The following is a 57,671-nucleotide window of genomic DNA, read 5'->3' as shown; positions in this document are numbered from 1 at the left end:
GGTAAATTAAATTTTGACATATGCGGAGACGTCACATATTTAGTTGGCAACTTCAGTCAGGTTGATTTGTGTGAGGCAGAATTTTCTGCATATCAATACGAGACGGATGTAATAAAGGCTGAAGATTTTGACTTACGTTTGACTCTGCCGGCTGATGATAAAATCAAGATAGAGGCCGCCTGTTCGGATAATACTTCTGTGAAAGAAATTAGCGGGGATACAATCCGTTTCTCTTCAGGTGTCAACAACCAGGATGAAGAAAAGATTGTTATCAATGTTCAGTTTAACGGTAGGCTTGCATACACGCATAATGTAGAGCTAAATTATATCGAACCGCTCAGCTATACATACTCAATCATTCCGTATAATCAGCAGCGCTATCAGGGGGTCTTAAAAGTGACAAACCGGCGCAGCAGCAACGTATCCATGCAGCTGACCCTGGATAGTCCTGAAAGTCTTGCCGGCAAGACATACAATATTGACACCCTTGTACCGGGAAATGAGCGGACAATAAAAATTAACATCCCCATCGAGGACGCCGATATAAATCGGTTGGATATCTCCGGAACGATAACCATAGAAGGGGAAGAAGTCAATGACAGCATGGCTGTCACTCTTTCAAAGGAGTTCGGCTGTTTAAAATACGGAGACAAGAAACCGGTTATAGATGGCAAGCTGGATGACGGAGAATGGCATGAATTTTTGCCAATTAAAATTGACCAAAAATCAATGGCGCAGAAGAAAGAATGGAAGGGCGTTGATGATTTAAGCGGGACAATTTATACCATGTGTGATGATGAGTATTTTTATTTGGCGGCCGATGTGAAAGATGATATTTATTATGACGAGACCGAGCCGTCCACGGTCTGGGCGGTTGACAGCATACAATTTGCCATCGCAGTAAGTAATAAATTTGGCGCCGCAAGCACAGAAATCGGTTTGGGAATTGCAAACGGAGAGGCAACGCTGCAGAGCTTTATATCCCAGATGATAGGCGGTGAACAGGCTGCCGATACCTTTACGTTTTCCGACGACACCTTGTATGCGGTAAAACGCTATGAAGAGGAAAAGCGGACTGTTTATGAATTGCAGCTGCCATGGGATCAGATTTACGCAAAACCGATAAATATTAGTCACATGAAATCAATCTATTTTTCGGTGCTGATAAATGACCATGACAATAATTCGGCTGGAAGGGGATGGCTTGAGTATTGCGGCGGTATAGGCAGTTCAAAAAATCCTGAACTCTTTATGGAACTTCCGGTTTATAAAGTACAGTAATTTTATATAAAACCATAATGAAAGGATGACAAAAATGAAAAAAAGAAACTTATCTTTGCTGATTTTATGTGTTGCTGTAATACTTTTCTGCTTTGCCGATCTGTCTGTTTCGGCAGAAGAATCGATCACGCCGCAGGCGCTGCTTTCGCAGAAGGAAGAAGTGTTATGCGAAACTGTTCCCGGAAATATGACTTTACCGACCAATCAGAGTGTAAAAACTTTATCTGGAGCGACAACGCTTTCAAAAATTTTTTCTGTGAACTTAAATGATGACCAGGAATGTTTTCAAGTGCGATATGAACCGAATCAAAATAATCCGTACATGACACACAGATTTTTAGAAACAAATGACGCTGCGCCGACGCAGACAGTATCTATACAACTGTATCGGCCGTCTGAAACAGGTTCTAACGATTTTTGGATAGACTTGTTTTCGGATGGCACTGCTGCGGATGGAGCGACAAAAAGCAATCTCACAAGAGGATTTTTAAAACTGGATTCATATGGAAATCTTGTTATTTATAAAAATTTAATTTGGAACAGCGTTGGTGCTTCGTACGATACATCTGCTGGAGCGTATGACAGTGAAGCGGCTATTAGTGTGCCGTTCAGCAGTGACACTTGGCACACGATAAAAGTTCAGTATATCAAAGCGGATGGGACAACAAATTATTATCTGGATAATGACTTAATTGGCATAGTTGAGACAGATTATACTTCATATACAGATGATGGAGTTATATATACATGTGGGTATCCCAAATATTTTAGACTTGGCTGTAATGGAAATCATACATCTGAGATAAGCTTATACCTCGGTACCGTAAGCGTTGCCGGACAAAAAACAGTCAAAAAGGCCGTATACAGTATTACAGACGCCGTTGATACCGAGGGGAACAAAACACAGATATTGAATCAATACCGCGCGAGTGTAGTAGAAGATCCGACAGAAAGCGGACGGGGAAATGTGGTTCAGATGTGGTATTCGGCAGCTCCAGCAGAGTCTTCCGGAGCACAGACGACAGCGTTTGCCGATATAGAGATACCCGCATATCCTGATGAGCAAAACAATCTACGTTTTTTAGAATTTGATCTTTATAAGAAAGATAGTTTTGATTTGACGTTTGAGTTCATGAATGGTTCAACATATTTCTATTCCGTCTTGCAGCCTCCGGAATGGATAAGAAGTTACGGAGCCGGCGGAATCTCAACAAGATGGAGTGATATGGTACTATGGCTGACGGGTGGAACACGTACAGAAAATGTCGTAAATGGCTGGGGCGATAATTTTGGCAATGCACACTTTGCAGACAATACTTGGCACAACGTAAAGTTTGAATTTGATAATGTAAAAAAACGGATCCTGTTTTATGTAGACAACCGCTTTGTCTCCAGTTTTAATGACACAGATGATAATCTTTCTCAGGCACTTAAATTGAGATTGAGAGCGCCTAATCCGTTAATGGATACTAATAGCTATATGTACATAGACAATCTTAAAATTGGGTATTTGGCCGATGATATTCCTACAAGTGTGAAAATTGTCAATGCTGATACTGGAAGCGATGCACCGACCTTTAATGCAGAAAATGATCTTGCTGTAAAAGCAACTATTGCAAACAGCAGCGGCACGGCAATGGATTGTATGATCATCTGGGCCGCATATACTTCTGCGTCAGAAATGATAGATGTTCAACGCAAAGAAGTGTCGGTAGAAGATGGGACAACGTATCAATTAGACTATGATTCAGCTGAAGCAATGACATTTACGGTTCCGACCAATGCAGAGGTCATCAAGGCATTTATTTGGTTAGATGACGGACAACTGACACCGCTATGTGATTTAAGTGCAAGCAATCTGTCAAAATAATGGACATATAATTTTAAGGAGGACTTTATGAAAAAGCAAATGATAGCGATTTTCATGATAGCTGCAATCGTTCTCACAGTACCCGTATTTTCTGCGGGTATTGCACAGAATAGAGGAAACGGACTTGTTGCATATTATGGGTTTGATAATGACTATGAAGTCAGCGGCGCATATGCGAAGATTGTGGAGGATGAGCAAAAAGGCAGGGTTATGTACTTCGATGGGGATGGTACGAAAGAGTCCTATGCACAGCAGACATTTAGTATAAATACACCTATTGAAACGGATTGTATTACAATCGGGTTTGACGTTTGTGCAGGGCAGACAAATCAGTGGACTTTTACGCAGTTTATCAAGACCGTTGATAATCACGACATAGCTTTTGCTGCTTTTTATTTTACAGCGGACGGTAAGTTTGGATATATGAAAGAGCCGGCCTGGTCCACGCCGAAAAGCGAAGTGGACGGGACATTAACATCAAATTATGTGTATACTGATTATGAAGCAAACCAGTGGTTTCATATAGACATCATATTTGATATGTCAACCGGCAGGGCGGCTTGGTATAAAGACGGACAAAAATGGGGAGAAGGCAGTTCTTTTTCAAGAAGAGAAATAATGTTTGACACCATGCACATTACAATGCGCGGAGGAGAGGGATATAATGACAGCCCAACCGGCGATGAGTATTTAAAGTTTGATAATATCGCTTGCTTTAATACCTCCAAGAATGCTATTGAGGCAACCTGCGGATACACAGACTTGGAAAACAAAACGGTGCGCGCAGTATTTTCGGAGAGTATGACGAGTATAGATGCTGAAATATTAAACACCGAGACCGGAGATACTGTGGCGATGGATTCTATTGTACAGCATGACGCTGTTGCTGAGATTACTTACGTGGGCGATCTTGCGCCCAATACGCAATATGCAGTCAAAATAAAAAAAGACTCAACAGGTGCTGCGTCCGGAGAAATGGCAGAAGATATATTGCTGTATTTCCGTACAGCAGGTGATGCACAAACGCCCTCACAGGTTTTTTATTATGATTGTAATTCGTCTGATACGACGCCCGCGTTTGAAGAAACCGAATACCAATATCGTAAGGATGTCGGCGAAGAACATGGAACGGTTATATCATTTGCGGCAAAGACAACAGCAGGGACAGATATAAGCGAAGTCCCGCTGCCTTTTGAGGAATATGACTACACTGCCCTGAGTTTTGATTTTATGATTCCAAATGCAAACCGCACCGGATATATTTATTTCATGGGAGATGCTAATAACAATCCGATTTCATTTGTTTTTAACAAAAATGGATATCTGCTTGGTGGATCCGGATGGATTGGAGCGGGAGGTGGCGCAGACTATGATGCCATAAAAGATTTACCCACTTTTATGGGGGCATACGAAATCGGCGAATGGATAAGTTTTAAAATTGAGTATGATAAAGCAAAAGATATCTTCAGCTATTATCTCAATGGGGAAAAGATCAAAGAGGATGTAGCAATTGCAGGGTATAACGGCTTTCGGAGCATGACAGTTGTGCAAAATAATAAGCTTGCCGAAACACTAATTGGAAATGAAGCAATCTATATAGACAATATTCTATACGAAAAATATGTTTCTGTTCCATATGTGGAAACCGTCGAGTTTTCTGCGGTAAATGGAGCCGTCTACGGTCCTCTGGCAGAGATAAACGCAGTCGTTTATAAAATAGATGTTTGCTTCAGCGGTGAGATCAATCCCGAGACATTGACAGATGAAACGATTAAGCTATATTGCAACGGAGCAGAGGTTGTGTATGAAAAAGGGATTTATTCGGCCGATGAGATGAGATATACAATTTATCCAAAAGAGATTCTTATACCGGGTAATATGTTGTATGTAAGCGTCAATGGCGTTGAAAATTTTAATGGAGATACGCTGGCTGCGTATAATACCTATATCTATCAGGACGAAGCCGCGGGCGGCTTTGCGATACTCGAACTGCAGTACGTAGATGAAAATGGCAACCCAATTATAGAAAAATGTGAAGGTCCAGTTTATGGAAGTTGTGTGATAGCAAATAATACAACCGAAACAAAAACGATTTTGGTGGTTAGCGGTGAATATATTAAAAAAAAATTAATGGGTTTTCACTTCACAGAAAAAAGCTTAAATCCGGGAGAAATATTTACAGTAAATGCAGTGAATCAGCTTGTAACTGCTGAAAATACGCCGGGTTCAGATTTGGTCTTAACGGTACTTAATGGTGCAGAATTGCATTCTCCGCTGACGGACAAGGTTACCATTGAAGGGTCGGGAAGCGAATGAAAAAGAAAATTTTGTTAGTTTTGTTGTTTTGTGTATGCTTAATCGTTACGAAAGTATTTGCGGCTGAGCTTGATATTCAGATGCAGAATAACCAGATAACGGTAAGCGGACAGGCGGAAGAAAAGGTTTCAGGCAAAAATTTTACTGTAAGTGTATATGAAGGAGACGATACGGATAGATCGATGGCCAAGCTTGTATACTTGGATCAGTGTACAACGGGAACAAGAGGTTATTGGTCAGAATGTTTTAGCATGGGGAACCGTGCAGATGGCATGTATACTATAGTGGTTGGTGGTTTAAGTTCTGAAGCTGTGACTAAAAGTTTTTATTATACCAATAACGCATTAAAGACAAAACTTGCGGGAAATGCCGAACTTAGCGGAGATTCTTTAATAGAAGTATTAGGTGACGGAACCTATACAATGGAATTCCCAGACGCAAAGACGTCAACAATTATACATACAGGTTTTGACGTTGTCGTGAACAGTGATGCTGCTAATCTCACCGTTTGGCTTGGCGGCAAAGCCAATGTCAACCCTTGGAGCGGAAGTGACATATATGGTACAGTGCGATTTACGGATGTCGGGGAATTTGGCGTTATTACAGAATTAAACAGCTGGTTCATGGCGGATGGCATTGCGTCTTATATCAATGGTGAGAGTTACCATGTGGATATGTGGATTGATATGGACAGAAAAATCCTGTCTGTGTATCTTGACGGCGCACATTACAAAACCTTGCGGTTAAACACCGGCCTTACAGCGTTATATAATGTTGTTTTCCAATTTACCGGGGCCAGCAGCGGTCAGAAAACACTGTTGCAAAATGCCGTATTTGAAACTGCTGCGTACGGTGATGTATTTACAGAAGCAAGGCCTTCTTATGTTGATGAGCGTGTAAACGTCTTCCTTACAACAGATCGGCCAGGCAACATATTTTTTGACGAACAGCATGTAAAGTTCAATATGAGTGCAGTAAACAGGGAAAATGCAGCACGGAATTATGCTGCGGCACTCAATGTTCTGGATACAAACGGTAGTATTATTTATACTGAAAATTTTGATTTATCCCTTAGGGCATATGAAATGAAAACGGAATATCACACCATAGATATGAATGAAGCTGTTTTACAATTTGGGATGTTTACGGCGGAACTTATCTTGACTGACAAAGTGGACAGTTCACAAATGATCAAAACATCGTCCAGATTTTCAGTTGCAAACGGATCGGCAGGGTTAAATACCAAGATGGGAATACACACCATGTTCGGACATGGATACGGCGATGCGGCAACAAATATGTCGCTGATGAATAATGGCGGATTTGGCCTTATCAGAGATTACATATCTTATGACCAGTACAAGCAGGCAGACGGAACATATATGTTGCCGGAAAGGTATAATGTGTGGAAGGAGTATGCTTCCGAGTATGGTATAAAGCCAATTATTATTGTGTCCGGGACTTTTAACGATGGCACAGGTGTACCGAGCAATGCCGCCGAACGCAGTGAATTTTCAGACTATGTTCAAAATCTTGCCACCGAGCTTATGGGAACAGTTGATACTTTTGAGTTGTTTAATGAACTTAACTGGGACTTGAGATACGATCCAACGACTTACGCAGAACTCATTATTACGGCAAAAGATGCATTAAAAAAAGCTAATCCAAACGCCAAGCTGCTTGTTATGGCAACAGCCAGAGCCGGTAATCAGGCGCAGACATGGATAAAAAATGTGCTGATCTATATCAGGGATACCAAGCACTTAAATCTTGCGGATTATATAGACGGCGTATCTATTCATCCGTATAAACGAGTGAACCGTTCACCGGAAACCGGACAGACCGCTCAAGATGAAGATGGCACACTTAGGGAACAAGTCATCGGCGTCCGGAAGCTCCTTGATGATTTTGGACTTACCGAAGTGAAAATTACTGCAACAGAAATGGGCTGGAGTACTTCTGATGAGTATTCAGAAGGCTGGATTGAACCGCCTTATGTTACAGATGTCCAGCAGGCAGAGTATAGCGTTCGCGCCGGGGTGTTGCTGTACGAGGAGTTAGATGGAATGTGCTGGCATACCCTCAATAACAAAATTAATGAAAGTGCATTTGAAACGAATTTCGGATTAACAAAGGCGTGGGCGGGCGAGGAACTGCCATATGAAGCAAAGCCTGCCTATCTTGCGCTGACAAACTTTAATACACTGTTAAAAGGTGCGGAAAGAACCTCACTGGATATTAGTGATGATAACACCTTTTACACGGGAGTGTTCGAACGACCTGATAGTTCTGAAGTTACGGTAATGTGGACAACGGATGGTACAATTCAAAAACCCTATACAGCATCAGGAAATTGTATTAAAGTATATGATATATACGGGAATTGTGAGATGTTGTACAGCAGCGATAAAAGCTTTGACCTTTCGGTTACAACATCGCCAATATATATTACAGCTGTTACCAATATAGAAAACGTGAGTATTTTTGACGGGGATATCGCAAATACAAAATATGCAAAACTGGACTTGGGGTCACCACTTGGCGTAGATGCTTTACTCATTATTGCATCATATAAAGAGAAAAAACTCCTTGATGTAGCAATCTGTCATGTGGCACATGATTTTTCCGGATGTGTAGATACCGGGAAAATTGATATTTTAGATGCTGACACCGTCAAAGCATATTTATGGGATGAAGCATTAACCCCAAGGCTGAAAATAACAGCGTAAGAATGGAGGAAAGTATGAAAAAATTTATAGTACTGTTTGGATTGATACTGACGATATACTCAACGAATTGTTTTGCACAAATACAGACAGATGACAATGGAACCTTTGTGGTATCGGATAGTCAATACGCTGTTGGTGAAAAAATATCCATTGAGGTGTATAAGCCGGGCAAGAAGTTTTCGGATTTGCAGGCTTCCCCAGAGGCTTTTCAAGATAGTTTGCTGTATTGGGAGCAGACGGAAGCAAACGAAAATGGAAATTTTTATATTGAAATTATCTTGGACAATGAGGAAGCTGAATCTGGCATATATACAGCATATATATATCCTGAATCCTCTAAGGCGATAACGCCAGAAAAATTTTTGTATACGAATCCGGAAACAGCAAAGATATATGTTGAACAAATAAAAACAGCTTATCATGAGAATAGAATTGCTGATATAGAAGACATTATCAAAAATCATCCGTATGAGCTTTGGATTGACGATGTGGCAAAGGAATATTGTCCCTATATTGCAAGTGTTGTGACCTCATATATGCAGGATACCGATCCGAATCTCTCTGAAGCAAAAATGGTTTTTAGGATTGCGGGGGGGATGGCAAAATTAAAAAATAACCGTTTAAGCGGGAGTGTGTTGGATGAATCCATACAATTTTCTCTCGACACTAGCCCTATTCGAGAGTTCTTGGGCAAAGACTATGTAACGGAGGCAATTGGTAGGGCAATGACATCAAGGCTTACAGGAGTCTCTTTCGGTAATATTTCGGAATTTGAATCTAAGCTCACTGAGGCATTTGTGCTTTCGGTTGTGGCAGATCCAAATGGTTTAGCGAATACCAAAGAGGTTATGAAGGCTTTTGCGGAGGAAATTGGAACGGGTGCAACGGGCAGCGATGCACGGTACAATTATGTATCAAATAAAAGTTTTGAAAGCTATGCAGAATTAAAAGCAACTTTTGATGGCTACCGGGACAACAACGGTGGAGGAGGAACCTCATCCAGTTCTGGCATGTCTGGGACTGGTTCTTCAAACTCTGGCTGGGGCGGTACATACGTGACGGAAGATAAGGCTACTCACAATGAGAATATTTCTGCACAGCCGATCCCTCAAAATATCTTTGATGATATTGGAAATGTTCCATGGGCTATTGAGGCCATTGTTAACCTTGCTGAGCAAAAAATTATTAACGGCAGATCAGAAAACCGATTTGAGCCGAACGAAAATATCACAAGAGAAGAATTTATAAAAATTGCTGTAGGTGCGTTTATTCCGGATGAGGAAGCTGCGGAGATTAGTTTTAGCGATGTCTCACGGAATGACTGGTCTTATGAATACATTGCAAAAGCTTATGGCTTTGGAGTAATTGTTGGTTATGATGACGGACGTTTCGGTAAAAATGATTTTATTTCCAGGCAGGATATGGCTACTGTTCTTTTCAGGCTAGCGGAAAAATTAGGCTATACATTTGACAATGGTTCTGAGGGAATTGTTTTTGATGATGACGGGATTATATCAGACTATGCAAAAGACGCTGTTTATTCTCTAAAAGCCATTGGCGTGATCAACGGAATTGACGAATATAATTTTGCGCCAATTACAAACGCAACACGGGCTGAGGCGGCAAACATGATATATTCTTTAACACAACAACTTTAATAGGAGGGTACGAATATGAGAAAAGTAGTAAGTTTCATACTTGCAGTATTGCTCATAATAGGAGCCTTGCCTGTATTGGCCCAGACGGCAGAAGGCGTGCAGGATATAAGTAATGAGCTAAATTTGCTTTCGGCGTTGGAAATTGTGGAAAGTATAGATGTGAATGTTTTGGATAATCATATCTCCAGAGAAGAATTCGCATACTATATCGCCAAAATGAGCGGAATATCCGGCAGTGATACGGTTCGATATTTCATTGATGTCTCAGCAGATGATTATGCTTTTGCCTACATAAACGGACTCGTGGAAAACAAAATTATTTCCGAAAGTGATGATAAATATTTCAGGCCAAACGACCCCATAACGCAGGATGAAGCGGTAAAGATGGTGATTTCTGCGTTAGGATATACCACGGATGCCCGTGTCCGTGGAGGCTTTCCAACAGGGTACAGACAAATTGCATCAAGGCTTGAAGTATGGGATCAATTCGGTGATATGTTTTTAACATATCGCGATGGCTTTTGTATGATTTTTAACACTCTAAAGACACATGTTTGCAGTTTACAAAGCATAGGTACATCCGGCGATCAGGTAAGTGCTCAATATGTTGAAAGCGACGAGACGCTATTGGAAGTCGTTTTTGATATCGTATATGCTAAAGGCATGGTTCGTACGACATACGGCGGGTCGGTAGATTCTGCGGATCAGGTGGAGGCTAATCAAGTCCGTATTGATACAGAGATATATGAGCTGCCCGAAGGTATAGATGCTGAGGAATATCTGGGTAATTATGTCGAATATTTCTTTCAAGATACTCAAACACGATACAACACGCTTGTTTGTATGTATCCTGCAAAAACCGCTAAAGAAGATCTGGTTATCAATATTGATGATTTTGATCGCCTGGATGGGACAAAGCTGTACTATTGGTCTTCAGACCGGCTTAGAAATTTGGATTTTCAGAATAATCTAATTGTATATAATGGCAGTCTGTTGACAGATAATGTGAAAGAATTTTTTGAGAATCTTAATAAAGGCACAATTACAATCAAAGATGGTAACGGTGATGGCGCGTACGATTATGTTTTTGTTAAAAATTATCGCAATTTTTATATTAATGCAATTAACATTAATCAAATTTATAATGAATTAGAGCCATCCGATGTGATAGATTTAGATCAGATAGAGAACTTGTTAATATACAACAGCGGAGAAAGTGTTACGGCATCGGATTTGCTGAGAGATTCGCTCTTGTCGGTTGCTTCCAGTGCTGACAATACAATTGTAGAGATAATCATAAATTCTGAAATTGTAACAGGTGTCCTTGATTCCAAAAACGATAGTGAAGTTACAATTGACGGTACAACCTATAAGATAGAGCGGAGTTATCAGGATGCGTTTGAGAGCAAGACGATAGTCGGAGGAAACTATAGTTATATTATAGACCATTTGGGTAATATTGCATATGTTTTTCAGGCTGATGCAAGGCGGATGACTCTTGGATATATCATTGATATGGTTTCAAATAATGATCCTTTTGACGCAAAACCTATTTTTAAAATCCTATCATCCGACAATGAGATCTTTACAGCCACAGTTGCAAATAATTTAACCATTGACAGTATAAGATATAGAGATCCGTCCGTCCAAGCAGTTGAAAACGCCTTAATCAATAGTGGATCTCTTTCACAGCTAATTCAATATGAACTAGACAGCAACGGAAACCTAAAGGACATTGATACGCTTTACGTTGGGCCAGATGAAGACCCTGAATATTCTCTCTCCAGAGTGTTTGAAACTGTGGAGAGCCGGTGGTATCACAGTGGCCGATATGGATTTGTAGCGTTGTGCAGTGGGACAGAGACAACAACTTTTTGTATTCCAGAAGACGGAAATACAGATGAAACAAATTATTATACGCGTAAAGGCGCCGTTACTGAAAGTACTGATACTGCTGCAACTTTAGATGCGTATTACGCAAGCAGCGAAAGCGGATATGTTGATGCAATCATACTAGAGAGAGATGTCAATTTATCTGAGCCGGAAACAGCATTAATGCTCGAGGAAGTTGCTCAAACCATTAATGAAGAGGGAGAAGTATTATATAAACTTTCTGGGTATTCGAATGGTTCCTTTGTTGAACACACCCTTGATTCGGATGTAGATACAAAAGATTTACAAAATAGTCGCAAAGGAGATTTGCTGGTAATTTATCAAAATGATAATGGAAAAATAAATATGGTAAAAAAGGTGTTTGACGGCCAGAGTGACGGCAATGGAACGATTGGCTGGGAGTGTGAAACAGATACCAGAAAGTTGCTGGTGGAAGGGATGACGACGACGGCTGGTGTTGATGTAAAACACGCCGCAGTACTCAATCTTTCGTTTGGATATGTAATGAAAAATTATGATGGAATAATTGCCATAAGTAAGGATATGATCGCTCCCGTAGGTGAACGGATTATCGTAGAAGGAAAGATGTGTCCAATGTACGATAAAAAAACAGACACAATTGAATTAGTAGATTATAGTGCCATACTTGGCTATAACGACGTTGGCAGTGAGTGTACAAGATTGATTCATCAAACTTGGTATGATGGCGATCGAGGAGTTTATCTGTATAATTAGTCATATTTCAAATGAGGAGTCATATTTCGTATTTTACTCCTCATTTGGCACATAGAGGTGAATGATGTCAAAGGGTTCTGGTATTGATAAAAGGCAAAGAGAATATATAGATCCGGTCAAAATCATATATAAGACTGAAGATGTTGAAAACGCAGAAATACTGCTCGGCAATGCTCCGGTACAGCCGGTGTTTGCAAACATGTCGTATTGTCTGATGAAAAAGGGGTCTTCAGTTATACTGGATTTTGGCAGGGAGCTTAATGGCTCAGTTAGACTGATCACCCACTATATTGAGGGCCGGTCGAAAACAGCCGCACTACGTATCCGGTTCGGCGAATCGGTCAGTGAGTCTATGGCGGAGTTAGGAGAAAAAAATGCGGGAAATAACCATACCGCAAGAGATATTATGTTTATCGCGGCTGCAATGGGAGCGGCCGAATACGGAGAAACCGGTTTTCGATTTATAAAAATTGATGTAATAAATGACGTTACGGTACAATTCCAGAAAATACATGCAGTCTATATCCATGATACCGCACAGATGGTGGGCAGTTTTGCATGCGATGATCCGCTTTTAAACAGAGTATGGCAGACCGGCGCATATACGGTGCATCTGAATATGCAGAATTACATATTTGATGGAATAAAGAGAGACCGGCTGGTATGGATCGGTGATATGCATCCTGAAGTTTCAACGATCTGCAGCGTTTATGGAGAACATGAAAGCGTGTACCAAAGCCTGGACTTTGTGAGAGATGGAACACCCGCAGATCAATGGATGAATAATATTCCGACATACAGCATGTGGTGGCTGATCATACAATATGATTGGTATATGCAAAACGGAAACCTGGAATATCTGAATGAACAAAGGCAGTACATAACAGACTTAATTAACAATGCCGCCAAATGGATTGCAGCATATAAAATCACCAGAGACTTTGACCGGTTTGTTGATTGGAGCTCACATCTGACAGAATGTGCGGATGCGGGGGTTATGGCAATATTCATTTTAGGGTTTCAGGCGGCAAAGAATATTTTTAAACTGTATAGTGACGAAGCGATGGCGCTCAAATGTGAATATACAATTGCCAGCTTAACGAACAGAACTTATCCGTATGCAAAGAACAAGCAGATTGCGGCGTTGGCCTCTCTTTCTGGGATTGCTGACAGTGAGAAAGTATATGATGAAATTTTATCAAAAGATTTACTACATGGTTTATCAACATTTCTCGGATATTATACGCTGCTGGCAATGGGCAAAGCAGGGAAACATAAGGATGCCTTAAGTATAATCCGCGGGTATTGGGGAGGTATGCTGAAAATGGGAGCCACCAGCTTTTGGGAAGACTTTGATCTTGCATGGACGAAAAATGCTTTCCGAATAGATGAACTGCCGGTTGAAGGGAAAGATGATATCCACGGTGACTTTGGAAAGTTCTGCTACACCCAGTTTAGGCACAGCTTATGCCACGGCTGGGCGAGCGGCCCGACGCCGTTTTTGAGCCACTGCATTATGGGTGTTAAGATCCTTGAAAGCGGATGTAAAAAAGTAAAAATCACACCGCAAATGTGCGATTTGAAATGGTTGAAGGGGGCTTACCCAACTCCGTATGGCAGTATAGAGATAGAACATTGCTGTGATAAAAAAGGTAAGATATTCAGTAAAATAAAAGCGCCGGACGAAGTGGAAGTACTTTGGTAAAAAACGTTGGAGGATAACCTTAATTAGAGAAAGGGACGATAGTTTTGTATTTAGAAATTAATAAAGATGGCTTTAAACTGGATGGAAAAAAGTTTTATATTGCTTCAGGCGATATGCATTACTTCAGGTACTACAATCAAGACGCATGGAAAAGACGCTTACAGCTGATGAAAGATTTTGGCCTGACCTGTGTGCAGACCTATGTTCCATGGAATATGCATGAACCGGAAAAGGGTCATTTTTGTTTTGAAGGGCGCCTGGATATTGAAGCTTTTTTCAAAACGTGTGTTGCATTTGGACTCAAAATATTACTGCGGCCCTCGGTCTATATGTGCGGCGAATGGGATTTCGGCGGACTGCCGTATTGGCTTTTAAAGGAGTATGACAGCAAAGTCCGTACAACTGATGAGAAATTCATGCGGCATGTTCGAGACTACTATCAGGTTTTGTTTCCCAAAATAGTTCCGTATCTGTCAACTAATGGTGGCCCTATCATTGCAATGGCAATCGAAAATGAATATGGCTCCTATGGGACAGAGTATACGTATATAGAAAAAATACGGGATTTATATATTGAAAACGGCATAGATGTTCCGTTTTACTGCGCAGATGGGTTTGAAGAGTATAAAATGAAGACCGGTTCTCCAAAAGATATTATGACCGCCTTGGATGTTGGGGACCTTACGGATATTGCAAAAGAAAATATTGAACAGTATCAGCCGGATAAGCCAATTTTTATCTCAGAATTCTGGGGTGGAAAAGGACAGCAAGTCGGCGGACAGTTTATGCGTGAGCCTGCTGATGAGGTCGCTGAAAGATACAGGCATCTCTTAAACCGGAATGCCTATGCGAACTTTTATATGTTTTGTGGCGGCACAAACTTCGGATTTATGAACGGCGCAACGGAGGGCAGATACAGAAGCGATTCACCTAATTCGCCCAACAGGTATATTCCATATGCCACGAGCTATGATGTGGATGCACCGGTCAGCGAAAACGGAATACCAACAAGAAAATACTATGAACTGAAAAAGGTATTATGTGAAAAGCTGGGTAAGGAATATGAAGAAACAAAATATGAATACAGGACACAGCAAGTCGGCAACATCGCCTTAACGGAATATGCATCAGTATTTGAAAATCTGGAGGCGTTGTGCCGGACGCATAAACACTGCGGCAGTACACAGACGATGGAAAATATGGGGCAGGATTATGGATTTATTTTGTATTCTACGTATATTTCGCACACGGATGATTGTAAAAGAAATATCAGATTATATGGCCTTGCCGACCGCGCATCCATATATGGAAACGGCCGATATCTGGGAACATACATGCGTGATGTTGAAAGCGAGCTGATCACCTTCTATGTGCCGGAGGAAGGGATGAAACTCGATATTTTTGTTGAAAATATGGGCAGGATATGCTATGGCTATCGTATGGCTGAAGATCGAAAAGGAATAAGGGAATTTGTGAAAATCGGCGTCTACCTGCATGATGAAACAGAAGATATCCATAATTACAAACAACAGACGGGCTTTGACATATACACACTGCCGATGAATGATTTGTCCAAATTACAATATCTGCCCACATCAGAGTATATACGGGATGAAAAGCCAGCTTTTTTTAAAGGAACCTTTCAGGCAGAACCAGGGATCGATAGCTTTGTGGATATGGAAAAATGGACAAAGGGAAATGTCTGGATAAACGGATTCAATTTAGGACGGTATTGGAGTATAGGCCCGCAGCTTACACTATACGTGCCGGGGGAACTGCTACAAAAGGAAAATACAATTGAGATACTGGAACTCCATAAGCCGGCAGAACAGTTAAGCGTTGATATGATAGAAGAGGCAATACTTGACAGCCTGGACTGCAATGTTGATTATAACGGTAATAAAATAACGGGTGAGGTCAAGGAGTCTGCAAGGAATTGATTAAAATAGAGTTTATTATAAAGCTAGGTTAGATAGAACAGTGACTGTTGATTAGGAGGTATATCATAGTGTTTGAAAATGCTAGATGGATTGCCCGTGAGGATATAAAAGAGATAAAACCAGCTCCTCTGTTTCGCAAATCCTTCGATATAAAAAGAACTGTAAAATCAGCAAAAATGCACATATGCGGACTCGGTCTCGCTCTCAGTTATGTCAATGGGAAAAACGTATCCAATGAAGTTTTAACAACGCCGTTTACAAAATATGACAGCCGTGTTATTTATAATACATATGATGTAACAGACTTACTTAAAACAGGGAAAAATACGGTTGCCTGCATACTCGGAAACGGATGTTATTTTGTAACCTACTGGCGCTGGGATTACAATAAGCCAACATGGCTGCATCATCCGAAACTGATATTTCAGCTTGACATCGAATATACAGATGCAACAAGAGAGCAAATTCTATCTGACACCTCATGGAAAACCGCTGACAGTGCTATTATTTACAATGAAACTAAGCGTGGTGAAGTATTCGATGCACGCCTTTATAATAAGGATTGGAATTTACCGCTGTTTGATGACAGCAGTTGGGACTTTGCGTTTATATGCAGGAGTCCGGGCGGAATTTTAAAGGAGAGAAACATTCCGCCTATCAGGGTAATAAAACAGTTAAAAGCAAAATATATAGGTAACAATGTCTATGATATTGGAGAAAATATAAGTGGCTGGGCAAGAATAAGGGCAGTGGGCAAACGCGGAACCGAAATTTCTCTGAGATATAGCGAAGTTTTACATGACGACGGCACAATCGCCCCTGAACAACTCAACACGATTGTTGGTAGCGACACTCATTTTGACAAATATATAATGAGGGGCGAAGGAGAAGAAAGCTGGGCACCGAGCTTTGCTTATCATGGCTTTAGATATGTCGAAGCCATAGGTGCACCTGAACAGTTTGAACTTATTGGTGAAATGATTCATACAGATTTTGATGTTATCGGTGAATTTATATGCAGCGACGAAATGCTTAACAAAATTCATGCTGCATCACAAAGGGCTACCCTTTCTAATTTTGTAGGGTTACCCACAGATTGTCCCCAGCGTGAACAGAATGCCTGGACAGGTGATGCTCTTATTTCTGCAGAGCAAACACTTATGAATTATGATGTAGTTTCATCATATAAAAAATGGCTATATGATATTAAGGATACGCAAAGACCAAGCGGCCAGATTTGTTGTATTGCACCTACAAGCGGTTGGGGATATAACTGGGGATCAGGGCCTGCATGGGATAGTGCATATATATATTTGCCATACTATATTTATTATTACACAAGCGATATAAGTGCAATTGAAGAGTTCTGGGATAGTATGGTGCTGTATATGGACTTTATGGAGAGCATGTCCGAAAATAATCTTGTATGTTTTGGCCTTGGCGATTGGTGCGCCCCAAAGGGAGTGGAAATATGCCCGACCGTTATAACTGATACCGCATATTTCTATATGGATAACAAAATAATGGCAAGCTGTGCGAAATTGCTCGGCAAAGATAGCTCGTTCTACCAAAGACGTGCTAATGAAATAAAAGCTGCTTTTCGGCATAGTTTTATCCATAAAGATTTTTATCTCGGCAATAATACCTGTGCAATAGCCTGTGCAATATATCAAGATTTATATACTGATGACGAAAAACCTATTGCCGCAAAGTATCTATCAGACATCTTAAGCATAAAGGGATATCACATAGATTGTGGAATTCTCGGCATGAAATATATTTTCACAGCATTATCTGAATACGGATATGCTGATACAATATATAAAATGGTGGTCAATTCCGAATATCCAAGTTATGCTTACTGGATTAATAACGGCATGACTACCTTGTGCGAAACATGGGATATGAAATTTTCCTGTAATCACCATATGTACAGTGAAATTGATATGTGGCTGTACAAGCATATAGCAGGAATACATATAGAAAAAGGGGCTAAATCCATTACTGTAAAACCGTGCTTTTTAAAAGGTCTTTCGTTTGCAAAAGGAAGACACAAAAATATTGAAGTGTTTTGGGACAAAAAACAGATAAAAATAAATTCCAATTTAAACGGAAAGCTTCTGGTGTACAATAAGGAAATTGCATTTGATGCAGGAGAGCATATATTTTCAAGAAATCAGTTAATTGAATAGTGCAAGAGTTTAGTTGACTAGTAACAATTTATATTCTGCTATGACAGACAAAGTTGTAGTTATATAGATAAAAAAACGGGCAATGAATGGATCAATTAGAGAACCTTTTGTTGAAATAGATTGCACAACATCAAGGGCATCCAGAAGCTGCCGGAAGGCAAAAGCGGTGTATTGAGCTTTACGGTTGGAATGAAACATAAGTCCATAAGGGGCATACCTTTTTCCATAAGCCTTTTTAAATGTGGAAATAACCAATTCTACATCCGGTTTTGCAGAAATATGCCATGCGATAACTTTTCTGGAAAACAGATCCATTACAATACAAAGATAATACCATTTTCCGTCGGCCTTGATATTAGCAACATCACTGACCTATACGAGGCTTAGTGATGTTGCTGGAACTGCTAGTGTAAATGTTTGAGTTATGCTGCAGGGCAATAGCTGTTTTATATGCGCCAAGCCGCTTATGGTAGAGGAGCAAAGAAGCAATGTGCTGATGCTCCTCTACACGGGGCAGGGATGGCGGAGAAATGCTTATAGTAAGTACTTCTGTTAATCTGCAGAACCCGGCAAAACGTTTTTATACTATGCTGGAACCGAAGCTTATGAACGGCATCGAATCGTTGTGTGAGTGTGGCGCGAAGATGGAAATCGCTTTTTTACACAAAATACGGGATTCCTCCTAGATATAAGAACTTATAACAAGTTATATCTACAAACGCTTAACTTTATTGGTCAAAGGTATAGAATGTGAAATTGCCAGAGAGTATGGATTTTTCCGTGCCCCCACACATTTATTGGAACCAGAGGTGCCATGGGAAAATATTATGGCTGATGTCAAAGCTTGCGAGGAATGTCCTGTCCGTTTTTGATAATAACAAAGTCATGACCAATGAATTAACCAATGGTCATGACTTTTTCTTCATTTTTTAGATTTGATGCAGTCACCGGATAATTCAATTATCCAAGCAAGGAATCATACATAGCACTGTATTGTTTAGCGGAGGATTCCCAGGAGAAGTCTGTTTTCATGGCTCGTTTCATAAGCGGATTCCAAATATTTTTATCTGCAAAGAAATTAAGAGCCATCCTCAGAGTAAACATCATATCGTGTGCGCTGTAAGGATAAAAACTGAATCCATTTCCTTCTCCGGTAAATTCATTAAATGGCTGTACACTGTCTTTCAATCCGCCGGTTTCCCGTACGACGGGAACTGTACCATAAGCCATGGCAATCATCTGGCTTAAGCCGCAGGGTTCAAACATGGACGGCATGAGGAACAGGTCGGCTGCAGCATAGATTTTATGTGCCAGATCGTTGCTGAACATAATGTTTGCAGACAGTTTTTCGGGATGATACCAAGCGTTTTGCCGGAACATTTCTTCATATCTTGCTTCGCCGGTTCCCAGAACAACAAGCTGAATATCCATACTCATTAACTCACCCATGGCTTCTGCAATGATATCAAAGCCTTTTTGGTCTACCAGCCTTGAAACAATACCAATCATGGCTTTTTCGCCGTCTATGGGAAGCCCAAGATGTTCCTGAAGTTTTATTTTATTCAGCTTTTTTTTGCTGAACAAGTTGCGCAGATCATAATTCTCGTAAATATGTGAATCAGTTTTTGGATTATATTCATTATAATCAATACCGTTGATTATGCCAAACAAAGATTGAGAACGGGCAAAAAGCAGGCCGTCCAGTTTTTCACCGCCAAGGGGTGTTTTAATTTCTTCGGCATAGGTGGGACTGACTGTGGTTACATAATCGGAATATACAATACCGCCTTTGAGTAAATTGGCACAGCCGTGAAACTCCAGTTTATCCTCCGTAAAGAAAGATTGATCCAGTGAGAAGAAATCTGCTACAATATCCATGGAATAAATTCCCTGATATCTAAGATTATGAATGGTAAAAACCGTTTTGATTCCTTGATAAAAGCTGTCGCGGACAAAATAAGCGTTAAGCAGAACAGGAATCATACCGGTTTGCCAGTCATGGCAATGCAGAATGTCCGGTTTAAAGTCCAAATGGCGTAAAATTTCCAGGCAGGCCTTATCAAAAAAAGCAAATCTTTCCAAGTCGTTCCATTTATACAAATAAGGATCCCCAAAATAGTATTCGTTGTCAATAAAATAGTAGGTGACACCATCCTTTTTCAATTCAAATACCCCGCAGTATTTTCTGCGCCAGCCCAGCGGGACATAGATGAAAAATTGAAATTCCATCTGCTGACGGTATTCTTCTGGGATGCAGCCGTATTTGGGCAAAATGACGCGGACATCATGGCCTAGTTTGGAAAGCGCCTGCGGAAGCGCACCGACAACATCGCCCAGACCACCGGTTTTGGCAAAGGGGCTAACTTCGGAAGAACACATTAAAATTTTACGCATAATGATCACACCTTTCCTATAGATGATAACGCTGAGAAGAAATTCTGCAGCGGTTTAAGCAGTAGCTTCTAATTTCAAAAGCTGCTGGTATAGAGTGAATGAAACGATTAAATGACAGTTCCTTTCCCTATGACCATGGGATACGTATCTTGTCCAATCAGTTTTTTGCCGCTTCGTAGGACCACTTCCTTGTCAAAAATAACATTCGCCATCATGCAGTTTTCAAGTATTTCAGAATTTTGCATAATAATACAATTTTCTACAGAGGCGCCGCGTCCGATATGAACGCCGCGGAATAATATACAGTTTTTCACGGTGCCTTCAATGACACAGCCGTCTGCAATAATGGAATTGGATACTTCGGCGTTTTTTCCGTATTTTGTGGGAACGGTATCCTTTACTTTGGTATAGATCGGCATATCTGTTTTAAGACCAAATAATTCTTCCCGAACGGAACGGGTCAAAAGCTTTAGATTAGCATCAAAAAAAGATTTTACGTCATCGATTTTGAGCTGACATCCGGTATATTCGTATGCACATATTTTAAGTCGATGGATATTCCAAAGAAAAATATCTTTAGAAATAGAATGTTTTCCGTGTGCAACGGCATCGTCGACAAGATCCATCAGCATATCCTTCCTTATAACAAACATGTGCATATAGGAATCATTGGTTTTTTGTTTGGCTGGGTATACATGCATATCCTGTACCCGGTCTTCGTCATCTACATCAAGAAGAATTTGTCGTTTTAATGCATGGGACGGCATAGAAGCAATTTTGTGATAGATCAGCGTAATATCTGCTTGATGTTCAATATGAAATTTCAGTACCTCTGAAAAATCCATGTTGCAAATAGTATTGCAGTCTGCCACTACAGCATATTCCTGACGGCTTTTGCTCAAATAATGGTTGACGCCGTAAATAATGTCAATCCCGCCGGAGGGTTCACCAGAGAGTTGTTCTCCTGAGTCCTTGGGAGGAAGAATAAACAATCCGTTGTTTTTTCGATCCATATCCCAATCTTTTCCTGTTCCTAAATGGTCAGTTAATGATTGATAGTTATATGGAGTGGTAATTCCCACGTTAATAATTGCCGAGTTGACCATACTGGAAAGAATAAAATCAATAATACGGTAACGCCCGCCGAAAGGTACGGCAGCAAGAGCACGGCGGCTGGTCAGCTCGCCCATGCCTGCTTCCGGATTTTCTGCAAAAATCAGACCAAGCATATCGTTTTTCATCGTGCATACACCTCTTTCTAAAATCCTTAACTAATTCAGCACATCGGCTGTTACCATAGAATTTACGGCAATTTTGACGCCATCACCAATTTGAATATCTGGCCCAAGAAGGGTAATATCCTCGCTGCATATTTTGCTGTTATGCCACTGGTTGTTGGCGGTGTTTTCCATGGAACCAATCACTGCGCCTTCGCCAACTTCGGCTCCTGTGCCGACAATGGCTTTATAAACATAGGCGTTTTTATGGATAACGGCACCAGGCATAATAATGGAATCTTCAATTTTCGCGTCCTCTTCAATGGTGACACCTTCAAAGATGACGGAATGTTCTATTTCCCCGTAAATTTCACAACCTTCTGTAATATAGCAATTTTTCAGTTTTGCGTCAGGCGAAACATAATGAGGGGGCTTAATTGGGTTCTTGCTGTAAATCCGCCAGTCGTCATCATCCAATTTACAGCCTGGGTTATCATCCAAAAGTTCCATGTTGGCTTCCCAAAGGCTTTGAATGGTACCTACGTCTTTCCAATAGCCGTCAAAACGGTGTGCTACCATTTTTAGGCCATCTTTTAGCATGGCAGGAATAATGTTTTTCCCAAAATCATTGGAGGATTCCGGATTATTTTCATCTTCGGTAAGGTATTTTTTCAAAACTTCCCAACTAAAGCAGTAAACTCCCATAGAGGCCAAGTTATTTTTAGGATTTGCAGGCTTTTCTTCAAATTCAATAATGTTCATGTCCTCGTCCGTGTTCATAATTCCAAACCTGGAAGCTTCATCCCAAGGAACTTCAATCACTGCAATAGTAGCATCTGCATTGGCTTTTTTGTGTTGTCTCACCATTTTATTATAGTCCATTTTATAAATATGGTCGCCGGAAAGTATGACGACATACTTTGGATGAAATTGGGCAATAAAGCTTAAATTTTGATAGATTGCGTTTGCTGTCCCTTTATACCATTCCCCTTTGTCTGCAGAGGTATAGGGCGGCAGGACATAAATTCCGCCGTTGGAACGATCCAGATCCCAGGATTGCCCGCTGGCAATATAAGTGTTCAGTTCCAGCGGCTGGTATTGGGTCAGAACACCTACTGTATCAATACCGGAATGCGTGCAGTTGCTTAGAGGAAAATCAATGATTCTGTATTTCCCGCCGAAAGGAACAGCCGGCTTGGCTACCTGTTTGGTAAGGATCCCCAGACGGCTTCCCTGTCCCCCTGCCAGGATCATGGCTACACATTCTTTTGATTTCATATCAATCACCATTTGCCTTTCCGCTCACAAGCTATGTCATTGGCGCGGGCATCGTGAGCCGGATGCACGCACTGGCGGTGCATTTTGTATGCAGTACGCCTTTGGTTGTCTATCTATTCACTATTTATTGCTGTTTGTACTGGAGGTTTTTTTCCCCCGAGCGGTGTTTTTTTTCGCTGCAGGAACCGGGAGTTTGGTTAGATGCAGATAATATGCTGTCAAAGGCGGCAGTGTCAGTTCAATGGAGTAAGGATAGCCATTTAATGGCTTGGTGCGCGCTTTGACCCGGCGCGTGCCTTTCCCATCCCCGCCATAGCTTTTTGCATTGGTATTGAGAACCACTTCATATTCACCGTATTCTGGAACCCCTACTTTGTATTTTACCCGTTCCACCGGAGTAAAATTTAAAATAACCGCAATTTTTTCTGTTTCATCTGCGTTGCTGCGGATAAAGGAGAGGACACTATTGTCCCGATCTTCTGCATTGAGCCAACGGAAGCCTTTCCAATCTCCGGTTTCACGTTCGATTTCGAATAGACACGGATGTGAGCGGTAAAAATGGTTTAAATTCGCACAGAATTTATGAAGCTTTGCGTGAGATTCATATTGATCCAGCATCCAGTCAAGCTGCCCAGCAAAGCGCCATTCCACAAATTGTCCGAATTCTCCACCCATAAAAAGCAGTTTTTTCCCGGGATGGGCGTACATGAAAGAATATAGCAGCTTTAACTCTGCAAATTTTTCTTCGTAAGTGCCCCACATTTTATCAATCAGAGAACGTTTGCCGTGTACAACTTCATCATGGGAAAGCGCCAGAATATAGTTTTCGGCAAATGCGTACATCATGGGAAATGTCAGCTTGTTATGATTTCCCTTCCGGAAAAGAGGGTCGCACTGCATATAATCTAAAACGTCATGCATCCAGCCCATATTCCATTTAAAATTAAAACCCAAGCCGCCTTCATGTACCGGTTTCGTCACCCCGCCCCATGCGGTAGATTCTTCTGCTATCATCATAACATTAGGGAACCGCTCAAAAACAGCGGTGTTCAGTTTTTGAAGAAAATCAATGGCTTCCAGGTTTTCTTTTCCGCCGTAACGGTTTGGCAGCCATTCCCCATCACGTCGATTGTAATCAAGATAAAGCATGCTGGATACGGCATCGACTCTGAGACCATCCATATGATATTCGCCGAGCCAAAACAGTGCGTTAGAAATTAAAAAAGAGAAAATCTCCGTTTTGGTCCAGTCAAAGACCAGTGTGCCCCATTCTTTGTGTTCACCGCGCCGGCTGTCAGGATGTTCAAACAAAGCAGTACCGTCAAACTGTGCCAGTCCATAAGCGTCCCGGGGGAAATGCGCCGGAACCCAATCCATAATAACGCCAATCCCGTTTTGATGAAGCGCGTCAATCAATGCCTTTAATTCCGTTGGTTTGCCATAACGGCTGTTTGCAGAGTAATATCCGGTTACCTGGTAGCCCCAGGAACCATCAAAAGGATATTCGCATATGGGCATCAGTTCTACATGGGTATATCCCATTTTTTTCAAATAAGGGATTAGAATATCAATCATTTCTGTATAGCTGTAAAAACTGCCGTCATCACGGGTTTTAAAAGAGCCAAAATGCATTTCATAAATATTGACGGGCTTGTCGTACAGTGGGGTATGAATACGCGCATCCATCCATGTCTGATCTTTCCAGGTATAGGAAAGATCGGTTGTAACAGAGGCGTTGGCGGGGCGAACCTCAGAATAAAACGCGAAAGGATCTGCTTTCATTAAAAGGTCGCCGCGGTGTGTTTCAATACTGAATTTATAATTTTGGCCTTCGGTAATACCGGGAAGGAATCGTTCCCAGATTCCAGAAGCGTTGTGTTTATGCATCCGTCCCAAATTTCTGTCCCAGCCATTGCCGTCACAGACTACAGATACGGATTTAGCGTTAGGCGCCCATACGGCAAACAAATATCCATTTTCTCCATCAGAAGATTGCATTTTGTGGGCACCCAGCATACGGTAACTTTCATAATTTACGCCTTGATTAAATAAATACATAGGCGGTTCGTCAATATAGGTTTGATAGGGCTTTGGTGTGTTTCTCCGGTTTTTCATCTTCTGTACCCCTCCTGCCTGCATTTCTGTGTAAAATATCAAAATTTTTCCCACAGTTACGCTGCATTTTATCTAATATAGACAAGTTTATTTTATCATATATCCTTTATATTGTCCATTTTTTCTCAAAAAAAATATGCACAAATTCTACTGCTAAATTTTGTAAAATATTCAATTTCTTCTTTCAGAGAATACGCGTTTTTTTGATGTTGTTTGCATTTTTTCAAGAAAGAAATATAAAAAACGAGCTATGCGCAATAATGTGCATAGCTCTAAATATTTACCGGAACGCCCGGTAGCCTTTTAAAACAATCTCAGAAGAAATATAATTTTCTTTTGGTTCCCATGTTTTGTTATAATCGGTAGATAAATATTTTTTGTTATCGTCAGCAAAGACGGTTACCATAACGCTGTCCTCCGGCAGTAGGCCGGCTTTGCTCACCGCGCCAATAAAGTTGGCACCGGAAGAAATGCCAACACCAATACCCAGTTCCCGGCTCAGACGCTGTGCCATAATGATAGAATCCACATCATCTACAGAAACCACATCATTGAGTTCATTTAAATCCACAATTGAGGGGATAAACTCATCTGAAATCCCCTGAATTTTGTGATTGCCGGTTTTATAGCCGGTGGATAGCGTGGGGGAATTGGCAGGTTCTAACGGAAATGCCAGTGTTTTGGGGTTTGCGGCGCGGAATGCCCGTGCAAGTCCCATGATTGTACCGCCCGTGCCAACGCCTGCAACTACGCCGCCGGGCTGTTTCCCGATAGCGCTAAGCTGACGCAGAATTTCTGCACCGGTATCGTCGATATGTGCATTGATATTTTCGATATTGGAAAATTGCCCAGGTAAAAATACCCCACCTTGTTTGGCCAGTTCTTCAGTCATGGCGATGGAACCCAAAAAGCCCCCTTCTTCTTTGGATACCAGCCGAACCTCAGCGCCAAAGCTTTCCATCAGGCGAATGCGTTCCTGGCTCATCCAGTCCGGCATATAAATAATTACCTTGTGCTTTAGGTAGGTGCCGGCAGCGCAGAAGGCAATACCGGTATTGCCGCTGGTGGCTTCGGCAATAATGTCGCCCGGTTTTAACAGGCCACTTTTTTCGGCTTTGTTCAGAATATAAAAGGCGACACGGTCTTTGATGCTTCCAGTTAAATTATAATATTCCGCTTTTGCGTAGATTTTCATTGGTTTCCCGCGGTAAGTCAGATCAATCTCCAGCAGCGGGGTGTTGGAAATCATAGCTCTGATCGATTCTAATCGGCTCATAGCAAAACTCCTTTCCCGATATGATGCTCATTCTTTTTAGTATACTCATTTTACGGGCAATTGTCAATGAAAATTCCAAAAATTCTTATGATTACCCCTGTCCTTTTATTTGGTCAAGACAGCCGCTATCTGTGAGGAGTGTAAAAAAAGTTGGCCGGAAGGAAAATGCATCCATCAATTCTTTGGCTTCCTTAAAGGCAGCAAAACGTTTTTCTAATGAGATATTTTTTTTGACTGCCCGGATAAGCAGGTTTTTGGGTGAATGCTCCATATCTACAAATTCCAGTATTTGTACTTGATAGCCGCAGGCTTCTAATAAAGCAGCGCGGATGGCGTCGGTGGACAGTGCAGAAAAACGTTCCTTGAGCAAGCCGTAGCGGCTTAGAAGCGGTAAACTGCTTTTTTGTATTTGATGATTTAACTCATGCTGACAGCAGGGAACCGAGTAGATGAGTTTGCAGTTCCACTGTATTGCATTAAAAAGAGCGTAATCTGTGGCCGTATCGCAGGCGTGCAGGCTGATAACCATATCCGGAAGCTCTGTGCAGTGAAAACCGTTAATATCCCCAGTTTGAAAGTGAAGGTGTTCATAACCATAGTGTTTGGCCAAACGGTTACATTTTTCCATTACTTCGGCTTTTAAATCCAGACCGGTGATTTCTGCCTGTATTCCCCGAAGTTCGGTCAGATAATAGTATAGGATAAAGGTCAGGTAAGATTTGCCGCAACCAAAATCCAAAATACGTATCCGGTCTTTTTGTAATTCGTCAATGCCATCGCGGATCAGTTCAGTAAACCGATTAATTTGCCGGAATTTGTCATACATACTGCGAACGATTTTACCGTCATGGGTAAAGACGCCCAAATCAACCAAAGGGGGAATTATGGTGTTTTCCTTAAGGATGTACTGCTTTTCTCGATTGTGTTTTTGCAGTTTTTCTGCCGAAAGTGCGGTGGAGTTTTTGTGTTTCGAAAGCCCTGCTTTTCCTTTTTTGGAAATTTTTAATGTGTATTGGTAGTCTAGGCTCCAGGCATCTAACTGACGGTATTCAGACGTAAGAAGCTGGCATACCTTTGCAGGAAGATCAGAAGGTGCACAGAAGCTGTGAAAGGCTTGTTTTTCCGTTCGCTTTTCGATTTGATACTGGGTATCAAGCCGACGAAAACGAATCTGGCGGTATTTGGCATTCCCCTTGGGGTTACTGATAATGCCTTTTAAAAGATTGTCCCGAAAAATTGTTTCTATGGCTTCTTGCATAGGTATCTCCTTTGAAAGCGGTTCGGCGGCAAAGTAGGGCCGAAAGCAAATTTCATGTTTTTCATCAGTATATCAGATTTTGTGATAAAGGTAAATATGGAGAAATTCACAAAATTATACCAGAAACCTTTCTTCCCCTTGACAAGCAGACTCAATTGTTTATAATGATTTTAGCAGGTTCAAATGAAAATAATTAGCCGGTGTAAAACGGCAGAATGGAGAACGGTATGAAAATAGCAACGTCAATGATAGATTTAATTGGGAAAACCCCACTTTTGAAGTTGGAGCGGTATCAAAAAAAGTATGACATTCCGGCCGTTCTACTTGCCAAATTGGAATATTTTAATCCAGCAGGCAGTGTGAAAGACCGGGTCGCAAAATATATGGTGGAAGATGCTGAACGGAAAGGGATGCTGCATAAAGGCAGTGTGATTATTGAACCCACCAGTGGGAATACAGGAATAGGTCTTGCTGCTGTTGGAGCAATGCGCGGGTATCGGGTAATCATTACCATGCCTGAAACCATGAGCGTAGAACGTCAGCGATTAATCCGTGCGTATGGGGCAGAGATTGTTTTAACTGAGGGCGGTAGAGGTATGAAAGGCGCGATTGAAAAAGCACAAGAGCTGGCCAAAGAGATACCGGACAGTTTTCTTGCCGGGCAATTTACCAATCCGGCGAACCCAGAGATTCATTATTTGACGACAGGTCCGGAAATTTGGGAGGATACAGAGGGCAAAGTTGATGCTTTTGTAGCTGGAGTAGGTACCGGAGGAACCATTTCTGGAGTGGGTGCGTTTTTAAAAGAAAAGAATCCCAATATTAAAATAATTGCGGCAGAACCGGCAGATTCTCCTGTTCTTTCCGGAGGCAAACCGGGTGCGCATACAATTCAGGGAATTGGGGCTGGTTTTGTGCCGGAAACGTTAAACACTGCCATCTATGATGAAGTGATCAAAGTGCCGGGAGCGGGGGCGACCAACGTTCGGAAAGCGTTGGCACAAACGGAGGGAATTCTTGCCGGGATTTCTTCCGGTGCCGCATTATGGGCTGCTTCACAGCTTGCGGGAAGACCGGATTATGCTGGAAAAAATATTGTAGTGCTTCTGCCGGATACGGGGGAGCGGTATTTGTCCTTGGATGATTAGATAATAAGCGAGAGGAGCAGAGAAAATGATTATTAAAAACGCCAGAATTTTTTCACCGGATTTTACCTTTGTCCCGGGAGAGCTCTCTTTTGAAGGCGAAATACTGACAGATAAGGGCTCCGGGCAGGTATGGGATGTCCAGGGAATGATGATAATCCCAGGGCTTATTGATTTGCATTTTCATGGCTGTGTGGGCTACGATTTTTGTGACGGAACGAAAGAAGCGTTTCAAGCAATCGCTGAATACCAGGCGCGTAATGGTGTTACCGGTATTGCGCCAGCGTCCATGACTTTGCCAGAAGAAACTTTAATACGGGTATTTCAAAATGCATCAGATTTTCAATGGGACAAGGGTGCAGTCTTCTGCGGGATTAATATGGAAGGCCCTTTTTTCTCCAAAGAAAAAAAAGGCGCACAGAACCCTGCCTATTTAAAAGAGCCGGATATTGCGCTGTACCGGCGGCTGCAAAAAGCCGCTTCGGGGAAAATTAAGTTGGTTGATATTGCACCGGAGCTTGCGGGAGCTGAGAAGTTTATTGCCGAAGTTTCTGGGGAAGCAGTCGTTTCTTTAGCGCATACTACGGCGGATTATGATACTGCTATGCAGGCGTTTGCGGCAGGAGCCTCTCATGTAACCCATCTGTTTAATGCCATGCCACCATTTACTCACAGAGCGCCCGGGGTGGTAGGTGCCGCGGCAGATGCAGGGGCAAATGTGGAGCTGATTTGTGACGGTATCCACATTGCTGACTCTGTTATTCGGGCGGTGTATAAGTTGTTTGGGGGAGAGCATGTTATTTTAATCAGTGACAGTATGATGGCAGTAGGACTGGAGGACGGACTTTATTCTCTGGGAGGTCAGCCGGTTCAGGTGACTGGAAACCGTGCTTTGTTAAAAGATGGAACCATTGCCGGATCTGCTACCAACCTATTTGACTGTATGCGGCATACCGTTGCCTGTGGAATCCCTTTGGAAAGTGCGGTTCGGTCGGCAACGTATAATCCTGCCGCAGAACTGGGGGTTCTTGATCAAATGGGGACGTTGGAACCGGGCAAGTTTGCAAATTTTGTTATTATGGATGATGATCTCAAAATTCATGCTGTTTATATCCGTGGACAAAAAATATAAGGAGTACGCTGTGTTTTTAGGATATAGAGAAGAAAAGAAAAATCACCGGCCGCGGCCGGTGATTTTTCTTATTCAGTTTCAGTATTAGAGGATTCTCCAAAATAATCGTGCGGATTGACGCTTTTTTCGCTGACAATGACCTCAAAATGAATATGTGCCGGATCCATGATTTCTAATGCTGCGGTTTTGCCGGCTTTGCCTATGGTATCTCCGGTTTTGACTTCCGTGCCTATGGGAGGACCGCTGTTTTCCTGAAGATTACCGTAAAGTGTTTGTGTGCCGTCAGAATGTTTCAAAATCACACAGGTGCCCAGCATACCGTTTTCGTCTATAGACTGTACTGTGCCATCAGCGGCTGCTTTGACATCCGTGCCTTCTTCCGCGGCAAAATCAATGCCTTCGTGTACCCGCCAATCTTGCATGGTTTCTGAATATACCAGTTCATCTGCGGAATAATCCTTTATAATTGCACCGGATACTGGCTTCTCTAGTAGAATTTTCCCGTTTGCTGTATTCGTGCTGGATGGAGCGACCGAAGAGGAGGGGGCGGGTTCTTCTTTGTCTTCTCCCCATGTTTGGGCGGCAGGTGTGTTTGTTCCTCCTGGAACCGAACCGGGTGTTTGATTGGAGGCGTTTTGACTGCTGTTGGCTTTTTCTTCAGACGGTATGGCAGTGGAACTGACAGCCTTGGTGTTTTCGGAGGTTTTGGCCGACTGTTCGACTGCGCTTTGCCATGCGTTGGGATCAAAGGTGTCCTTTTCCGTGTCATCGGGCATGATTAAGTTCATGACAACAGCAATGACCATTACGGCGGTAATTACAATTAATGTAATAAAAAATCCACGTTTTGCAAAAATACTTTCCTTTTTCCTGTTTTCTCTCACGATTTATCACCTCAGTGATAGTATGAGCCTGCAGATAAGAAAATATACCCGCATTATCCAAATTTTATCTGAATAATGCGGGTATTTAAAATTATATAATAAAAATATCATTGGTGTATTGACGGGCTAGAGCCGCTCCTTTTTCCGCTTCTTCTGTGCTGCGGAACAGGCCGAAAACAGCGGAACCGCTTCCGCTCATCAGAGAGAGAACAGCGCCTGCTTCGCTAAGTGCCTGTTTCAGCCAGCCAACCACAGGATAGGCTGGAATGGTTACGGTTTCTAAAATATTGGCCGCGTTTTGACAAATAGCAGAAAGGTCGCCGTTGCGAATTCCTTCTGCAACACAGGAAACGCTGAGATTTTCAGGTTTTTTAGTGTAATCGAGGTGCTCATAGACCCACTTTGTGGATACAGAAGGCTCTGGCTTTGCAATCACACATTTCATGGCCGGTGGCATCGGAAGAGGCGTTAGTATCTCGCCGATCCCTTGTGCCAAGGCACAGCCTCCCATAATGCAGAAAGGTACATCGGCGCCCAAATCGGCGCCCAGCTCCATTAGTTTATCGGTTTCAAAAGGCTGACCAAATATGGCATTGAGACCTTTTAGTGTGCCGGCAGCATCGGCGCTTCCGCCGCCCATACCGGCGCCCATGGGAATTCGTTTTTCAATATGAATATCAACGCCGCTAGGCTGTCCAAGTCTTCTGAAGAATATTTGCGCGGCCTGGTAGGCCAGATTTTCTTCACCCAGAGGAAGAGAAGAAAGATTGGAAGTCAAGCGGATGTCCTGGTCACCGCGTAGCTGCAGTGTCAACCTGTCTGCCAGTGGTACCTCCTGTAAAATCATTTCTACATCATGATATCCGTCCGCGCGCTTGCCGATAACGTCAATGGCTAAATTAATTTTGGCTCGACATTCCAAAGTTAGTTTGTTCATGAGCTCACCTCTTTCTTTGTTTTATTTTATGTATGGTTTTCTATCTCCATGCATGAACCGCAAGATAAAACCCACAGATTCTATAAGAATCTGTGAGTTGTACGGGAATGTCCTATGATTGTGTTGAATTGGAATCAAAATCAGAATCAGTACCTTCTCCTTCTGATTGCAGAGTTTGTTCCTGTGTTTGTAATGTTTTACCGTTATTGGGGAGATCTGCAACTACATCAAGTGCAGCATCTACTGCTTCCGGATTTTGTGATGCAAAAATCGCGTCAAATTCATCACCTTCAATTTTTTCTTTTTCCAGCAGCAATTCTGCTACTTTGTGAAGATGATCCATGTGTTCTGTGAGAATCTGCGTGCAGCGTTCGTAGCATTCATCAATAATCCGTTTTATTTCTTCATCGATCAGTGCGGCAGTTTCCTGACTGTAATCCACCGTGTGTCCGTAATCCAATCCAATGAATACTTCGTTGTTTTGATCGCCAAAGGTACGTGCTCCCAGTTTTTCGCTCATTCCATAACGGGTCACCATGGATTTTGCCAGGCTGGTGGCTCTTTCAATGTCGTTTGAGGCACCAGTGCTGATATCGCTTAATACCAGCTGTTCAGCCACTCGTCCTCCCAGAAGAACCACAATCTCTTCCAGCATTTCAGTTTTAGAATGATAGAAGGTATCCTCTTTTGGAAGAGATAAGGTATATCCTCCGGCGCGACCCCGGGGAATAATGGAGACCTGATGAACCCTGTCCTGCGTGGGCAGCATTTTTGATACCACCGCATGACCTGCTTCATGAAATGCGGTAAGCTTTTTGGCGCGTTCCGGAACCTGCCGGGATTTCTTTTCAGGACCGGCAATGACCTTCATGATTGATTCTTCTAAATCCAGCATGAAAATTTCGCTTTGATTTTTTCTGGCTGCGGAAAGCGCAGCTTCGTTCATCAGATTTTCCAGATCAGCACCGGAAAATCCTACGGTTGTTTTGGCAATGACAGAAAGGTCAACATCTTTGGCAAGGGGTTTGCCTTTAGAGTGTACCTCCAAAATAGCTTCTCGACCTTTCACGTCCGGAGAATCTACAACTACCTGCCGGTCAAACCGTCCCGGACGGAGCAGAGCCGGATCCAAAATGTCAGGTCGATTGGTGGCGGCAATAATAATGACGCCTTCGTTCGCACCAAAACCGTCCATTTCAACCAGAAGTTGGTTTAAGGTCTGTTCGCGTTCATCATGTCCGCCGCCAAGCCCAGCGCCGCGGTGCCGACCAACGGCATCAATTTCATCAATAAAGATAATGCAGGGGGCATTTTTCTTTGCGTTTTCAAACAGGTCGCGGACTCTGGAGGCGCCGACCCCGACAAACATCTCTACAAAATCCGATCCGGAAATAGAGAAAAACGGAACGCCTGCTTCACCGGCTACTGCCTTGGCAAGCAAAGTTTTACCAGTTCCAGGAGGTCCTACCAAAAGCACTCCCTTGGGGATACGGGCGCCTAATTGCCGGTACCGTTCCGGACCCTTGAGGAAATCCACAATTTCCTTGAGTTCATCTTTTTCTTCGTCTGCTCCAGCAACATCAGCGAAGGTTTTCTTGGTTTTGCCGTCCATAGAAACTTTGGCTTTGCTTTTTCCAAAGTTCATAACGCCGCGGCCCCCGCCTCCGCCTCCAGCTTGCTGCATGAACATAAACCAAAAGACAATAAATATTACCAAAAGCCCGACGGTGGGAAGAAGAGTCAGCCACCACGGCGGACTGTAGGGAAGGGGCGTTTCTACTTTTAGGGTCCCTTCATTGATTTGTTTCTGCATGGATTCTCCCGCATCTGCTTTTAAGGTGTTATATCCAGGCACCTCAACGGAAATGGTACTCCCATCTTTTAATTGGGCGGTTGCTACATTATCGACAACGGAGAGCTCCGTCACCTGCTCCTGTTGGATTTTCAGTATCAAGTCAGAATAAATCTCTTTGGACTGCTTCCCGGGCATGGAAGTCAGTGCAAAAATCATTATGATAATCAAAAAGAGCAAAACGTAGAAGCCGATTCCTTTGATATATCTCTTCACTCAATCTCCTCCTAATTGCCAAAACTATAACTGGAAACTATTGTATTCAATTAAGTCAATATTATATCATAGCATAAATGAAAAAACAAGTTTATTTTAAAAGTTTTTACAGATTCTTCACATTTATACACATGGAGATCGGAGATACATTTTTATGCGTTTTGCAAAATTTGACAGCTTTTTGCTTGACAAATGAAGACAGACGTTGTAATATGGGGGCAAACTGGATTTACGGAGGGAAAGCAATGCAAAAATGGAAGAAAATAATTATATTGTGTCTTGCTGCGGCAGTATGTCTGGCGGTATCCGGCTGTGGAGATAAACAGGAAAGCGGTAACGGTGGCATCGATTTTTCTCAGCCGCAAAAAGTCCTGGTCACCATGGAAAACGGTAAAACATTTACGATTGAAACGGCCCCGCAGTATGCCCCGGAAACAGCGGAAAACTTTTTAAACTTGGTACAGTCCGGGTTCTATAATGGCTTGACATTTCACCGGATCATCGATGGTTTTATGGCGCAGGGCGGTGATCCCAATGGAAATGGTACCGGTGGTAGTGAAAAGACGATAAAAGGTGAATTCGCGGCCAATGGATATTCAAAAAACACACTATCGCATACTCGGGGTGTGGTGTCCATGGCGCGGCAGCCAAACGATATGGATTCAGCTTCCAGCCAGTTTTTTATCTGTTATGATACAGCGCCGCATTTAGATGGAGAATATGCGGCTTTTGGGCGGGTTACTGAAGGAATGGAAACGGTAGATGAGTTTTTGAAAACACCCCGGGATAATGCGGATAAGCCGATTACCCCAATTGTAATTAAAAGTATGGAAATTATTTCTCAATAAAAGAAAACCTCTCAAATCGCTGTTTTGATTTGAGAGGTCAGCGTGTCGATAAAGTATCGACACGCTGGCAGATGCCGAAAAAGGAAGTTAGATTTTCCGCAATTGCTTTCGTCGGCGTACAAAGGTACGGTAGAGAGCGATTGCGGGAAAAGCAAGCAATGACGCCGGTTTCTCAATGAATCCGGCGTCATTTTATACGACAACATAAAGTTTATGAAAAGGAAGCGCATTTTGCTTTTATCATCTCGCTTGCGGTATAACGACTTTTTCGACAGTCTGACCTCTCAAATCGCTGTTTTGATTTGAGAGGTTTTGTTGTTGCAGGAATTGATTTACCAATACATTTTCCAATCAGGATTTTTTAGACGCATTAAAGCTTCCATAAAGAAATAGTCGCCCCAAATGTTGCATTCCGGTTCATGACCGTTCGGACGGGAATACATACCATCGGTTAAAATGCCGTTGGATTCCGGAATACGCTCAGTTAAATAATGGTCAATCAGCGATTCGGTCATTTGCTCTGCTTGTCTTTTCAATTCGGGATGAGATTCATATTTTTCCATTTCCAAAATACCGCAAATGGCAATCGCGGCGGAAGAGCTGTCACGCGGCTGGTCATCTCCGTCTGTAAAAATCATATCCCAGAAGGGTACTTTGTCTTTGGGGAGTTTATCAATAAAGACTTGTGTAACCCCACGGTAAAGCGGCAGCAGTGCGGGGTCATGAGTATAGTGATAGCTTAATGCGAGACCATAGATTCCCCATGCCTGACCTCTTGCCCAGATAGAATTGTCTGAATATCCCTGATGGGTGACACCACGGTCTGGCGCACCGGTTTTAGGATCAAAATAAAAAGTGTGATATGTGGTATAATCCTTACGGATTACGTTTTGAACAGAGGCGTTTAAGTGGCTGAGGGCATGCTCGCGGTATTTGGGGTCTCCGGTAGCTTCTGTTGCCCAGAACAGAAGAGGGATGTTGAGCATACAATCAATAATAAGGCGGTAATTTTTAGGGTCGTCATCCATGGGCCCCCAGGCTTGTAAGAATCCGCCGATGGGACGAAAACGACGCAGTAGGGTGTTAGCGGCCTCCACTGCAGCAGCTTTGGCGTCTTCGTCATGATAGAGCTTCCATGCGGCCACACAGGATGGCGTATATAAAAATCCAAGGTCATGATGTTCTACGGAAATTTGATTGTCAATTCGTTTTTTAAAAATCTGAACTTCATGTTCTGCTGCGGTTTGATATTTGGCATCGTGAGTAAATTCATAAGCCAGGTTAAGCATTCCAGGCCAAAAACCCTCTGTCCAGCTGTTACCGTTTCCTTCCGGATAGACATAGTTTGTACTTTGATCTGCCGGATAAGAATTCGGAAAGTCGTTCATGAGACGGTCTACCTGTTTTAAAGAATAGGAAAGGCCTTTTTCCAGTTTTTCGTTTTTCATAATGGAAACTCCTTTGGTGTTCATCAATTTTTAAATTTTTATTAAAGGGTAACACAGAACACAGGAAATGTCCAGCCAATGTGGCAAAGTGTCCTGCAAACTAATAAATTGTCATGCTTTGGTTCTTTTAAAGGCGCACTGGCACGTTTTGTCTGGCAAGATAATTTTTTAAGTTGTCAATTTCGATCTCCCGAAAGTGAAACAGAGAAGCTGCAAGAGCGGCATCTGCTTTTCCGGCGGTCAAGGCATCACGAAAGTGTTCCATTGTTCCCGCACCGCCAGAGGCAATCACAGGAATGGAAACGTTTTCGGAAATGGTGCGAGTCAGTTCAATGTCATATCCGGCTTTGGTGCCATCGCAGTCCATAGAGGTTAAAAGAATTTCTCCGGCGCCAAGCCGGTCTGCTTCCATAGCCCATTGTACAGCGTCCATGCCAGTATCGATTCTGCCCCCGTGTACATAGGTATTCCAGCCGCTGCCGTCAGGACGGCGTTTGGCATCAATGGCTACGACCACGCATTGGCGGCCGAACCGGTCTGCCGCATCACTGATCAACCGTGGTGTTTTAATAGCAGATGAGTTAATCGAAATTTTATCTGCACCTTCTTTCAGCAGCAGTCTAAAATCTTCTACCGTTTTGATTCCACCGCCGATGGTAAAGGGAATAAAGACAGTTTCTGCTACCCGGCGGGCCAGATCAATTACAGTAGAACGTGCCTCATGTGTTGCAGTAATATCCAAAAAAACCAATTCGTCTGCACCAGCCCGGTTGTACATCTGGGCAATTTCCACCGGATCTCCTGCATCGCGCAGATTGATAAAATTTACCCCTTTGACGACTCGGCCTGCGTGCACATCCAGACAGGGAATGATACGTTTAGCTAACATGGCAGTTACCTCCTGTCTGAAGAAAGTTTTTCAGCATGTTAAGTCCAACATCTCCACTTTTTTCCGGGTGAAATTGTACGGCAAAGACGTTATCCTGATTGAGAGCCACTGGAAGAGTGCCGCAGTACTCGGTATCGGCCGCAATAATAGAAGGATCCTGCGGCTGCATATAATAGGAATGAACAAAATAAACAAAGGGATTGAAAGGCAGGCCTGTAAACAGCCGGCAAGGTTTGCAAAAATGCAGGGAATTCCATCCCATGTGCGGGATTTTAAACCCATCTCTATGCGGAATTTTAACAATTTTACCTTTAAAAATTCCAAGGCCGCTGACGCCGGGTGATTCTTCGCTTTCTTCAAAAAGAAGCTGCATACCCAGGCAAATACCCAGGAAAGGGGTGCCGTGGTGTATGGTTTCTTCTATAATGGAAGGGAGTCCGTTTTCCTCTAACCGGCGCATACAGTCGCCAAACGCGCCAACTCCCGGGAGAATCACATGTTCAGCCTTTAAAATTACCTCAGGGGAGGAAGTTATGACCGCCTGAGCACCTGCAGTTTCACAGGCTTTTTGTACAGAGCGCAAGTTTCCTGCGCCGTAGTCAATGATTGCAATCATGATGTTACCTCATTTTTATGTATTTTTTTTATTATACAACAGTTTTAAAAAATTGGCAATAATAAAATGTGTGGTTTCCAAACGACAGATTTCATAAATTCTTCACAAATTATACCTTGATAATTTATATATGGTGCGGTATAATATAAAAGGAAAAGTTTAGCCGAAAAAAGACAATCTTAAATGGAGTGTAGTATATAATGATGAATGTTTTGTTTATGGGGACTCCGGATTTTGCGGTGCCTTGTTTAGAAGCACTGGTGCAGGAAGGATATGCAGTAAAAGCTGTGGTGACGCAGCCGGATAAGCCTAAAGGCCGGGGGCATAAGATGATGGCACCGCCGGTGAAGATCTGTGCGGAAAAATACGGAATTGAAGTATTGCAGCCACAGAGCCTGCGGGAACAGGCATTGATGCCGGCATTGCTGCGTTTTCAGCCTGACGTAATCGTTGTTGTTGCTTATGGCAAACTTTTGCCTAAATATATTTTGGATTTTCCGCGTTTGGGTTGTATTAATGTCCATGCATCCCTTTTGCCCAAATATCGCGGTGCGGGTCCGATTCAATGGAGTATTATCAACGGGGAAACCCAGACTGGAGTTACCACGATGTATATGGGCGAGGGACTGGATACCGGGGATATGATTTTTAAAGCGGAAACGAAGATTGCGCCGGAAGAAACTGCGGGAATGCTGTTTGAAAGACTTTCGGTGATGGGAGCCAGTCTTTTGGTGGAAACATTAAAAGCCTTGGAAAATGGGACGGCGCCTCGTGTGCCGCAGGAGGACGGTGTGGCAAGCTATGCGCCTATGGTTACCAAGGAAACAGGGCATATTGACTGGACACGCACGGCGGATGAAATATTAAATTTGATTCGGGGCACAGATCCGTGGCCGGGGTGCTATACAATGTTGGGGGATACGGTTATGAAAATCATCCGTGCAAGCAAAACAGCCCAGACGGGACAGCCGGGACAAGTGCTTTTTGCGGATAAGCGGGGGCTTTGTGTGGCCTGCGGCGGCGGTGAAGCAGTTGTGATCGACGAATTACAAATGCAGGGCGGTAAACGGATGTCTGCGGTCAGTTATCTGAACGGACATGAAATACCGTGCGGCATTTTTTTGGGATAGAAGAAAATATAAAATGACCAAGGAGGAAAACCATGCCTTATTATTTTTATTATTTTGACTGGACGATTATTTTATTGATTCCTGCGTTTATTTTGTCCCTTTGGGCGCAGGCCAATGTTAATGGAACCTTTCGGAAGTATTCCCAGGTGTATAACCGGAGGGGATACACCGGTGCGGATATTGCTCGGCGAATTTTAGACATGAATGGATTGTATCAGGTGCGTGTAGAACGGGTGTCGGGCAATCTGACCGACCATTTTGATCCCAAAACCAACGTAGTCAGATTATCAGAGGCTACCTATTCCAGCCAATCGGTGGGTGCAATCGGTGTGGCGGCCCATGAAGTAGGCCATGCGGTGCAGCATGCGGTAGGATATGCTCCGATTCGCATTCGGAATGGAATTGTGCCCTTTGTCAATGTCTGCAACTGGCTGTCTATGCCAATTTTATTGATTGGCGTTTTGTTTGCCGGTTTGGGAAGCTTTTTTCCGTCTTTGATTGATGTGGGAATTATTCTGTTTTCGGCAACTGTACTGTTTCAGCTGGTTACTTTACCGGTGGAATTCAATGCCAGCAGGAGAGCGCTTCAGACGCTGCGTGGGCAGTGCCTTTTGGATGAAGAAGAGATGCGTGGAGCCTCTGCTGTCCTGCGTGCGGCAGCTTTGACCTATGTGGCGGCTGCGGTCAGTTCGATTATGAGCCTTCTGCGTTTGATATTGTTATTTGGCAACAGGAGAAATGATTAATGACAGGAGCAAGAGAACTGGTTTTAAAAGGATTATACAGGATCGAAAAGGATGGAGCTTATTCGAACAAAGTTTTGACAGATATTTTAAGGACGCCAGGACTTTCAGAGCAGGATCGTGCTTTTGCTAATGCGCTTTTGATGGGCGTGGTAGGCAGCAAGCTGAAGTTGGATTATATTATTCAGCTGTTTTCCCGTATCAAATTGAAAAAGCTGAGTCTGTGGGTGTTGTTGATTCTCAGAATGGGTGTATACCAGCTGACAGAAATGGAGCATATTCCAGACCGAGCCGCCTGCAGTGAATCGATGCATCTGGCGGAAAAATATGCACATAAGGCGGCACGAGGATATATTAACGGGGTATTGCGCAGCATTGCCAGAGAAAAAGGGCAGATTGTTTATCCGGAGGAGATAAGTGAGCGTTTTAGTGTTTTGTATTCCTGCCCGCTTTGGCTGACTCGGAAATTGCTTGATCAGTATGGAGAAGAAGGCTGCAAGAAGATCCTTTGTGACAGCCACATACCGCATCCGGTGACCCTTCGCGTGAATCGGCTGAAAACAACGCCGAAACGATTAATAGGACTGCTTCTGGAGGAAGGGGTAACCACCCGGGAAATCGGTGAGAACTGTTTGAAGGCGGAAAGTGCGCTTGATATACGTCGATCTCCTGCGTATGCACAGGGGCTTTATACGCTGCAGAATACCAGTTCTATGGAGGCGGTACGGATTTTGAATCCGCAGCCGGGGGAAACCATCTTGGATATTTGTGCGGCTCCCGGTGGAAAAACAGGGCAGATAGCTGAAATAATGGATAATCGGGGCAGAGTGCTGGCGTTTGATCTGCATCCGCATAAAATTCAGCTGATTGAGAAAACCATGCAGAGACTGGGTGTTTCCTGTGTGGAAGCCAGTATTTGGGATGCAAGACATCTGATGCCGCAATGGCAGGGAAAAGCGGACCGGGTTCTTGCTGATGTTCCGTGTTCCGGTATTGGTGTGATGCATAAAAAACCAGATATCAAATGGAAAAGACAGGAATCGGATATTCCGGAGCTGTGTACTGTGCAGGCGGATATTTTGGACACGGCCTGCCGGTATGTAAAGCCTGGAGGTGTTTTAGAGTATGCGACCTGTACCATTCTTAAAGAAGAGAACGAAGAACAGGTTGCAGCCTTTTTGAATCGGAATAAGACGTTTCGGTTGGATAAAGAAAAACAAATTCTTGCACATGAAACAGGCGGAAGCGGATTTTATATTGCAAAAATGGTATGTGTGCAGGAAAAATGAAGGAATCAGGAATGAAAACAAATATCAAAGACTATACTTATGATGAGCTGGAAGCGTTGGTTTCCGGAGAACTGGGAGAACCTAAGTTTCGGGCTTCACAGATCTTTACCTGGCTCTACCGCGGCATTGCTTCTTTTGAACAGATGACGAATCTTTCAAAGTCTCTTCGTCTGGCTTTGTCAGAACGATTTTCTATAGGAAATTTGACGATTTTGGAAAAATACGTTTCACGTATTGACGAAACCCGTAGATATCTGTTACAATTAGAAGACGGAAATATGATTGAATCAGTATTGATGAAATATCATCATGGATATTCGGTTTGTATCTCATCTCAGGTGGGTTGTGCTATGGGATGCGCGTTTTGTGCTTCCACCCGAGGCGGGAAAATACGGAATTTATCTGCCGGTGAAATTGTGGGACAAATCCTGGCGGTACAGAGGGATCTGGGCGAGAGAATTTCTAATGTGGTAATGATGGGAATTGGAGAGCCCCTGGACAATTATGAACAGGTACTACGCTTTTTTGATATTGTAAACCATCCTAAGGGCCTGCATATTGGACAGCGGCATATTGCACTTTCTACTTGCGGTTTGGCGAACCGGATTCAGGATTTGGCAGAAAAACAGCTACAGATCACGCTATCAGTGTCTCTGCACGCGCCGAACGATGAAAAACGTTCGGCCATTATGCCAGTGAACCGCCGATATCCCATTTCTGTATTGATGAAGGCTTGCAGATATTATATACAGAAGACGAATAGAAGAGTATCTTTTGAGTATACATTAATTCATGGTATAAATGACACGCCGCGGGAAGCGGAAGAACTGAAGAAGTTGCTTGCGGGAATGTTGTGCCATGTGAATTTAATCCCGGTAAATCCGGTAAAGGAGACAGGCTTTTGCCAAGGAAACCGGCAGTCTGTCGAACAGTTCCAAAGAATATTGGAATCAGGTGGTATCCCCGCCACTATTCGCCGCGAAATGGGGTCTGATATTCAGGCGGCCTGTGGCCAGCTGCGGGCATCCAGAGCGGCTGAGCGGCATTGAACAGGAGGAGGTGCTTTGCTTGCAATTAGATGTTTACGGGGCGAGTGATGTAGGCTGTGTACGAGAATTAAACGAGGATAGTTTTTGTGTTTATGGATTTGAGCAAAACCGTGCTCCGGGGTTTTGTGTTCTTTCTGACGGTATGGGAGGACACAATGCCGGCGAAGTAGCCAGCCAGCGGACAGTTCAGTTTGTGGCGGAAGAATTAATGGAATATATACCTCACGAGAGTGAGGTTAGTCTTCCAAAATGCTTGAATCAGGCTGTGCATTCTGCAAATAAAAAAATTTATAATATGGCAATGGAAAATCAGAACCAACGGGGAATGGGTGCAACATTAGTTGCGGCCTGTATCTGTGAAAGAGAGACCTATATCGCCAATGTAGGTGACAGCAGGGCTTATGCCTGCCGTGATCATGCTTTGGTGCAGATTACGCGGGATCATTCTGTGGTGGAAGAGATGGTAGCAAATGGATCCATCACCCGGGAAGAAGCCCGTGTTCATCCACAGAAAAATATTATTACCCGTGCAGTTGGAACCGATCCCGTGACAGAACCGGATATTTTTGAATATGACTGTATGCCCGGTGACTGCCTGCTTCTTTGCAGCGATGGATTGAGTACCATGGTGGAAGATGCAGAGATTCTAGAAATTTTAGAACAGGGTGATGATGCCGAACATACAGTGACACAGTTGATTGAAACAGCAAAGAAGTATGGCGGCAATGATAATGTTACGGTAATTTGTATCCGATTCATACAGGAGGGATAAAAATGGACTTAGTTGGAAAAGTATTGGCCGGCCGCTATGAAATTCGGGAAGAAATTGGCAAAGGCGGAATGGCTCAGGTCTATAAAGCCTGGTGCAATGTTTTAAATCGATATGTGGCAATTAAGGTTCTGAAGGAAGAGTTCAAGGATGACAAAGAATTTGTGCACCGTTTCAATGTAGAGGCACAGGCGGCGGCAGGAATATCTAATCCACATGTGGTTTCCATTTATGATGTGGGATTTGAGAATGGTCTTTATTATATCGTTATGGAATATGTGGAAGGGATTACGCTGAAGGAGTACATAGCCGAAAAAGGTAGGCTCCCATGGCGTGAAGCGGCAGGCTTTGCAGCACAGATCTGTGAAGGCCTGGAAGCGGCCCATAAAAATCATGTCATTCACAGAGATATTAAACCACAGAATATTATTATGACACCGGATGGGGTGCTGAAGGTAACAGATTTCGGAATTGCCCGGGCTACAACGCAAGCTACCATGACCATGGGAAACAATGCGATTGGTACCGTGCATTATCTGTCGCCGGAGCAGGCCCGGGGCGGATATACGGACGAGCGTACAGATATTTATTCCTTGGGTGTGGTTTTGTATGAAATGCTTACCGGACGTTTGCCGTTTAACGATGACAGCCCGGTTGCGGTTGCGATTAAGCATATTCAGGAGTCGCCTACCCCGCTGAGGGAATTGAATCCGGATATTCCAGAGGCAATGGAAAAGATTACCCTTCGGGCTATGAACAAGGAACAAAATGTACGTTATCCCAGTGCAGAGGCATTTTTAAAGGATCTAAACCGCGTGTTGATCAATCCTGACTACCAAATGGAAAGTCAGGAGCGTTCAGACATTCAGGATGGCGAGGATATGGACACCACCATGAAAATGCCCAGTATTGGCGAGAATGATATTGAGCATTACCGGAAGAATCATCCGGAAAATAATCAGAAAAAAAGCCGCAACGAAACTGGAGGGTATGCGGATTATGCCCAGAAAGTTGATCAGGCAGTGGAGGAGAGAAAACTGAGAGAAATTGATGAAAAACGCGCCCGGCGTGAACAGAAGAAAAAAGAACGCAGAGTAACCATGATTGCAATTTTGACTGCGATTTTGGTGGTTGCGGGCTTGGGCGCTGTGTTTGCTGGCGTGACAGGGGGGCTGGACTTCTTAAAAGGCGGAGAAACAGTGGAAATACCGAAACTGGTGGATATGGATCTGGAAAAAGCACAACATCAGTATAAGGATACGTTTAGTATTGTCAAAAAATCGGAAAAACCCAGTGATAAAGCCGCGGGCGCTATTTTGGAACAGAGCCCGGAAGCCGGTACCAAAGTACAGAAAAGAGAAGATATTATTATTTATGTAGTGGTCAGTGCGGGCAATACAGCGGTGAATTTGGAAAATTATGTAGGGAAAAATATTACGGAAGCCAGCAATGCTTTAAAAGAAAGCGGTTTCCAGGTAAACATTATTGAAAAATACAGTGATTCGGAAGCCAAAGATACTGTTATGGCACAGGATCCGGCGGCAGGCACAGCTGTTTCGCCGGGAGGTTTGGTGACGTTGTATGTAAGCAAGGGCTCAGAGGATGAGAAACCTTCTGCTTCTGCAAGTACAAAGCCAACCAATACCCCTTCTGCAACCAAAAAACCGGAAAGTACCGTGACGGAAACTCCGGATAGGACAGAGAGACCAACACAAAGGCCAGAAAAAACGGTGGCGCCTACCAAAACGCCTGAAACCAGTGGCGGTTCTGGGCAGACAGGAGGTAGCGGCTCTGGAAACGGCGGAACGGAAAGTGAAGAATCCGGAAGCGGAACTGGTGGAGGAAATACCAATACTGCACCGGGTATTGGTGATTGAGGCGGCTTATGAAACAGTTACAGGGAAGAATTACGAAAGGAATCGGCGGTTTCTACTATGTAGATACCGCCGAAGGTATGTTTGAATGTCGTGCCCGGGGCATTTTCCGAAAAGAGGGACTTACCCCACTGGTGGGAGATGTGGTGACGGTTTTGGGTGATGTGGAGTCAATGACTGGTACGGTAGATGCAGTGGAGCCAAGAAAAAATGTACTGATACGCCCGCCGGTTGCAAATGTAACCCAGATGGCAGTTGTTGTATCTACATCCAATCCTGCACCCAATTTGTATTTGCTTGATAAGCTGATTGCTTCTGCGGAATATGCCCAAATACAGCCGTTGATCTGTTGGAACAAAACGGATTTAGATGAAGGTAGTGTTTATATAGAGATTTATGAGAAAGCGGGCTTTGACACCCTGCGTCTCAGCGCAGAAACTGGATGGAATATTTCGCAGCTGCGGAAAAAACTCAAGGATCAGGTGACGGTTTTTGCTGGAAATTCCGGTGTAGGAAAATCCAGCCTGCTCAACCAGGTGCTGGAAAAGGAAAGTTTTGAAACCGGCGCAGTAAGCGGAAGAGTAGATCGGGGTCGGCATACCACACGACATAGTGAATTGGCGGCACTTCCCGGCGGCGGATATATTATTGATACACCGGGATTTGGTACACTGGACTTTTCCTTGCTTAACCCTCAGGATTGTGCAGCGTTATTTCGGGAATTTGCACCATTTATAGACGGATGCCAGTTTCGAGATTGCAGCCATACAGTGGAAAAGGGATGCTGTGTGCTGGAAGCGCTGCGGGAAGGGAAAATTTCGCAGCAACGGCATGAAAGCTACTGTCGTCTTGTGCAGGAGATCCGGGAGGCAAAGCCATGGAAATGAGGGAGAATATGAAAATAAAAATTGCGCCGTCTATTTTGGCGGCAGATACGGCACGGCTGGGCGAAGCGGTTTGTGTGGCACAGCAGGCAGGTGCTGACTGGCTGCACATAGATATTATGGACGGGCATTTTGTTCCTAACTTTAGTTTTTCGCCCCAGACGGTCAAACAACTCAGGCCTTGGAGCAAATTGTATTTTGATGTGCATCTTATGCTAGATCAGCCGGAAAAATATATTGATGCTTTTGCAAACGCAGGAGCAGATTTGATTACGGTTCATGCCGAGGCGGCGAAAGACCGAGAAGCGTTGCGTGGGCTTGCGGCACAAATCCATGCTCGGGGTATTCATGCCGGTGTTTCTATAAAGCCCGCAACAAAGGTGGAGACGGTTAAGGGGCTTCTGGCTGATTTTGAAGTTGTTTTGGTGATGAGCGTGGAGCCGGGGTTTGGCGGTCAAAAATACATAGATGCGGTGACTGATAAAATTGCTGCATTACGGCAGTTGGCCGATAAAGAAAATCCGGTTTTACACATAGAAGTAGACGGTGGCATTTGTGATGAAAATATCAATGCTCCTGCGGCGGCCGGTGCAGATGTCCTGGTGGCAGGTTCGGCTGTGTTTGGTGCGGAAGATTTGGGTGAAGCAATTACTCGACTTCGTGATAATGCGGAGAAGGCGGTGCGGAAGGTATGAAAAAAGCGGCGATTTTTTGCAGTGGAGAGATGGATGATGACAGTGTTTGGCCTGCTGCTGAGAGAGAACAGTTTCTGGTTATTTGCGCAGACGGAGGATTACGTCATGCCAGAAGACTGGGAATTACTCCGGATGTTGTGATCGGCGACTGTGATTCTTCAAAAGAGCCATATCCTTCCTCGGTGGCACAGTTCGTTTATCCACCCGAAAAAGATGCAACGGATACTAATTTGTGTTTAGATTATGCTCTTTCACTGGGCTGTACGCAAATTTGGCTTTTTGGTGGAATTGGAGGAAGATTGGATCATGAATTTTCGCATTTTTGCCTTTTGCTGTATGCATTGCGGCGGGGAGCAGAAGTCAAAATGGTCAATGGACAGAATGAGATCTGGATGATAGATCATTCTTTTTTTCTCGAACGTACCGAAAAGAAATATGTCTCTTTTTTTCCGTATGGTGGTCCAGTGGAGGATTTTTGTATTCGTGGACTGAAATATGAAGCCGATCATATGTACTTAGATTGTGGAAAGGTGCAGGCCTCTTGTAATGAGTTTGCACAGGAAGATATTGCTCAGATTTCCTTCCGTGAAGGAGGAATCCTATTGGTGATGCTGAGTAAGGATAAAACTTAAAGTTTACATTCATTTTACAGTTGTTTTACAACAAAGAATTTACATATTTTGCTATTGACAAGCGCTTCAGTACTTGGTTATAATAAGAAACAGCACAGAGTGGTTTCGAAATATTTGAGGGGGAGATTTTGTGAAACGCTTTATCATTCTTTTGGCAGTTTTGATTTTGGCGTTTGCAGCTGCAGCTTGTGGAAACAGCGTGCAGTCTTATCAAATGAATCAAAGCGGGGGAACGGTGATGGCAGGTTAGTGGTATATGAGCCATGCTTGCTGGAAAGAAACGGTGCAGCAAATGCTGTGCCGTTTTTTCGTGGCAGATATCGTTTTGTAAAACAAGTTCGCTAAGATGATCAATATATACAAAATCTTTCTTGAAACTGTGAATTAAATGGATAAAATTCACCGCATTGCAAATAATACTTTTTGTAATAATAATTTGCAATTTGGAGGAAGATATATGAAAGCAACAGGAATCGTTAGAAGAATTGACGACCTTGGTCGTATTGTCATACCTAAAGAAATTCGCCGCACTATGCGAATCCATGAAGGAGATCCACTGGAAATTTTTACCGAAAGCAATGGGACGGTTATTTTTAAAAAGTATTCACCCATTGGTGAACTGGGTGAATTTGCCAGTCAATACGCAGAATCCCTTTCTAAAACGGCAGGTATTCCTGCCTGTATTACTGACAAGGACAATGTAATTGCCGTTTCCGGAGTGCCCAAAAAAGAACTTCGGGAAAAGAAAGTATCAGGAGATTTGGAGAGAGTGATGGCGTCCAAAACTGTTTTTGTAGCAAACCCTGGGGATAAAACGATACGGATTTTAGATGAAAATGATCAGTATGGTGCAGGAGTGGTAGCTCCTATTGTCTTTGACGGGGATAGTATTGGCTCGGTTATTTTTCTTGCGGATTCTTCCAGTAAACTTGGAGAACTGGAGAGCAAGTTGGCAGAAACTGCCGCTGGCTTTTTAGGAAAAACCATTGAATAAAAGAACGAAATTGCGGCAGAGAATCAAAGGGACGGATGCGCCTTACGTGGTGCTCCGTCCTTTTATGTTATGTACAGGGGAAAAGACTTGATTTCCCGCACCGTCTTGTGTATAATAGGAGTAATTAGGACTAGGAGGAGAAGCAGATGGAGTCTGCAAAATGCGGCGGAGGTGAGGAAATTGACTTTTTATAATTTTTTATCATCTATTTTAAGTTATGTATTTACATTTATTATTTATCTTTTTATTTTTGGCGTGATTCGGCTGATTTATCTGGATGTGAAAAAAATGAGCCGTTTTGAAAATAATAGTGTCAGCGGGGTGGAGACAGCCAGCCTGAAAACCCTGCACGGTAAGAACCAGGCTGAAACAGAATTAAAAAATCGATATATGATTTATGGGGAGGCAGTCATTGGACGAAGCAAGACTTGTGATATTGTACTGCGTGAAAAATATGTTTCCAATCAGCATGTAAGAATCTGGTTTGAAAAGGGAGAATGGTATCTGGAGGATTTGGGAAGCCGCAATGGAACCGAAGTCAATGGCCAAAGAATCCGCCAGCGTGTGATGCTGGATCCGCAGGATGAAATTTCGATTGGCGGCCTGCGTTTTGTTTTTGAGCTATAAAGGAGCGTCCTATGGGAAAATTTAAAGGATTAAATTACCGGCGTCCGGCATATCTGTTGATGCTGATGAATATGTTTGGCTTTGGACTTTTGTTTGTGGCAAACAGCTATAATCCCAATATACTATATGTGGGAGCCGGATTACTGGGTCTATTTATACTAATGTATACTATTATTGTTCTTTGCCGTATGGGGGACAAGTTTATTATGCTGATGGCTTGTATGCTGATTACCATTGGTGTACTTTTGCTCTGCAGAATTAAAATTGATTATGGAATTCGTCAAATTATGTGGGTAGCGATCGGCGGAGCAGCTTTTTTTACAGTTTATGTGGTGTATTATAATATCCGCTTCTGGAATCGCATGTGGTTCTTGTATCTGGCACTGGGAACGGGTTTGTTTTTGGCCACGCTTTTATTTGGTAAGGTAGTGAATGGGTCTAAAAACTGGATTTCTTTGGGTGGTTTTAGCTTCCAGCCCGCGGAAATCACAAAAATCTTGTTTATTATGTTTCTTGCTTGTTATTATTCCGGGTCTTGGAATAAACCCTTTCTGCGGTTAAAGCCAAAGTGGGTGACCATGCTGGGAACTTATCTTTTCATTGGTTTTTTGGTTTTACAAAGAGACTGGGGAACCATTTTGGTATTGTTTGCAATTTATATTTTTATGATCTATGTCTATGAAAAAGGCTATGGATTTTTGGCTGGTAATGTGGGTGTGGCAGCCATTGTAGCATTACTGGGATATAAGTTTTTATACCATATTCAGGTGCGTGTCAGCGCATGGCTGGATCCCTGGTCGGATATTGCGGACAAGGGGTATCAAATTACCCAATCTTTGTTTGCCATTGCATCTGGCGGCTATTTCGGCCGTGGCTTGGGCAACGGTTCACCAAATTACATTCCAGAAGTGCATTCTGATTTTATTTTTGCAGCCGTGTGTGAAGAAATGGGCGTGTTTGGCGGTGCGGCAATTATTATTCTGTTTTTCCTGATTGCTTATCGGTGCTTTAAAATTTCCATTACGGCACAGGATCCATTTGATAAAGCGGTCTGCCTGGGGCTGACACTGATGTTTGCGGTACAAACCTTCATTATTGTGGGCGGTGTCATCAAAATGATTCCGTTGACAGGTATTACTTTGCCTTTCGTAAGTTATGGCGGAACATCTATTGTGGTGAATTTCGCTTCTTTGGGTATCATTCAGGCAATCTCTGCTAAAGAAGAGCGCGGAACAGGAGGTGCAGGCCATGAATCCAAATAAAAAGATCATACGGGTTTTGGTAGTGGTTTGCGTCATGTTTCTGTCGTTGGTTACCTATCTGCTTTATTTTAATATGTTTGAGGCAGAAGAAGTGGCCACCAATCCATATAATAAGCGGCAATGGGAAGATGAAAAATTTGTAAAGCGGGGCACTATTTATGACCGGGATGGAGTTGTGCTGGCTGAAACAGAAGTAAGTGGTGACGAACGTATCCGCAAATATCCGCAGGGACGTTTGTACAGCCATGTGATCGGTTATTGCTCGAAAGTTTATGGGAAAAGTCAGCTTGAGATGAAATACGATAAAGAACTCCTGGGACAGGGAGACATTGCCATCAGCTTTAATGAACTTCGATCTGGATATGATTTAACCTTAACCATTGACAATGATCTTCAGCAATATGCTTATGACCAGCTAAACGGCCGGGAAGGAGCGGTGGTGGCGCTGGAACCTACTACGGGAAAAGTGCTGGCTATGGTCAGCTATCCGGATTTTGATCCCAGCGCCGAAAGTTTGGAGAAAAACTGGAATGCCATCGTGGAGCGAGAAGATTCTCCATTGCTGGCAAGAGCAACCCAAGGACTGTATCCGCCTGGTTCTACTTATAAAATAGCGACGGCCGCCGCGGCATATGAAACGGGCCGGATCACCGAAACTTTTCAGGATAATGGAAAATTTGAGCGGGATGGATTATCAGTGGATAATTATGGACAAGCCGCCTATGGGGAGATTGATTTAAAACGAGCCTTTGAGGTATCCAGTAACTATGCTTTTTGTACCTTAGGTTATGAAATGGGGCCGGAAAAGGTACTGGAAGAAGCAGAGCGGTTTGGTGTTGGGAAAGAATTTGGATTTGATATTCCTGTAGAGAAAAGTGAAATACAGTATAAAAAAATGACAGCCCAGGATGCAGCTTTGGTATCCATTGGGCAGGGGCAGCTTTTGATGACACCGCTTCATGTGGCCATGATGGGGGCGGCAGTAGCTAACGGCGGTAAGATGATGCAGCCTTATTTGGTGGATACGATTTCGACGGCGTCCGGTTTAACTCTGTCTGAAACAAAGCCGGCGGTTTTGTATGATGTGATGGATGCGGGTTGTGCGGAATATTTGGATACGCTGATGCAGGGTGTGGTTGCCAACGGAACTGGGAAAAGCTGTCAGATATCAGGGATTACTGTTGCGGGAAAAACTGGTACGGCAGAAAATGAGACCGATCAGGATCACGCCTGGTTTGTTGGCTATGCGCCGGCGGAGAACCCGCAGATCGCAGTTGCGGTTTTGTTGGAATATGATGGGGGCGCTGGTGGTACCAATGCAGGGCCGATTGCCCGGAATGTAATCAGAAAATATCTGCAAAAATAGGAGCGATTTTACAAGTATATTAACAATTTGTTGACAAATAGCAAAATGTCTTGACGAACTCTTATGGGCGTGCTAACATTACAAGTAGCGACAAGAAATATGGAAATTTGACAGAAGAGGGGTCAATGCAAAATGCGGACATACGGGAACGGAAAGCGTTCCGGAAGATATATATCAGAAGAAATGAGTTACCGTGCCAAACGCCGGGCACGGCGGCGCAGACGGCGCCAGATTAGGGATCGGGTGATTGTATGCTTTATTCTTGCCCTCCTGGCCGGTGGACTTTGTTTTGGGGGGTACCATCTGTTCCATAGGAAACCGGCAGAAGACACTGTTGCTACGGCGTCTGTGCCTGCCATAACCAAAGAGCCTGATACAAAGGAGAATTTTTTTCAGAATACTGCTTTTATCGGGAATTCATTTGTCAATGATTTGGAAGATAGTGGACTTATAAAAGAGGCTGATTTTTTTGGGCGGGTTGGGCTCAATTTAGATTCCGTGATGGAGCTTCCGGCGCGCAACGGAGATATTCCGGCAGCTGACGCAGTATGCCAAAAACAATACAAGCGGGTATTTATGGTTTTTGGTGAAAATGAACTTGGTTGGCGTGAGCCGGAGGTGTTTGTAAGCAAATACAGTGATTTGATCCAAAAGGTGAAGGCAAGTATGCCTGACGTTAAAATATATGTTCAATCGGTTACCCCGGTTACGGCCAAAGCATCTGAAAATGCTCGCTTTGGTGTAACCAATGAAAATATTGTGGATATCAACGGATTGATTCGTCGTGTTGCAGAAGAAAATCAGGTGTACTATGCTGATTTGCACAGTGCAGTGGTCAATGAGTATGGCTGTCTGCCGGATGATGTGGGCGGCGACGGTGTGCATTTTAATCAAAAGTACTGTCAGATTTGGGTAGATTATCTGCGGGATACGTTTACGGAGGAGTAAAGCCAGTTATGAAAAAGAGAAGTATTATAGTGTTGATTTCAGTGTTGGTGTGTCTGCTGGTCATGGGCGGCTGTGGCGGACAAAATGTAACATTGGATACGGAAGCCGCAGCGGAAACGCTGACGGCTTTGGATATATTTGATGAACCGCTGGAAAAAATGGATAATGACGTTGCGCGGAAATTGTATCAGGTTGAGGAAGACACTGTGAAAAACATGGCTGTTTATACCGGGACAGCTGCGGTTGTGGATGAGGTTTCAGTCTGGGAAGCAAAGGATGCGGCGGCTGCAACGAAGATTGAAGAAGCAATAAAAAGCCGGATTGAAAGTCAAAAGACAAGCTATGCCTCTTATCGCCCAGAGGAGGTACCAAAACTTGAAAATGCGGTAACCGTGCGAAGAGGAAATTATGTTGTATTTTGTGTTTCCAAGGACAGCGGACAGGCTTCTGCTGCTATTGAAGCGCTTTGGCAGTCCAATAACAGCAAATAACGGAGGCTGAAAACGTGTATTTTTCCAGTTTGATTTTTATGTTTCTGTATCTGCCGGTGGTGCTGGGAGGATATTATCTTCTGCCCCGCAAGTACAGAAACTTCTTTTTATTTGTGGTGAATCTGGTTTTTTATGGCTGGGGCGAGCCGCAGTTGATTTTTTTAATGCTGTTTGCTATTTTTTTCAGTTGGACAATGGGGTGGCTGATTGAAAAATACCGAAGCCGCAGACGGATGGCAAAAGGCCTTTTGGCGGCTTCGGTAGTGGTTAGCCTGGGTATGCTTGGCTTTTATAAGTATGCTGATTTTTTGTTGAATATTTTGCGAAACATTCCTGGCTTGGAAGGTTTACCATCGGTTGGGATAACCCTGCCCATTGGCATTTCTTTTTACATTTTCCAAACGATGTCCTATACGATTGATGTTTATCGGGAGGATACGCCGGCTCAGCACAATCCGATAGCCTATGGTACATATGTTTCCTTTTTTCCGCAGTTGATTGCCGGACCTATTGTGCGCTATCGGGATATTGCAGACCAGTTGAAAGATAGAAAAGAGACACCTGACGCATTTGCGGATGGAATACGACTGTTTGTGATTGGACTTGCCAAGAAGGTACTTCTGGCTAATCAAATGGGAGTTTTATGGGATAATCTTTGGCCGTCGGCTTCGGAAAATGGATTGCTTGGCGTTTGGCTGGGAGCCGCCGCATTTATGCTTCAAATTTATTTTGACTTTGCGGGATATTCGGATATGGCACGGGGACTGGGACAGATGTTTGGTTTTCGGTTCCTGAAAAATTTTGATTATCCTTATACCGCGGTCAGTATTACGGATTTTTGGAGAAGATGGCATATTTCTTTAAGTACATGGTTCCGGGATTATGTATATATCCCTTTGGGCGGAAGCCGAAAAGGTATGGGACGGACTTTGTGTAATTTGTTGATTGTGTGGTTTTTGACCGGCCTTTGGCACGGGGCCAGCTATAACTTCATTTTGTGGGGTTTGTATTATTTTGTACTGCTGGCCTTTGAAAAGCTGTTTTTGGGAAAATGGTTAAAAAAATTACCCAAAGCGGTCGGTTATATTTATACATTGTTTTTTGTACTTATCGGATGGGTACTGTTCTATTTTGAAGACTTGGGACATATGGTATCTTATCTGCAGTTGATGTTTACCATGGATGCAGGAGTGCTGAGCGGACATGCCCGAAGCATGCTGCTTTCTTATCTGCCTTTGCTGCTTATTGCGATTGCCGCTTGCCTTCCTGTTTGGAAACAGTGGTATTTTAAACTTTCGGCAAGATCCAGACATTGCTGGATAGAAACAGTGGTCTGCGCAGTGGTGCTTTTGCTTTGTACCGCATCATTGGTGAGCCAGAGCTATAATCCATTTTTATATTTTCGTTTTTAAAGAAAGAAGGGGAAAATATGAATGCAGTGGTAGTTTATCAATCAAAATACGGTGCCACAAAAAAATATGCACAGTGGATTGCGGAATCGCTTTCCTGTGACATAAAAGAAAATAAAAACCTGAAAGCAGAGGTTTTGCTGCCGTATGATACCATTATTTACGGTGGAGGATTGTATGCGGAATCGATTGCGGGAGTAGGGCTGATTACCAAGCATCTTTCTTTGCTGGAAGGGAAAAAGCTGATTGTGTATACGACTGGGCTGACCCCGGTGACTTGCCGGGAATACTATGATAAATTGGTGGCGGAAAAAAACTTTAAAGGCGACAGCCTTTCTAAAATCAAAGTGTATCATTTCCCAGGCAGAATGTTCATGAATGAACTTTCCTTTGTTCATAAAACAGCGATAAAAACATTGAAGAAAATCATATCCGGTAAGGAAAACCCTACCGAGATGGAAAAGCTTTTGTTGGATTTGTGCGATACCGAAGGAGATTTTACAGATAAAAATGCGCTGAAAAATCTGCTGGCGTATGTGAGTGAATAAAACTGATATGTCAGGGAGTAGGAAAATGAAACGGTGTGCTTGGTGCAATGAAAACAATCCAGTGTATATGCAGTATCACGATGCTGAGTGGGGGAGGCCGCGGTTTGACGATACATATCTTTTGGAAATGCTAATCCTGGAATCTTTTCAGGCAGGCTTATCTTGGGAGTGTGTGTTAAATAAACGTGAAAACTTTCGCAGAGCCTTTGATGGTTTTGAAAGAGCCAAGATCATGGCTTATGACGCGGAAAAACAGGAAAAGCTTGCCTGCGATCCGGGGATTATACGCAATAGGAGAAAAATAAAGGCGGCAGTGGATAATGCTGTGATTTTTGACGCTGTGGTCCATGAATACGGGAGTTTTATTGCCTATCTAAAACAATTTTGGGATGGAGAAACTATTTTTGAACGGGATCTTACCCACAACGAGCTTTCGGATCGTATTTCTGCGGACTTAATAAAACGCGGTATGAAATTTGTGGGAACAACCATTGTATATTCGTATTTACAGGCGGTTGGCATTGTGAATTCTCATGAAAAAACATGCTTTTTGTACCAGACAAAATGAACTGTTCAGAAAAGCTATAAGGAAAAGAGGTTTAATATGAAAGCATTTACCTATGTCAAAAAAGGAAAGTTTGAAATGCGTGAAAAACCCAGACCGCAGCTGTTAGAAGAACAGGACGCCATTGTGAAAGTGACTTTGGCAAGTATTTGTTCCAGCGACCTGCATATTAAACACGGAGCCGTGCCGCGTGCCGTGCCTGGCGTTACGGTGGGACATGAAATGGTGGGTATTGTTGAGGAAGTCGGTGCGGCAGTGACAAAGGTGAAACCCGGCGACAGGGTTACAGTAAATGTGGAAACCTTTTGCGGAAAATGTTTTTTCTGTAAAAACGGTTATGTCAATAACTGTACAGACCCAAACGGCGGTTGGGCACTAGGGTGCAGAATTGATGGAGGACAAGCCGAATATGTCAGGGTGCCTTACGCCAACCAGGGACTGAATTTGATTCCGGATTTCGTGTCGGACGAACAGGCGCTGTTTGTAGGGGATATTTTGGCAACCGGCTTTTGGGCGACTAAAATTTCGGAGATCAAAAGTGAGGATGCCGTCTTGATCCTTGGTGCGGGACCAACGGGGATTTGCACTCTTTTATGTGTCATGCAAAAAAATCCCAAAAAAATTATTGTGTGTGAAAAAGATGAAAACAGGATTCGGTTTGTTAAGGAGCATTATCCTGGCGTGTTTACGGCTGTACCTGAAATGGTAAAAGAGATCACAGCGGCAGCAGGGGATCACGGCGGTGCTGATGTCGTATTGGAAGCGGCAGGAACAGAAGCATCTTTCCGTTTGGCGTGGGAATGTGCAAGACCGAATGCGATAGTTACGGTGATAGCGCTTTATGATAAACCGCAGATACTTCCTTTGCCTGATATGTATGGGAAAAACTTGACTTTTAAGACTGGCGGAGTAGACGGTTGTAACTGCGAAGAAATTTTAAATTTAATCGCACAGGGGAGAATTGATACTACGCCGTTGATTACACACACTTTCCGGTTTGATGAGATTGAAAAAGCCTATGAGTTGTTTGAAAAGAAAAAGGACGGGGTGATGAAAACTGCGGTGAGGATCCATGCCGTATAAGCACGCATGATTTCCGTTATTAGAAAGAATAAGTGTATGATGTTTCATACGCTTATTTTTTTACAAACAAAATGTTCTGGGAATAAAGATATGTTATTCTTTTTGGTAAAAATTATAGCATGAAAGTAGGATAAAAGAGATATTGTGTATTGACTTTACGGTATAATGTGATATAATACAAAGTGGTAGATTATATTTCCAATAAAGGAAAATAAAACAAATTTCCAACATGGCGAAACAATGCTAAGAAAAAGCATCATTAAGGAGGGGTTTGTGTTGAAAAAGTCAGTAATGGCAATATGGATTGCCGTTGTCATGATGGTTTCTTTGCTTCCACCAGTTTGGGCTGCAGAAAATCAGGCAGATTTTATTTTAGAGGATGTAACAGAGTCAGATTTAACCACCTTGGAAGGGGAAAGCAAGATAAAGGTTAGTCTTGATGGTATACAGGAAAAGGTGTACCAAATTCAGATAGTATTGACATTTACAGGAAATGTTAGGTATAAGTCCATTGTATGTCATGCTAATACAGAAGGAGAAGTTCCAAAGGTGCTTAACGTACTTCCTAATGGCGCAGAGGCAAATGCTACAGGAATTGTACGTATTTCAATGATCAATTTAGACGGGATGGATTTGGAAGGCCTGACGGATTTGGTGACTCTTACATTTGAGGGAGAACCTGGGGCGGATGTCAGAGTTTCCTTGGAAGACCTGACGGCTACGTATTGTATGATAGGTGATGTGATTTCGGGCGAAAAGGTATATCCTAAAGAAAATGCTGTTGTTGAGGCAAAGGCTAGCGACACCAGTCATGAAAGTGTGCAGACCTCGGTGAAGTTCAGGTTAGATGATGTTACTGATTTTGCGGCAGTTCAGCAGGATGGTGCATATGCTTCTACCGGCATAACCTTGACTTTGACGGCAGAAAATATCCCTAATTACGTATTTTGTACTGATTTAAACAATATTCCTTTATCGAAGGGCGGCCATCGGGACGCGACACAGACCATTCCTACTTTTCAAGTGGATAATATTCTGATTAAAGATACATATACTGTTTCCTTGCAAGGCTTGGGATATATCAGCTATCAGGTAAGTGGAGTCAGCTTTGATGAACCGTTGGTGATTACCACATCGCAGTTTATACCGGGAGATGTAGACGGCGACGGAGCAGTGACCCAACAAGATTTTGAGAGTTTTTTGGAAGCAGAACAGGATGCAGAACTTTCATCTTTGGCCACTGATTTTAACCGTGACGGCGTTACGGACAAGTTTGACCGGGAAGTGTTTGGAGATCGTTTTGAAAATACAGCCAAACCGGGGGTATGCCTTGCTTTCTCGGCACAGGGCGGATCCAGAAAAATCTCGGTGAAATGGGAAAAGCCGGAACAGGAAGGCGGGTCAGCCGTTAACGGATATCGCATTTATTACGGAACCGATCAAAATAATTTGGATAAAGTTTTGACGATAGAAGACGGAGCAGCTGTTT

General features: G+C 43.1%; 45 protein-coding genes and 1 pseudogene (2 of these 46 cut by a window edge). 33 read left to right on the top strand and 13 right to left on the bottom strand.

All coding sequences use genetic code 11. The features are described 5' to 3' along the window. From INF28_RS03755 to INF28_RS03715, 9 genes are all read left to right on the top strand, one after another. Nucleotides 1-1,281 carry the 3' end of a sugar-binding protein gene (locus tag INF28_RS03755; RefSeq protein ID WP_226392135.1) on the top strand. 2,217 nt of this gene lie to the left of the window's left edge, so only the last 1,281 of its 3,498 coding nucleotides appear in the window; its start codon lies off the left edge, out of view; its stop codon occupies nucleotides 1,279-1,281. Nucleotides 1,282-1,315: 34 nt separating this feature from the next. Further along, on the top strand, nucleotides 1,316-3,151 hold the full coding sequence (locus INF28_RS03750; protein ID WP_226392134.1) for a hypothetical protein: 1,836 nt from the start codon (nucleotides 1,316-1,318) through the stop codon (nucleotides 3,149-3,151). A 27-nt stretch (nucleotides 3,152-3,178) separates the two neighbouring features. Further along, nucleotides 3,179-5,467, top strand: coding sequence for an Ig-like domain-containing protein (locus tag INF28_RS03745; RefSeq protein ID WP_226392133.1), 2,289 nt, complete (start codon nucleotides 3,179-3,181; stop codon nucleotides 5,465-5,467). Beyond that, the gene (locus INF28_RS03740) at nucleotides 5,464-8,196 is read left to right on the top strand and encodes a glycoside hydrolase family protein (protein ID WP_226392132.1); all 2,733 of its coding nucleotides are present in this window, start codon (nucleotides 5,464-5,466) and stop codon (nucleotides 8,194-8,196) included. The genes INF28_RS03745 and INF28_RS03740 overlap by 4 nt, the downstream gene beginning before the upstream one ends. Nucleotides 8,197-8,210: 14 nt before the next feature. Beyond that, a complete protein-coding gene (locus INF28_RS03735; RefSeq protein WP_226392131.1) occupies nucleotides 8,211-9,854 on the top strand; it encodes an S-layer homology domain-containing protein in 1,644 nt (547 codons plus the stop codon). A 15-nt stretch (nucleotides 9,855-9,869) separates the two neighbouring features. After that, nucleotides 9,870-12,482: an S-layer homology domain-containing protein gene (locus tag INF28_RS03730; protein WP_226392130.1), complete on the top strand. Its 2,613-nt coding sequence runs from the start codon at nucleotides 9,870-9,872 to the stop codon at nucleotides 12,480-12,482. Nucleotides 12,483-12,543: 61 nt separating this feature from the next. Beyond that, nucleotides 12,544-14,187: an alpha-L-rhamnosidase-related protein gene (locus tag INF28_RS03725; protein WP_226392129.1), complete on the top strand. Its 1,644-nt coding sequence runs from the start codon at nucleotides 12,544-12,546 to the stop codon at nucleotides 14,185-14,187. A gap of 44 nt (nucleotides 14,188-14,231) precedes the next feature. Beyond that, nucleotides 14,232-16,127, top strand: coding sequence for a beta-galactosidase (locus tag INF28_RS03720; RefSeq protein WP_226392128.1), 1,896 nt, complete (start codon nucleotides 14,232-14,234; stop codon nucleotides 16,125-16,127). Nucleotides 16,128-16,195: 68 nt separating this feature from the next. After that, nucleotides 16,196-18,319 (top strand): family 78 glycoside hydrolase catalytic domain, encoded by a 2,124-nt coding sequence (locus tag INF28_RS03715; RefSeq protein WP_226392127.1) that lies wholly within the window; start codon nucleotides 16,196-16,198, stop codon nucleotides 18,317-18,319. A 9-nt stretch (nucleotides 18,320-18,328) separates the two neighbouring features. Here INF28_RS03715 and INF28_RS03710 read toward each other — a convergent pair. Beyond that, nucleotides 18,329-18,676 (bottom strand): annotated as a pseudogene (locus INF28_RS03710) (transposase); the annotation flags it as partial. Between the two features lie 173 nt (nucleotides 18,677-18,849). Here INF28_RS03710 and INF28_RS03705 point away from each other — a divergent pair. After that, nucleotides 18,850-19,005, top strand: coding sequence for a hypothetical protein (locus INF28_RS03705; RefSeq protein WP_226392126.1), 156 nt, complete (start codon nucleotides 18,850-18,852; stop codon nucleotides 19,003-19,005). 274 nt (nucleotides 19,006-19,279) lie between these two features. On the opposite strand, the gene glgA is transcribed toward INF28_RS03705, so the two are convergent. The 6 genes from glgA to INF28_RS03675 all read right to left on the bottom strand — a co-directional run bounded on the left by glgA (nucleotide 19,280) and on the right by INF28_RS03675 (nucleotide 27,857). Further along, nucleotides 19,280-20,713, bottom strand: coding sequence for a glycogen synthase GlgA (glgA, locus tag INF28_RS03700; RefSeq protein WP_226392125.1), 1,434 nt, complete (start codon nucleotides 20,711-20,713; stop codon nucleotides 19,280-19,282). 107 nt (nucleotides 20,714-20,820) lie between these two features. Continuing rightward, entirely contained in the window at nucleotides 20,821-21,954 is a 1,134-nt protein-coding gene (glgD, locus tag INF28_RS03695; RefSeq protein WP_226392124.1) for a glucose-1-phosphate adenylyltransferase subunit GlgD, read from the bottom strand. Nucleotides 21,955-21,984: 30 nt separating this feature from the next. Continuing rightward, entirely contained in the window at nucleotides 21,985-23,208 is a 1,224-nt protein-coding gene (locus INF28_RS03690) for a glucose-1-phosphate adenylyltransferase (RefSeq protein ID WP_226392123.1), read from the bottom strand. A 120-nt stretch (nucleotides 23,209-23,328) separates the two neighbouring features. Continuing rightward, nucleotides 23,329-25,323 (bottom strand): 1,4-alpha-glucan branching protein GlgB, encoded by a 1,995-nt coding sequence (gene glgB / locus INF28_RS03685; RefSeq protein WP_226392122.1) that lies wholly within the window; start codon nucleotides 25,321-25,323, stop codon nucleotides 23,329-23,331. A gap of 280 nt (nucleotides 25,324-25,603) precedes the next feature. Beyond that, a complete protein-coding gene (locus INF28_RS03680) occupies nucleotides 25,604-26,599 on the bottom strand; it encodes a PLP-dependent cysteine synthase family protein (protein WP_226392121.1) in 996 nt (331 codons plus the stop codon). 91 nt (nucleotides 26,600-26,690) lie between these two features. Then, nucleotides 26,691-27,857 carry a class I SAM-dependent methyltransferase gene (locus tag INF28_RS03675; RefSeq protein WP_226392120.1) on the bottom strand — a complete coding sequence of 389 codons (1,167 nt, stop codon included), beginning with the start codon at nucleotides 27,855-27,857 and terminating at the stop codon, nucleotides 26,691-26,693. A gap of 227 nt (nucleotides 27,858-28,084) precedes the next feature. Between INF28_RS03675 and cysK the strand changes: the two genes are divergently transcribed. Continuing rightward, the gene (cysK, locus tag INF28_RS03670) at nucleotides 28,085-29,005 is read left to right on the top strand and encodes a cysteine synthase A (RefSeq protein WP_226392119.1); all 921 of its coding nucleotides are present in this window, start codon (nucleotides 28,085-28,087) and stop codon (nucleotides 29,003-29,005) included. A 25-nt stretch (nucleotides 29,006-29,030) separates the two neighbouring features. Next, nucleotides 29,031-30,134, top strand: coding sequence for an N-acetylglucosamine-6-phosphate deacetylase (gene nagA / locus INF28_RS03665; RefSeq protein WP_226392118.1), 1,104 nt, complete (start codon nucleotides 29,031-29,033; stop codon nucleotides 30,132-30,134). A gap of 68 nt (nucleotides 30,135-30,202) precedes the next feature. On the opposite strand, the gene INF28_RS12985 is transcribed toward nagA, so the two are convergent. The 3 genes from INF28_RS12985 to ftsH form a co-directional block, all read right to left on the bottom strand. Next, entirely contained in the window at nucleotides 30,203-31,018 is an 816-nt protein-coding gene (locus tag INF28_RS12985; RefSeq protein WP_226392117.1) for a peptidoglycan DD-metalloendopeptidase family protein, read from the bottom strand. Between the two features lie 91 nt (nucleotides 31,019-31,109). Beyond that, a complete protein-coding gene (ispE, locus tag INF28_RS03655; protein WP_226392116.1) occupies nucleotides 31,110-31,955 on the bottom strand; it encodes a 4-(cytidine 5'-diphospho)-2-C-methyl-D-erythritol kinase in 846 nt (281 codons plus the stop codon). A 112-nt stretch (nucleotides 31,956-32,067) separates the two neighbouring features. Continuing rightward, nucleotides 32,068-34,023 (bottom strand): ATP-dependent zinc metalloprotease FtsH, encoded by a 1,956-nt coding sequence (ftsH, locus tag INF28_RS03650; protein ID WP_226392115.1) that lies wholly within the window; start codon nucleotides 34,021-34,023, stop codon nucleotides 32,068-32,070. Nucleotides 34,024-34,268: 245 nt separating this feature from the next. Between ftsH and INF28_RS03645 the strand changes: the two genes are divergently transcribed. Then, nucleotides 34,269-34,871, top strand: coding sequence for a peptidylprolyl isomerase (locus INF28_RS03645; RefSeq protein ID WP_318961718.1), 603 nt, complete (start codon nucleotides 34,269-34,271; stop codon nucleotides 34,869-34,871). A 332-nt stretch (nucleotides 34,872-35,203) separates the two neighbouring features. Here the strand turns inward: INF28_RS03645 and INF28_RS03640 are convergent, their stop codons facing one another. The 3 genes from INF28_RS03640 to hisH form a co-directional block, all read right to left on the bottom strand. After that, nucleotides 35,204-36,319 (bottom strand): glycoside hydrolase family 88 protein, encoded by a 1,116-nt coding sequence (locus INF28_RS03640; RefSeq protein WP_226392114.1) that lies wholly within the window; start codon nucleotides 36,317-36,319, stop codon nucleotides 35,204-35,206. Nucleotides 36,320-36,446: 127 nt separating this feature from the next. Beyond that, nucleotides 36,447-37,208: an imidazole glycerol phosphate synthase subunit HisF gene (gene hisF, locus INF28_RS03635; protein ID WP_226392113.1), complete on the bottom strand. Its 762-nt coding sequence runs from the start codon at nucleotides 37,206-37,208 to the stop codon at nucleotides 36,447-36,449. Continuing rightward, nucleotides 37,198-37,824: an imidazole glycerol phosphate synthase subunit HisH gene (gene hisH, locus INF28_RS03630; protein WP_226392112.1), complete on the bottom strand. Its 627-nt coding sequence runs from the start codon at nucleotides 37,822-37,824 to the stop codon at nucleotides 37,198-37,200. Before hisH ends, hisF begins: the two co-directional genes overlap by 11 nt. A 200-nt stretch (nucleotides 37,825-38,024) precedes the next feature. Here hisH and fmt point away from each other — a divergent pair, with 200 nt between their 5' ends. The 20 genes from fmt to INF28_RS03530 form a co-directional block, all read left to right on the top strand. Continuing rightward, entirely contained in the window at nucleotides 38,025-38,954 is a 930-nt protein-coding gene (gene fmt, locus INF28_RS03625; protein ID WP_318961716.1) for a methionyl-tRNA formyltransferase, read from the top strand. A 32-nt stretch (nucleotides 38,955-38,986) separates the two neighbouring features. After that, a complete protein-coding gene (locus INF28_RS03620) occupies nucleotides 38,987-39,700 on the top strand; it encodes a zinc metallopeptidase (RefSeq protein WP_226392111.1) in 714 nt (237 codons plus the stop codon). Then, nucleotides 39,700-40,986 carry a 16S rRNA (cytosine(967)-C(5))-methyltransferase RsmB gene (gene rsmB / locus INF28_RS03615; protein WP_226392110.1) on the top strand — a complete coding sequence of 429 codons (1,287 nt, stop codon included), beginning with the start codon at nucleotides 39,700-39,702 and terminating at the stop codon, nucleotides 40,984-40,986. The genes INF28_RS03620 and rsmB overlap by 1 nt, the downstream gene beginning before the upstream one ends. Next, on the top strand, nucleotides 40,983-42,035 hold the full coding sequence (gene rlmN, locus INF28_RS03610; RefSeq protein ID WP_226392109.1) for a 23S rRNA (adenine(2503)-C(2))-methyltransferase RlmN: 1,053 nt from the start codon (nucleotides 40,983-40,985) through the stop codon (nucleotides 42,033-42,035). Before rsmB ends, rlmN begins: the two co-directional genes overlap by 4 nt. 19 nt (nucleotides 42,036-42,054) lie before the next feature. Then, nucleotides 42,055-42,807, top strand: a complete 753-nt coding sequence (locus tag INF28_RS03605) for a Stp1/IreP family PP2C-type Ser/Thr phosphatase (RefSeq protein ID WP_226392108.1) — start codon at nucleotides 42,055-42,057, stop codon at nucleotides 42,805-42,807. 2 nt (nucleotides 42,808-42,809) lie between these two features. Continuing rightward, the gene (pknB, locus tag INF28_RS03600) at nucleotides 42,810-44,681 is read left to right on the top strand and encodes a Stk1 family PASTA domain-containing Ser/Thr kinase (protein WP_226392107.1); all 1,872 of its coding nucleotides are present in this window, start codon (nucleotides 42,810-42,812) and stop codon (nucleotides 44,679-44,681) included. An 8-nt stretch (nucleotides 44,682-44,689) separates the two neighbouring features. Then, nucleotides 44,690-45,565, top strand: a complete 876-nt coding sequence (gene rsgA, locus INF28_RS03595; RefSeq protein ID WP_226392106.1) for a ribosome small subunit-dependent GTPase A — start codon at nucleotides 44,690-44,692, stop codon at nucleotides 45,563-45,565. Continuing rightward, entirely contained in the window at nucleotides 45,556-46,257 is a 702-nt protein-coding gene (gene rpe, locus INF28_RS03590) for a ribulose-phosphate 3-epimerase (protein ID WP_226392105.1), read from the top strand. Before rsgA ends, rpe begins: the two co-directional genes overlap by 10 nt. Next, nucleotides 46,254-46,889, top strand: a complete 636-nt coding sequence (locus tag INF28_RS03585) for a thiamine diphosphokinase (RefSeq protein WP_226392104.1) — start codon at nucleotides 46,254-46,256, stop codon at nucleotides 46,887-46,889. Before rpe ends, INF28_RS03585 begins: the two co-directional genes overlap by 4 nt. Nucleotides 46,890-47,346: 457 nt before the next feature. After that, nucleotides 47,347-47,883: a stage V sporulation T C-terminal domain-containing protein gene (locus tag INF28_RS03580; protein WP_226392103.1), complete on the top strand. Its 537-nt coding sequence runs from the start codon at nucleotides 47,347-47,349 to the stop codon at nucleotides 47,881-47,883. 180 nt (nucleotides 47,884-48,063) lie between these two features. After that, the gene (locus INF28_RS03575; RefSeq protein ID WP_226392102.1) at nucleotides 48,064-48,510 is read left to right on the top strand and encodes an FHA domain-containing protein; all 447 of its coding nucleotides are present in this window, start codon (nucleotides 48,064-48,066) and stop codon (nucleotides 48,508-48,510) included. A gap of 11 nt (nucleotides 48,511-48,521) precedes the next feature. Then, the gene (locus INF28_RS03570) at nucleotides 48,522-49,772 is read left to right on the top strand and encodes an FtsW/RodA/SpoVE family cell cycle protein (protein ID WP_226392101.1); all 1,251 of its coding nucleotides are present in this window, start codon (nucleotides 48,522-48,524) and stop codon (nucleotides 49,770-49,772) included. Beyond that, a complete protein-coding gene (locus INF28_RS03565) occupies nucleotides 49,759-51,138 on the top strand; it encodes a peptidoglycan D,D-transpeptidase FtsI family protein (RefSeq protein WP_226392100.1) in 1,380 nt (459 codons plus the stop codon). The genes INF28_RS03570 and INF28_RS03565 overlap by 14 nt, the downstream gene beginning before the upstream one ends. Before the next feature lie 132 nt (nucleotides 51,139-51,270). Beyond that, nucleotides 51,271-52,086 (top strand): GDSL-type esterase/lipase family protein, encoded by an 816-nt coding sequence (locus INF28_RS03560; protein WP_226392099.1) that lies wholly within the window; start codon nucleotides 51,271-51,273, stop codon nucleotides 52,084-52,086. A gap of 8 nt (nucleotides 52,087-52,094) precedes the next feature. Beyond that, nucleotides 52,095-52,577, top strand: coding sequence for a DUF4358 domain-containing protein (locus tag INF28_RS03555; RefSeq protein WP_226392098.1), 483 nt, complete (start codon nucleotides 52,095-52,097; stop codon nucleotides 52,575-52,577). Nucleotides 52,578-52,591: 14 nt separating this feature from the next. Then, nucleotides 52,592-53,989 (top strand): MBOAT family O-acyltransferase, encoded by a 1,398-nt coding sequence (locus INF28_RS03550; RefSeq protein WP_226392097.1) that lies wholly within the window; start codon nucleotides 52,592-52,594, stop codon nucleotides 53,987-53,989. Nucleotides 53,990-54,006: 17 nt separating this feature from the next. Next, nucleotides 54,007-54,534, top strand: coding sequence for a flavodoxin domain-containing protein (locus tag INF28_RS03545; RefSeq protein ID WP_226392096.1), 528 nt, complete (start codon nucleotides 54,007-54,009; stop codon nucleotides 54,532-54,534). A 25-nt stretch (nucleotides 54,535-54,559) separates the two neighbouring features. After that, complete coding sequence (locus INF28_RS03540) at nucleotides 54,560-55,102, top strand: DNA-3-methyladenine glycosylase I (protein ID WP_226392095.1); 543 nt, start codon at nucleotides 54,560-54,562, stop codon at nucleotides 55,100-55,102. 36 nt (nucleotides 55,103-55,138) lie between these two features. Next, complete coding sequence (locus INF28_RS03535; protein WP_226392094.1) at nucleotides 55,139-56,182, top strand: alcohol dehydrogenase; 1,044 nt, start codon at nucleotides 55,139-55,141, stop codon at nucleotides 56,180-56,182. A 276-nt stretch (nucleotides 56,183-56,458) separates the two neighbouring features. Next, nucleotides 56,459-57,671, top strand: partial view of an S-layer homology domain-containing protein gene (locus INF28_RS03530; RefSeq protein ID WP_226392093.1) — the 5' portion only. Its footprint extends 803 nt past the window's final position; the window shows 1,213 of its 2,016 coding nt (coding positions 1-1,213); it begins with the start codon at nucleotides 56,459-56,461; its stop codon lies off the right edge, out of view.

It is taken from the genome of Ructibacterium gallinarum (genome assembly GCF_014982785.1).
In the GTDB taxonomy this organism is placed as follows: Bacteria; Bacillota; Clostridia; order Monoglobales; family Monoglobaceae; genus Ructibacterium; species Ructibacterium gallinarum.
This window is presented reverse-complemented; position numbering and strand designations above follow the sequence as displayed.

Bases quoted from the DNA above. Each gene is read 5' to 3' on its own strand.
- INF28_RS03750 (WP_226392134.1), top strand. From the start codon at position 1,316: ATGAAAAAAAGAAACTTATCTTTGCTGATTTTATGTGTTGCTGTAATA.
- INF28_RS03745 (WP_226392133.1), top strand. From the start codon at position 3,179: ATGAAAAAGCAAATGATAGCGATTTTCATGATAGCTGCAATCGTTCTC.
- INF28_RS03740 (WP_226392132.1), top strand. From the start codon at position 5,464: ATGAAAAAGAAAATTTTGTTAGTTTTGTTGTTTTGTGTATGCTTAATC.
- INF28_RS03735 (WP_226392131.1), top strand. From the start codon at position 8,211: ATGAAAAAATTTATAGTACTGTTTGGATTGATACTGACGATATACTCA.
- INF28_RS03730 (WP_226392130.1), top strand. From the start codon at position 9,870: ATGAGAAAAGTAGTAAGTTTCATACTTGCAGTATTGCTCATAATAGGA.
- INF28_RS03725 (WP_226392129.1), top strand. From the start codon at position 12,544: ATGATGTCAAAGGGTTCTGGTATTGATAAAAGGCAAAGAGAATATATA.
- INF28_RS03705 (WP_226392126.1), top strand. From the start codon at position 18,850: ATGCTTATAGTAAGTACTTCTGTTAATCTGCAGAACCCGGCAAAACGT.
- glgA (WP_226392125.1), bottom strand. From the start codon at position 20,713: ATGCGTAAAATTTTAATGTGTTCTTCCGAAGTTAGCCCCTTTGCCAAA.
- glgD (WP_226392124.1), bottom strand. From the start codon at position 21,954: ATGAAAAACGATATGCTTGGTCTGATTTTTGCAGAAAATCCGGAAGCA.
- INF28_RS03690 (WP_226392123.1), bottom strand. From the start codon at position 23,208: ATGAAATCAAAAGAATGTGTAGCCATGATCCTGGCAGGGGGACAGGGA.
- glgB (WP_226392122.1), bottom strand. From the start codon at position 25,323: ATGAAAAACCGGAGAAACACACCAAAGCCCTATCAAACCTATATTGAC.
- INF28_RS03680 (WP_226392121.1), bottom strand. From the start codon at position 26,599: ATGAGCCGATTAGAATCGATCAGAGCTATGATTTCCAACACCCCGCTG.
- INF28_RS03675 (WP_226392120.1), bottom strand. From the start codon at position 27,857: ATGCAAGAAGCCATAGAAACAATTTTTCGGGACAATCTTTTAAAAGGC.
- cysK (WP_226392119.1), top strand. From the start codon at position 28,085: ATGAAAATAGCAACGTCAATGATAGATTTAATTGGGAAAACCCCACTT.
- nagA (WP_226392118.1), top strand. From the start codon at position 29,031: ATGATTATTAAAAACGCCAGAATTTTTTCACCGGATTTTACCTTTGTC.
- ispE (WP_226392116.1), bottom strand. From the start codon at position 31,955: ATGAACAAACTAACTTTGGAATGTCGAGCCAAAATTAATTTAGCCATT.
- INF28_RS03645 (WP_318961718.1), top strand. From the start codon at position 34,269: ATGCAAAAATGGAAGAAAATAATTATATTGTGTCTTGCTGCGGCAGTA.
- INF28_RS03640 (WP_226392114.1), bottom strand. From the start codon at position 36,319: ATGAAAAACGAAAAACTGGAAAAAGGCCTTTCCTATTCTTTAAAACAG.
- hisF (WP_226392113.1), bottom strand. From the start codon at position 37,208: ATGTTAGCTAAACGTATCATTCCCTGTCTGGATGTGCACGCAGGCCGA.
- hisH (WP_226392112.1), bottom strand. From the start codon at position 37,824: ATGATTGCAATCATTGACTACGGCGCAGGAAACTTGCGCTCTGTACAA.
- fmt (WP_318961716.1), top strand. From the start codon at position 38,025: ATGATGAATGTTTTGTTTATGGGGACTCCGGATTTTGCGGTGCCTTGT.
- INF28_RS03620 (WP_226392111.1), top strand. From the start codon at position 38,987: ATGCCTTATTATTTTTATTATTTTGACTGGACGATTATTTTATTGATT.
- rsmB (WP_226392110.1), top strand. From the start codon at position 39,700: ATGACAGGAGCAAGAGAACTGGTTTTAAAAGGATTATACAGGATCGAA.
- rlmN (WP_226392109.1), top strand. From the start codon at position 40,983: ATGAAGGAATCAGGAATGAAAACAAATATCAAAGACTATACTTATGAT.
- pknB (WP_226392107.1), top strand. From the start codon at position 42,810: ATGGACTTAGTTGGAAAAGTATTGGCCGGCCGCTATGAAATTCGGGAA.
- rsgA (WP_226392106.1), top strand. From the start codon at position 44,690: ATGAAACAGTTACAGGGAAGAATTACGAAAGGAATCGGCGGTTTCTAC.
- rpe (WP_226392105.1), top strand. From the start codon at position 45,556: ATGGAAATGAGGGAGAATATGAAAATAAAAATTGCGCCGTCTATTTTG.
- INF28_RS03585 (WP_226392104.1), top strand. From the start codon at position 46,254: ATGAAAAAAGCGGCGATTTTTTGCAGTGGAGAGATGGATGATGACAGT.
- INF28_RS03580 (WP_226392103.1), top strand. From the start codon at position 47,347: ATGAAAGCAACAGGAATCGTTAGAAGAATTGACGACCTTGGTCGTATT.
- INF28_RS03570 (WP_226392101.1), top strand. From the start codon at position 48,522: ATGGGAAAATTTAAAGGATTAAATTACCGGCGTCCGGCATATCTGTTG.
- INF28_RS03565 (WP_226392100.1), top strand. From the start codon at position 49,759: ATGAATCCAAATAAAAAGATCATACGGGTTTTGGTAGTGGTTTGCGTC.
- INF28_RS03560 (WP_226392099.1), top strand. From the start codon at position 51,271: ATGCGGACATACGGGAACGGAAAGCGTTCCGGAAGATATATATCAGAA.
- INF28_RS03555 (WP_226392098.1), top strand. From the start codon at position 52,095: ATGAAAAAGAGAAGTATTATAGTGTTGATTTCAGTGTTGGTGTGTCTG.
- INF28_RS03545 (WP_226392096.1), top strand. From the start codon at position 54,007: ATGAATGCAGTGGTAGTTTATCAATCAAAATACGGTGCCACAAAAAAA.
- INF28_RS03540 (WP_226392095.1), top strand. From the start codon at position 54,560: ATGAAACGGTGTGCTTGGTGCAATGAAAACAATCCAGTGTATATGCAG.
- INF28_RS03535 (WP_226392094.1), top strand. From the start codon at position 55,139: ATGAAAGCATTTACCTATGTCAAAAAAGGAAAGTTTGAAATGCGTGAA.